General features: G+C 72.8%; 48 protein-coding genes (1 of these 48 cut by a window edge). 21 read left to right on the top strand and 27 right to left on the bottom strand.

The window, feature by feature from the left end; genetic code table 11:
- A protein-coding gene (locus G3I54_RS27990) for a PQQ-binding-like beta-propeller repeat protein (RefSeq protein WP_164618359.1) crosses the window boundary here: on the bottom strand, positions 1–222 show its beginning. It extends 1017 nt beyond the left edge of the window; only the first 222 of its 1239 coding nucleotides appear in the window; it begins with the start codon at positions 220–222; its stop codon lies beyond the left edge, outside the window.
- A gap of 194 nt (positions 223–416) precedes the next feature.
- A complete protein-coding gene (locus tag G3I54_RS27985; RefSeq protein WP_164618357.1) occupies positions 417–1112 on the bottom strand; it encodes a hypothetical protein in 696 nt (231 codons plus the stop codon).
- A gap of 151 nt (positions 1113–1263) precedes the next feature.
- On the opposite strand from G3I54_RS27985, the gene G3I54_RS27980 reads away from it, so the two are divergent.
- The 3 genes from G3I54_RS27980 to G3I54_RS27970 all read left to right on the top strand — a co-directional run bounded on the left by G3I54_RS27980 (position 1264) and on the right by G3I54_RS27970 (position 3835).
- A complete protein-coding gene (locus tag G3I54_RS27980; RefSeq protein WP_164618565.1) occupies positions 1264–2013 on the top strand; it encodes a 5-oxoprolinase subunit PxpA in 750 nt (249 codons plus the stop codon).
- An 86-nt stretch (positions 2014–2099) separates the two neighbouring features.
- Positions 2100–2870 carry an allophanate hydrolase subunit 1 gene (locus G3I54_RS27975; RefSeq protein ID WP_239144620.1) on the top strand — a complete coding sequence of 257 codons (771 nt, stop codon included), beginning with the start codon at positions 2100–2102 and terminating at the stop codon, positions 2868–2870.
- Between the two features lie 20 nt (positions 2871–2890).
- A complete protein-coding gene (locus G3I54_RS27970; protein WP_239144610.1) occupies positions 2891–3835 on the top strand; it encodes a biotin-dependent carboxyltransferase family protein in 945 nt (314 codons plus the stop codon).
- A 52-nt stretch (positions 3836–3887) separates the two neighbouring features.
- On the opposite strand, the gene G3I54_RS27965 is transcribed toward G3I54_RS27970, so the two are convergent.
- Positions 3888–6218, bottom strand: coding sequence for a heavy metal translocating P-type ATPase (locus G3I54_RS27965; RefSeq protein WP_343240442.1), 2331 nt, complete (start codon positions 6216–6218; stop codon positions 3888–3890).
- 273 nt (positions 6219–6491) lie between these two features.
- Between G3I54_RS27965 and G3I54_RS27960 the strand changes: the two genes are divergently transcribed.
- Positions 6492–7181 carry a copper homeostasis protein CutC gene (locus G3I54_RS27960; protein ID WP_164618353.1) on the top strand — a complete coding sequence of 230 codons (690 nt, stop codon included), beginning with the start codon at positions 6492–6494 and terminating at the stop codon, positions 7179–7181.
- Positions 7182–7240: 59 nt separating this feature from the next.
- Here G3I54_RS27960 and G3I54_RS27955 read toward each other — a convergent pair whose 3' ends face one another.
- On the bottom strand, positions 7241–9349 hold the full coding sequence (locus tag G3I54_RS27955) for an ATP-binding domain-containing protein (RefSeq protein ID WP_164618351.1): 2109 nt from the start codon (positions 9347–9349) through the stop codon (positions 7241–7243).
- A 373-nt stretch (positions 9350–9722) separates the two neighbouring features.
- Here G3I54_RS27955 and G3I54_RS27950 point away from each other — a divergent pair, with 373 nt between their 5' ends.
- Positions 9723–9914 carry a hypothetical protein gene (locus G3I54_RS27950; protein WP_086780261.1) on the top strand — a complete coding sequence of 64 codons (192 nt, stop codon included), beginning with the start codon at positions 9723–9725 and terminating at the stop codon, positions 9912–9914.
- Between the two features lie 71 nt (positions 9915–9985).
- On the opposite strand, the gene G3I54_RS27945 is transcribed toward G3I54_RS27950, so the two are convergent.
- The 7 genes from G3I54_RS27945 to G3I54_RS39775 form a co-directional block, all read right to left on the bottom strand.
- Positions 9986–11071, bottom strand: coding sequence for a peptidase C39 family protein (locus G3I54_RS27945; protein ID WP_164618349.1), 1086 nt, complete (start codon positions 11069–11071; stop codon positions 9986–9988).
- Positions 11068–13236: an iron ABC transporter permease gene (locus tag G3I54_RS27940; protein ID WP_343240441.1), complete on the bottom strand. Its 2169-nt coding sequence runs from the start codon at positions 13234–13236 to the stop codon at positions 11068–11070. The genes G3I54_RS27945 and G3I54_RS27940 overlap by 4 nt, the downstream gene beginning before the upstream one ends.
- Positions 13233–14300 carry an iron-siderophore ABC transporter substrate-binding protein gene (locus tag G3I54_RS27935; RefSeq protein WP_164618347.1) on the bottom strand — a complete coding sequence of 356 codons (1068 nt, stop codon included), beginning with the start codon at positions 14298–14300 and terminating at the stop codon, positions 13233–13235. The genes G3I54_RS27940 and G3I54_RS27935 overlap by 4 nt, the downstream gene beginning before the upstream one ends.
- Before the next feature lie 73 nt (positions 14301–14373).
- Positions 14374–15255 carry an ABC transporter ATP-binding protein gene (locus tag G3I54_RS27930; RefSeq protein WP_164618345.1) on the bottom strand — a complete coding sequence of 294 codons (882 nt, stop codon included), beginning with the start codon at positions 15253–15255 and terminating at the stop codon, positions 14374–14376.
- A gap of 168 nt (positions 15256–15423) precedes the next feature.
- Positions 15424–16338, bottom strand: a complete 915-nt coding sequence (locus G3I54_RS27925) for an AraC family transcriptional regulator (RefSeq protein WP_164618342.1) — start codon at positions 16336–16338, stop codon at positions 15424–15426.
- Between the two features lie 57 nt (positions 16339–16395).
- The gene (locus G3I54_RS27920) at positions 16396–18039 is read right to left on the bottom strand and encodes a DNA repair helicase XPB (protein WP_164618340.1); all 1644 of its coding nucleotides are present in this window, start codon (positions 18037–18039) and stop codon (positions 16396–16398) included.
- Between the two features lie 254 nt (positions 18040–18293).
- Positions 18294–18611, bottom strand: coding sequence for a hypothetical protein (locus G3I54_RS39775; protein ID WP_239144609.1), 318 nt, complete (start codon positions 18609–18611; stop codon positions 18294–18296).
- A gap of 96 nt (positions 18612–18707) precedes the next feature.
- Between G3I54_RS39775 and G3I54_RS39770 the strand changes: the two genes are divergently transcribed.
- Positions 18708–19256, top strand: a complete 549-nt coding sequence (locus tag G3I54_RS39770) for a hypothetical protein (protein ID WP_239144608.1) — start codon at positions 18708–18710, stop codon at positions 19254–19256.
- Positions 19257–19293: 37 nt separating this feature from the next.
- Here G3I54_RS39770 and G3I54_RS27910 read toward each other — a convergent pair whose 3' ends face one another.
- On the bottom strand, positions 19294–20046 hold the full coding sequence (locus G3I54_RS27910) for a DUF2071 domain-containing protein (RefSeq protein ID WP_164618336.1): 753 nt from the start codon (positions 20044–20046) through the stop codon (positions 19294–19296).
- Between the two features lie 299 nt (positions 20047–20345).
- Here G3I54_RS27910 and G3I54_RS27905 point away from each other — a divergent pair, with 299 nt between their 5' ends.
- From G3I54_RS27905 to G3I54_RS27895, 3 genes are read left to right on the top strand one after another with little or no spacing between them, the layout of a single operon-like run.
- Positions 20346–20795: a hypothetical protein gene (locus G3I54_RS27905; RefSeq protein ID WP_164618334.1), complete on the top strand. Its 450-nt coding sequence runs from the start codon at positions 20346–20348 to the stop codon at positions 20793–20795.
- Positions 20796–20798: 3 nt separating this feature from the next.
- A complete protein-coding gene (locus G3I54_RS27900; protein WP_239144607.1) occupies positions 20799–23183 on the top strand; it encodes a PPE family protein in 2385 nt (794 codons plus the stop codon).
- A gap of 34 nt (positions 23184–23217) precedes the next feature.
- Positions 23218–24303: a hypothetical protein gene (locus tag G3I54_RS27895; RefSeq protein WP_164618332.1), complete on the top strand. Its 1086-nt coding sequence runs from the start codon at positions 23218–23220 to the stop codon at positions 24301–24303.
- Between the two features lie 22 nt (positions 24304–24325).
- Here the strand turns inward: G3I54_RS27895 and G3I54_RS27890 are convergent, their stop codons facing one another.
- The gene (locus G3I54_RS27890) at positions 24326–26815 is read right to left on the bottom strand and encodes a helicase C-terminal domain-containing protein (RefSeq protein WP_164618330.1); all 2490 of its coding nucleotides are present in this window, start codon (positions 26813–26815) and stop codon (positions 24326–24328) included.
- A gap of 54 nt (positions 26816–26869) precedes the next feature.
- Between G3I54_RS27890 and G3I54_RS27885 the strand changes: the two genes are divergently transcribed.
- Positions 26870–28135, top strand: a complete 1266-nt coding sequence (locus tag G3I54_RS27885; RefSeq protein ID WP_164618327.1) for a hypothetical protein — start codon at positions 26870–26872, stop codon at positions 28133–28135.
- Positions 28136–28196: 61 nt separating this feature from the next.
- Here G3I54_RS27885 and G3I54_RS27880 read toward each other — a convergent pair whose 3' ends face one another.
- The 4 genes from G3I54_RS27880 to G3I54_RS27865 are packed head-to-tail and all read right to left on the bottom strand — an operon-like array spanning position 28197 to position 32265.
- Complete coding sequence (locus tag G3I54_RS27880; protein ID WP_164618325.1) at positions 28197–29171, bottom strand: iron-siderophore ABC transporter substrate-binding protein; 975 nt, start codon at positions 29169–29171, stop codon at positions 28197–28199.
- A 3-nt stretch (positions 29172–29174) separates the two neighbouring features.
- A complete protein-coding gene (locus G3I54_RS27875) occupies positions 29175–30110 on the bottom strand; it encodes an ABC transporter ATP-binding protein (RefSeq protein WP_239144606.1) in 936 nt (311 codons plus the stop codon).
- Entirely contained in the window at positions 30107–31219 is a 1113-nt protein-coding gene (locus G3I54_RS27870) for an iron ABC transporter permease (RefSeq protein WP_164618323.1), read from the bottom strand. The genes G3I54_RS27875 and G3I54_RS27870 overlap by 4 nt, the downstream gene beginning before the upstream one ends.
- The gene (locus G3I54_RS27865; RefSeq protein WP_164618321.1) at positions 31216–32265 is read right to left on the bottom strand and encodes an iron ABC transporter permease; all 1050 of its coding nucleotides are present in this window, start codon (positions 32263–32265) and stop codon (positions 31216–31218) included. The genes G3I54_RS27870 and G3I54_RS27865 overlap by 4 nt, the downstream gene beginning before the upstream one ends.
- Positions 32266–32447: 182 nt before the next feature.
- Between G3I54_RS27865 and G3I54_RS27860 the strand changes: the two genes are divergently transcribed.
- Complete coding sequence (locus G3I54_RS27860; protein WP_164618319.1) at positions 32448–33107, top strand: HAD hydrolase-like protein; 660 nt, start codon at positions 32448–32450, stop codon at positions 33105–33107.
- Positions 33108–33402: 295 nt separating this feature from the next.
- Here G3I54_RS27860 and G3I54_RS27855 read toward each other — a convergent pair whose 3' ends face one another.
- Positions 33403–36732, bottom strand: coding sequence for a BTAD domain-containing putative transcriptional regulator (locus tag G3I54_RS27855; RefSeq protein ID WP_164618317.1), 3330 nt, complete (start codon positions 36730–36732; stop codon positions 33403–33405).
- 101 nt (positions 36733–36833) lie between these two features.
- Here G3I54_RS27855 and G3I54_RS27850 point away from each other — a divergent pair, with 101 nt between their 5' ends.
- The gene (locus tag G3I54_RS27850; protein ID WP_164618315.1) at positions 36834–36977 is read left to right on the top strand and encodes a hypothetical protein; all 144 of its coding nucleotides are present in this window, start codon (positions 36834–36836) and stop codon (positions 36975–36977) included.
- Between the two features lie 102 nt (positions 36978–37079).
- Positions 37080–38654, top strand: a complete 1575-nt coding sequence (locus G3I54_RS27845) for an MFS transporter (RefSeq protein ID WP_164618313.1) — start codon at positions 37080–37082, stop codon at positions 38652–38654.
- On the opposite strand, the gene G3I54_RS27840 is transcribed toward G3I54_RS27845, so the two are convergent.
- Positions 38620–38859, bottom strand: coding sequence for a hypothetical protein (locus G3I54_RS27840; RefSeq protein ID WP_164618311.1), 240 nt, complete (start codon positions 38857–38859; stop codon positions 38620–38622). The genes G3I54_RS27845 and G3I54_RS27840 overlap by 35 nt on opposite strands.
- A 186-nt stretch (positions 38860–39045) precedes the next feature.
- Between G3I54_RS27840 and G3I54_RS40050 the strand changes: the two genes are divergently transcribed.
- Positions 39046–39429: a cold-shock protein gene (locus G3I54_RS40050; protein WP_006126557.1), complete on the top strand. Its 384-nt coding sequence runs from the start codon at positions 39046–39048 to the stop codon at positions 39427–39429.
- Positions 39430–39472: 43 nt separating this feature from the next.
- Here the strand turns inward: G3I54_RS40050 and G3I54_RS27830 are convergent, their stop codons facing one another.
- The 4 genes from G3I54_RS27830 to G3I54_RS27815 all read right to left on the bottom strand — a co-directional run bounded on the left by G3I54_RS27830 (position 39473) and on the right by G3I54_RS27815 (position 43090).
- A complete protein-coding gene (locus tag G3I54_RS27830; RefSeq protein WP_164618308.1) occupies positions 39473–40345 on the bottom strand; it encodes a 1,4-dihydroxy-6-naphthoate synthase in 873 nt (290 codons plus the stop codon).
- Positions 40335–41072, bottom strand: coding sequence for a futalosine hydrolase (locus tag G3I54_RS27825; protein WP_164618306.1), 738 nt, complete (start codon positions 41070–41072; stop codon positions 40335–40337). The genes G3I54_RS27830 and G3I54_RS27825 overlap by 11 nt, the downstream gene beginning before the upstream one ends.
- Before the next feature lie 74 nt (positions 41073–41146).
- On the bottom strand, positions 41147–41623 hold the full coding sequence (locus G3I54_RS27820; RefSeq protein ID WP_103507978.1) for a DUF2771 domain-containing protein: 477 nt from the start codon (positions 41621–41623) through the stop codon (positions 41147–41149).
- Positions 41624–41650: 27 nt separating this feature from the next.
- The gene (locus G3I54_RS27815; RefSeq protein WP_164618303.1) at positions 41651–43090 is read right to left on the bottom strand and encodes an MFS transporter; all 1440 of its coding nucleotides are present in this window, start codon (positions 43088–43090) and stop codon (positions 41651–41653) included.
- A 438-nt stretch (positions 43091–43528) separates the two neighbouring features.
- Here G3I54_RS27815 and G3I54_RS27810 point away from each other — a divergent pair, with 438 nt between their 5' ends.
- The 3 genes from G3I54_RS27810 to G3I54_RS27800 all read left to right on the top strand — a co-directional run bounded on the left by G3I54_RS27810 (position 43529) and on the right by G3I54_RS27800 (position 49166).
- Complete coding sequence (locus tag G3I54_RS27810; protein ID WP_343240440.1) at positions 43529–44461, top strand: DUF3027 domain-containing protein; 933 nt, start codon at positions 43529–43531, stop codon at positions 44459–44461.
- A 468-nt stretch (positions 44462–44929) separates the two neighbouring features.
- A complete protein-coding gene (locus tag G3I54_RS27805; RefSeq protein ID WP_164618553.1) occupies positions 44930–48139 on the top strand; it encodes a molecular chaperone Hsp90 in 3210 nt (1069 codons plus the stop codon).
- Positions 48140–48308: 169 nt separating this feature from the next.
- The gene (locus G3I54_RS27800; protein ID WP_164618301.1) at positions 48309–49166 is read left to right on the top strand and encodes a calcium-binding protein; all 858 of its coding nucleotides are present in this window, start codon (positions 48309–48311) and stop codon (positions 49164–49166) included.
- A 69-nt stretch (positions 49167–49235) separates the two neighbouring features.
- Here the strand turns inward: G3I54_RS27800 and G3I54_RS27795 are convergent, their stop codons facing one another.
- Positions 49236–51704: an HAD-IC family P-type ATPase gene (locus tag G3I54_RS27795; RefSeq protein WP_164618299.1), complete on the bottom strand. Its 2469-nt coding sequence runs from the start codon at positions 51702–51704 to the stop codon at positions 49236–49238.
- 169 nt (positions 51705–51873) lie between these two features.
- Complete coding sequence (locus G3I54_RS27790) at positions 51874–52176, bottom strand: DUF2530 domain-containing protein (RefSeq protein ID WP_137235310.1); 303 nt, start codon at positions 52174–52176, stop codon at positions 51874–51876.
- Between the two features lie 210 nt (positions 52177–52386).
- Between G3I54_RS27790 and G3I54_RS27785 the strand changes: the two genes are divergently transcribed.
- Positions 52387–53841, top strand: coding sequence for an NCS2 family permease (locus G3I54_RS27785; RefSeq protein ID WP_164618297.1), 1455 nt, complete (start codon positions 52387–52389; stop codon positions 53839–53841).
- On the opposite strand, the gene G3I54_RS27780 is transcribed toward G3I54_RS27785, so the two are convergent.
- A complete protein-coding gene (locus tag G3I54_RS27780; protein ID WP_164618295.1) occupies positions 53834–54073 on the bottom strand; it encodes a hypothetical protein in 240 nt (79 codons plus the stop codon). The genes G3I54_RS27785 and G3I54_RS27780 overlap by 8 nt on opposite strands.
- A gap of 134 nt (positions 54074–54207) precedes the next feature.
- On the opposite strand from G3I54_RS27780, the gene G3I54_RS27775 reads away from it, so the two are divergent.
- Positions 54208–54648, top strand: a complete 441-nt coding sequence (locus tag G3I54_RS27775) for a MarR family transcriptional regulator (protein ID WP_007452526.1) — start codon at positions 54208–54210, stop codon at positions 54646–54648.
- Positions 54649–54785: 137 nt separating this feature from the next.
- Positions 54786–56120 carry an MFS transporter gene (locus tag G3I54_RS27770; protein WP_164618293.1) on the top strand — a complete coding sequence of 445 codons (1335 nt, stop codon included), beginning with the start codon at positions 54786–54788 and terminating at the stop codon, positions 56118–56120.
- Positions 56121–56188: 68 nt separating this feature from the next.
- Here G3I54_RS27770 and G3I54_RS27765 read toward each other — a convergent pair whose 3' ends face one another.
- Positions 56189–56773, bottom strand: a complete 585-nt coding sequence (locus G3I54_RS27765) for a Uma2 family endonuclease (RefSeq protein WP_164618291.1) — start codon at positions 56771–56773, stop codon at positions 56189–56191.
- A gap of 102 nt (positions 56774–56875) precedes the next feature.
- On the opposite strand from G3I54_RS27765, the gene G3I54_RS27760 reads away from it, so the two are divergent.
- Positions 56876–57202, top strand: a 327-nt coding sequence (locus tag G3I54_RS27760) for a 2'-5' RNA ligase family protein (RefSeq protein WP_203687276.1), incomplete at its 3' end; no start/stop codon positions are given.

Here is a 57202-nt window from a genome sequence, read left to right as displayed (position 1 = left end):
CCACAGCGGCGCGGGGGCCTGCCCGTCCTTCGGCGCCTTGCCCTCCTCGGGAGAGGCGCTGCGCGGCGGCGGCGTGCTGCCTTCGCCGCCGGTCGCCGACTCGTCCTCGCAACCGGTCAGCCCGGCCCCGAGCACCGCCATCGTGAGGCCGCCCCCGGCCAACCGCAGTACTCGTCGCCGCGAAGATCTGCCGACCGTCGTGCTGCCGTATCCCTTGGACATTTCGCCGTACCCCCGTGGAGTCGTATGAGCGGAAATCTGAGCGGAAAGATGAACGAACTGCCTTTGCAGAGTGTGTGCATCTGCGATGCGAGACGTTAGCGCTCGCCGGGGTTCACCGGTCGGGCCAGGGCTCTACCGGGACGACACCGTGAACGAACCGGAACATTCGCGGGCTCCGGCCGCCCCGCACGCGGTCAGCCCGTGCTCGTGCCGGCCGAAGTCAGCAGCTCCAGCTCCGTCGTCAGGTTGTGCCGCGCCCGCGCCTCCCACTCCGCCGCACCGTACGGCGTACGGAACAGCCGGGGCAGGTCGAGGAGTTGCCGCAGCACCGCCGCCCGGCCCGCCCGGAACGCCTCGTCGGGCACGAAGCCGTACTCCTCCCGGACCTGGGCCGCGTAGATCCCGTACGCCTGCGGGCCGCCGGCCAGGATCGCGAGGTCGGCGTCGCACAGCACCTCGCCGTTGCGGTCGCCCTCCGCCGGGTCGTGCGTGACGGTGAGGCGGACCAGCCGGGCGACCTCCGCGGTCACCGCGTCCGGCACCCCCGCCTCGGGCAGCGCCCGCTCGGCGAGGGCGGCGCTGCGCTCCTCGTTCTCGCTGCGGTCGGGCCGGTACACCGCGTCGTGGAACCAGGCGGCGAGGCGTACCGCGTGCACATCGTCGGCGTGGCCGGCCAGGGCGTCGATGCCGTCCAGGACGGTGATCAGGTGGGCGGTCGTGTGGTAGCGGCGCTGCGGCTCGGCCCAGCGGGCGAGGAGGTTCTCGGCGTACGGGAGCGGGTCGGGTCCGTCCGCCCCGGCACGCGCGGCCAGCAGTGTGTCGTGCCAGCGGCGCCGGAGGCCGGCGTCGTCACGGGAAGCGGCTTCGTGCGGGCGGGGGCTGTCCGTCATGGGGGCGACTTTAGACGCCCTCCGGGGGCGGGCGAGCCGGGCCCGTGGCGTCACCGGTACCGCCCCCGTACCGCCCTCGTACCGGCCCGTACCGCCCTCCGGACCGCCCCTTGTCGCTCCGCTGAACTGTCATTACCGTGCGCCCGTGATGATGGATCTCAACGCGGACCTCGGCGAGGGCTTCGGCAACTGGACCCTGACCGACGACGACGCGCTCCTCGCCTGTGTCACGAGCGCCAACGTGGCCTGCGGCTTCCACGCGGGCGACGCCTCCGTCATGCGGCGGGTCTGCGATGCGGCGGCGGCCGGCGGGGTACGGATCGGGGCGCAGGTCTCCTACCGGGACCTGGCCGGGTTCGGCCGCCGGTCGATGGATGTGCCGGCCGCCGAGCTGACCGCCGAGATCGCCTACCAGATAGGCGCGTTGCGGGTCTTCGCGGAGTCCGCCGGGTCCGTCGTCTCGTACGTCAAACCGCACGGCGCGCTCTACAACCGGGCCGTCTGGGACGACGACCAGGCCGCCGCCGTCGTCGCGGGCGTCCGGCTCGCGGGCGGGAACCTGGCGATGCTCGGGCTGCCCGGGTCGCGGCTGCTCGCCCACGCGGCCGACGCCGGACTGCCCGCCGTGGAGGAGGCCTTCGCCGACCGCGCGTACACCCCGCAGGGCACCCTCGTACCGCGCGGTGAACCGGGTGCGGTGGTGCACGACGCGGACGACGTCGTACGCCGGAGCGTCGGCATGGCCGTCGAGCGGGCCGTGACCGGGTCCGACGGCAGCCGGATACCCGTCTCGGCGCGCTCGCTCTGCGTCCACGGCGACACCCCGGGCGCGGCGGCCCTCGCGCGCCGGGTGCGGGCCGCGCTGGAGGAAGCGGGCGTCGCGGTACGGGCGTTCGTGTGAACGGCCCGGGCGGTACGGGGACGAGTAGGGGTACGGGTTCGGGGGCGGGGACGAGCAGGGGTACGGGTTCGGGCGGCGTACGCGTCCTGCCCGCCGGGCCGCACGCGCTGCTCGTCGAGCTGGCCGACGGCGAGCACGCCGAGGCCTTCCACGCCGAACTGCTCCGCCGCCGCGAGCGCGGTGAACTCCCCGCCGTACGCGAGATCGTCCCGGCCGCCCGGACCGTCCTGCTCGACGGGATCGAGGAGAGTACGCCCGGAGCGCGGGACCGGTTCGCCCGGGAGCTGGTCTCCTGGCGGATACCGCCGCCGCGTCGGGCGGGCGGCGACACGGTGGAGATCCCCGTCGTCTACGACGGCCCCGATCTGGACGAGGTCGCCGCGCTCTGGGGCGTCCCGGCCGCCGAGGTGGGCGTCGTGCACTCCCGCACCGCGTTCCGGGTGGCGTTCTGCGGGTTCGCCCCCGGGTTCGGCTACCTCACCGGGCTGCCCGAGCCGTTGCACGTGCCCCGGCGCACGACCCCGCGCACCCGGGTCCCGGCCGGGGCGGTGGCCCTCGCCGGGCCCTACACCGGGGTGTACCCGCGCCCCTCGCCCGGCGGCTGGCAGATCATCGGGCGGACGCCGGACCCGGGCGCGCTGTGGAACCCGGGCCGGGAACGGGCGGCGCTGCTGGAGCCGGGTGCGCCGGTGAGGTTCGTGGCGGTGGAGGAGGGCGCCGGTGGTGTGGTGCCGAGTCCTCGGGCGGCGGGCGGGGGCGGTGTGGTGCCGAGTCCTCCGGCGGCGGGCGGGACCGGCGGGTTCCCGAGCTCTCCAGCAACCGGCGGGTTCCCGAGTCCTCCGGCGGCGGGCGCATGAGGCCGCCCCACGCCACCGGAATGCCCCACGCCACCGGCGCGCCCCACGCCACCGGCGCGCCCCACGCCACCGGCGCGCCCCACGCCACCGGCCGCTCGCCCGTCTCCTCCCGCCTGTACGTCGTCCGGGCCGGGGCGTTGACCACCGTGCAGGACGCGGGCCGGCCCGGCTGGGCGCATCTCGGGGTCGGGCGTGCCGGGTTTCTGGACGCGCCCGCCGCCCGGCTGGCCAACCGGCTGCTGGGCAATCCGCCGGACGCCGCCGTCCTGGAGACCACGCTCACCGGGTGCGCGGTCCGCCCGGACCGGCCGGTCGTGGCCGTCGTCGGCGGGGCGGGCTGCCGGGTGACGGTCGACGGGCGGCCGGTGGCGTGGGGCGCGCCGGTGCGGGTGCCCGCGGGTGCGGTGCTGGACGCGGGCCCCGCCGGGACCGGACTCCGGAGCTACCTGGCGTTCGCGGGCGGGCTGGTGCCGGAAGCGGTGCTGGGCAGCCGTTCGGCGGACCTTCTCTCGGGGCTCGGCCCCGCCCCGCTGAGCGAGGGCGACGAACTCCCGCTGGGCGAACAGGCGTCGGGCGCTCCGCCGCCGCCCGCCGGGCCCGTTCCCTGGCCGGGCGCCCCCACCGAGCTGGTGCTCCCGGTCCACCCCGGGCCCCGGCACGACTGGTTCACCGAGGCCGCGCTCCGTACGCTCCTCACCGCCGCCTACCGGGTCTCGCCGGACAGCAACCGCATCGGGCTGCGGACGGAGGGCCCGGCGCTGGAGCGGTCCCGTACGGGCGAACTGCCCAGCGAGGGCATGGTGCTGGGCGCGATCCAGGTGCCTCCGGACGGCCGGCCCGTGGTCTTCCTCAACGACCATCCGACGACCGGCGGTTACCCGGTCGTCGGCGTCGTCCCCGAACCGTCCCTCGCCGCGGCGGCGCAGGCGGTGCCGGGAACCGGGCTGCGTTTCGTACGTGCCTGAGCGCGGCGGGACCGAGTGGCCCCCGCCGCGCTCAGGTTCCGCACCCAGGGCCTCACGCGCCCTTGAAGGTGCGCAGCCGCAGGGAGTTGCCGACCACGAAGACGGAGGAGAACGCCATCGCGGCCCCGGCGATCATCGGGTTGAGGAGTCCGGCGGCGGCCAGCGGGAGGGCGGCGACGTTGTAGGCGAAGGCCCAGAAGAGGTTGGTACGGATGGTGGAGAGGGTGCGGCGGGAGAGGCGGATCGCGTCGGCGGCGGCGTTGAGGTCGCCACGGACGAGAGTCAGGTCGCTCGCCTCGATGGCGGCGTCGGTGCCCGTGCCCATCGCGAGGCCCAGGTCGGCCTGGGCGAGGGCGGCGGCGTCGTTGACCCCGTCCCCGACCATCGCGACCGAACGGCCCTCTGCCTGAAGGCGCTTGACCACATCGACCTTGTCCTGCGGCATGACCTCCGCGTACACCTCGTCGATGCCGACCTCGGCGGCCACGGCCTCCGCCACGGCCCGGTTGTCGCCGGTGAGGAGGATCGGGGTGAGGCCGAGGTCACGGAGCCGGCGGACGGCCTCGGCGCTGGTGTCCTTCACCGCGTCGGCGACCTCCAGCACCGCGCGCGCCTCGCCGTCCCAGGCGACGGTGATCGCGGTACGCCCGGCCGCCTCGGCGGCCTTCTTCGCCTCGGCGAGGTGGGCGGGGAGCCGGATCTCCCACTCGGCCAGCAGCTGTTCGCGCCCGACGAGGACGGCGTGGCCCTCGACGATGCCCTGGACGCCGAGTCCGGGGACGTTCTGGAAGTCCTCGGGGGTGGGCAGCGGGCCGGTGGCGTCGGTCGCGGCGGTGGCCACGGCCTGGGCGATGGGGTGTTCGGAGGAGTTCTCCAACGCGCCCGCCAGCCGCAGCACTTCGGCCTCGGTGGTGGTGTCCGCGGTGTGGGTGGTCTGGAGGGTCATGCGGCCGGTGGTGACGGTGCCGGTCTTGTCGAGGACGATGGTGTCGGCTCGGCGGGTGGTCTCCAGGACCTCAGGACCTTTGATGAGGATGCCGAGTTGGGCGCCGCGGCCGGTGCCGACCATGAGGGCGGTGGGTGTGGCGAGGCCGAGGGCGCAGGGGCAGGCGATGATGAGGACGGCGACGGCTGCGGTGAAGGCTGCGGTGAGTCCGGCGTTGTTGCCGAGCCAGAAGCCGAGGGTGGCGAGGGCGAGGGCGATGACGATGGGGACGAAGACGGCGGAGATGCGGTCGGCGAGGCGCTGGGCCGACGCCTTTCCGTTCTGGGCGTCTTCGACGAGGCGGGCCATGCGGGCGAGTTGGGTGTCGGAGCCGACGCGGGTGGCTTCGACGAGGAGGCGTCCGCCGGCGTTGAGGGTGGCGCCGGTGACGGTGTCGCCGGTGGTGACCTCGATGGGTACGGACTCGCCGGTGAGCATCGAGGCGTCCACGGCGGAGGAGCCCTCGACCACGGTCCCGTCCGTCGCGATCTTCTCCCCGGGACGGACCAGGAAGCGGTCTCCGACCTGCAACGCGGCGGTCGGGATCGTCGTCTCGACGCCGTCGCGCAGGACCGTGACCTCCTTCGCCCCCAGCTCCATCAGCGCCTTCAGCGCCGCCCCGGCCTTCCGCTTGGAACGTGCCTCGAAGTAGCGCCCGGCGAGGATGAACGCCGTCACCCCGGCCGCGGCCTCCAGGTAGATGTTCCCGGCGCCGTCGCTGCGGGCGATGGTCAGCTCGAAGGGGTGCGTCATCCCGACCATGCCCGCGGTCCCGAAGAACAGCGCCCACAACGACCACAGGAACGCGGCCGACGTGCCGACGGAGATCAGCGTGTCCATCGTCGCCGCGCCGTGCTTCGCGTTGGTCCAGGCGGCCCGGTGGAACGGCCAGGCAGCGTAGGTGACGACTGGTGCGGCCAGCGTCAGGGAGAGCCACTGCCAGTAGTCGAACTGGAGCGCCGGGACCATCGCCATCGCGATCACCGGGACGGACAGGAGTACGGCGGTGACCAGGCGCTGGCGCAGGGTGGTGAGCCCGTCGTCGTCCGCGCCCTCCGCCGCCGAACCCGCCAGGCCGGCCGCGCCCGCCGTCTCCGTACCGTTGCTCCCGGAGGAGGCGGGCGGCGCGGGTGGTGCGGGTGGCCGGGCGGTGTAGCCGGTGGCCTCGACGGTCGCGATCAGGTCGTCGACGGACACGTCGGCGCCCAGGTAGGTGACCTTCGCCTTCTCGGTGGCGTAGTTCACGGTGGCCTCGACGCCGTCCATCCGGTTGAGCTTCTTCTCGATACGGGCCGCGCACGAAGCGCAGGTCATCCCGCCGATCGCGAGCTCGACCGCGGTGGCGCCGGCGTCGGAGCCGGCGGCGGTACTGGCGGTGGTGGCGGAGTGCGCGGACACGGGGTCCTCCCTGGAGCCGTCCTAATACCCCTAGGGGGTATCTCTTTCTCTCCCCATATATACCCCCCGCCCCTATGAAGTGCAAGGTGTGACGGAAGGGGTTGCCGCAGGGATGTCGAAGGGCTGTCGAAGGGGCGGGTCACTCGTTCGCGGGGTCGGCTCGCGCGCCGCCGCGGTCGTGCGTTGAGATAGAGGGCTGGGCTGTCCGTCTACCGACCCGTAGGCTGGCCATTGGACTAGACCTATAGCTGTGTATCGGAGGAATGGGGACCCATGAGCAACCGTGCAGTCCTGGAGGTGATCGCTCTCGACGCGGAGGACGCGGTCGCTGCCCAGGCCGGTGGTGCAGACCGCCTCGAACTGGTCACCGACATGGCCGCCGACGGTCTGACACCGTCACGGGAGACCTTCACGGCGATCAGGTCCGCCGTGGACATCCCGCTGCGCGTGATGCTCAGGGTGGCGGACGGCTTCGCCGCCGGTGACATCGATGTACTGGTCGGCAAGGCCCGCGAGATGCGGGAGGCGGGGGCCGACGAGTTCGTGCTCGGCTTCCTCGACGAGGAGGGCCACCCCGACCTCGTCGCCGTCGAACGGCTCGTCGCCGAACTGGACGGCTGCCGGTGGACGTTCCACCGGGCGATCGACCGGGCCGCCGACCGCGACGCCCTGCGCAAGCAGCTCGCGGACCTGCCCGGGCTCGACACGTTCCTCACGGCGGGTTCGGCGGCCGGGGTGGACGCCGGCATCCCGACGCTCCTGGCCGAGGCGGCCCGTACCGGCGAGCCCGGATACGAGGCGCAGGTCCTGGTCGGCGGCGGGCTCCACCTGCACCACCTGCCGCAGCTGCTCGCGGCGGGGATCGACGCGTTCCACATCGGCGGCGCGGCCCGGCCCCGGGGCTGGTCGGCGCCGGTGGACGCGGCAGCGGTACGGGAGTGGCGCGAGGCGCTGGACGCCTGAGGCCTGATCGGGGGCGGGGGTGATTGGAAACAATTGTTTCCACTCCCCGCCCCCGGGCCCTACGCCTGAACCAGCACCTCCGGCAACGGGGCCGCGTGCAGCACGGTCAGCCCCGACACCGCACGGGTCAGCGCCACGTACAGCCGCCGCAGCCCGGTCCGCTCATCCGGTTCGCCGTCGACCACGGCCGCCGGTTCGTCGAGCACCACGTAGTCGTACTCCAGGCCCTTGGCGAGCGACGCGGGCACCAGCGTCAGCCGGGACGCGGCGGTCGTCTCCTCACCGGGGGAGAGATACGCGTGGCCCGCCGCCGTCAGGGCCGCGCCCAGCGCCGGGATCCGGGCGTCGGCGGCGATCAGCCCGATCGACCCCTCGTGGCCGAGCGACTCCTCGCAGGCGGCGACGACGGCGGAATCCAGCACATCGGCCGCGTTCAGCCCCTCCGCCGACGCCACCTCCCGTACGACCAGGGAGCCCGGCGACTCACGCACCGACTCCACCGCCGCAAGACCCGGCGAGATCGCGGGCAGCAGCCGGGAGGCGTACGCGATGACCTCGCGCGGCACACGGAAACCGGCCGTCAGCTCCTCCACCACCGCGTCCGCCTTGCCCAGGTGGAACAGCGCCTCGCCCCAGCTCTCCGTGGACCACGGCGTCGTCCCCTGCGCGAGGTCGCCGAGGACGGTGGCCGAACCGGTCGAGCAGCGCCGCCCCACCGCCCGGTACTGCATGGGGGAGAGGTCCTGCGCCTCGTCGAGCACGACATGGCCGAGCGAGTGCGTACGGGCGATCAGGTCGCCCGCCTCGTCGATCAGCACGGCGTCCGCCGCCGACCACTTCGCGGACTTCACACTGCGGGCGGGCTTCGCCCACAGCAGCCGCTTCTGCTCGTCCTCGCTCAGCAGGCCTTCCGCGTGCGCGGCCAGGAACTCCGCGTCGGAGAGCAGCCGCAGCACCAGCTTCGCCGGGTCCACGGCGGGCCAGACCGCCTTGACGGCCGCCTTCACGGCGGGGTTGCGGGCCACGGCGTTCTGCACCCGGTCGTCGGGCGCCTCCCCGGCCTCCTCCATCCGTACGAGGACGGCGTGCGCGATCCGCTGCGGCAGCGCCTCGTGCGCCGCCCCGTACCGCATGTCGCGGGCCAGCAGCTCGTCGACCATCTCCTGGATCTCGTACACCGGCACCCGCCAGCGCCGGGACCCGCGCACCACGACGACGGGCTCGGCGGGGGCGGTCACATGGGAGCGGATGGCCCGCCGCAGCACCTCGGCCATGCGGGCGTCGCCCTTGACGACGGCGGTGGCCGCCTCGTCCTCGCCCCGGACCTCGACGCCGGTGCGCACCAGGTCGTCGACGGTGGCCTGCTTCACCTCCAGCTCGCCGAGGGCGGGCAGGACCTGCTCGATGTAGTGCAGGAAGGAACGGTTCGGCCCGATGACGAGGGTGCCGGTGCGGGCGAGCCGCTCGCGGTGCGCGTAGAGGAGGAACGCGACGCGGTGCAGACCGACGGCGGTCTTCCCGGTGCCGGGCCCGCCCTGCACGCAGACGGTGCCGCCGAGGCCGCTGCGGACGATCTCGTCCTGCTCGGGCTGGATGGTGGCGACGATGTCGCGCATCGGGCCGACGCGCGGCCGCTCGATCTCCGCCTGGAGGAGCCGGCTGGTGTGCTCGGCCCCGGGGCCGTCCTCGGCGGGGTCGGTGAGGTGCTCGTCCTCGTACGCGGTCAGCTCGCCGGCCGTGTAGCCGAAGCGGCGGCGGAGCCCGACGTCCTGGGGGTTCTTCCGGGACGCCTGGTAGTACGGCTGGGAGACCGGCGCACGCCAGTCGATGACCATCGGGTCGCCGGCGGCGTCGTGGACATGGCGGCGGCCGATGTAGAACCGCTCGCCGTCCGCCCCCTCGGCCAGCTCGCCGCCGACGGCGTGCAGATAGTCGAGGCGGCCGAAGAACAGCGGGGTGTGCGAGAGATCGGCGAGCGCCTTGATGCGGTCGTCGATCTGGGACTGGAGCACTTCGGCGTTGACCCAGTTCGCGGTGACATCGCGGATGTCGAGGGCCTGGACGTCCTCGCGCATCCCGCGCAGTGCGGCGCGGGACGCGGCGAGATGGGCGCGTTCGTGCGCCAGGGGATCGAGGGTGGAATCGCTTTCTGCTACGTGCGCGGGCACGGTGATGCCTCCGGCTCTTCAACGCAGGACGGCGGACCGCGCGCCGGTACCGGCTGGGGCCGGAGCAGGGCGGTCCGCTCGGAAGGTTGGTTCGCGTGGTTGTCGGCCGGTTTCCGTCCGGCCGGCGGCGCTCCCCCGGCTGCCGGCAACGAAAGGCCGGTACCACGGTTCGGGAGGCGGGCAGACCGGCGATTGTAGCCACAGGGCGGGGCGCGGTCGAAACGGAATACGGGCTCCGCCGGAGGTGGCGGTGCCAGGGGTACCCGTAGGGGACGTCGGGCCCCGGCATGGCACCGCAGACCTACGCGCCCGCTCACGGGGTTCCGTCTGCGGGCCGACGCGCCCGAACGGGTGACGGGAGCACCATGGATACATGAGCACAGCCACCCTGAACCCACGCACGACCGGCCCCGCGCACGGCGCGACCGCGGCGACCGGTGACCACCGACCCCACCGCGTCGGCGACGCGCTGCGCGCCGTGAAGGTGTTCGTGACGACGGCGTTCGGCGTCGTCGTCCTGGGGGAGTACGCGGAAGAGGCGGGCGTCGTCGGCCGCGGCCGCTGACCGTCCCGCGAACCGCCGGGCCGCCGCCCGGGCTGCCCCCGCCCCGGGCTCCTTGTCACCGCCGCCGGACCTCAGCCGCGTCCGATGAGCACGGCGCCCCGCACCCGCTCCTGCCCGAGCAGCGACATCGCGTCGAGCGACGCGTCGGGAACGGGCAGCAGATGGGCGTCGACCCAGGTCTCTCCCGCCGCCGCGTTGAACCACGGATCCTCCAGCACCACCGCACCCGGGACCACCCCGTGGCACAGCACCCAGTGCGGTACGTCGAACCCCTGCATGGTGGTCAGCGAGACGAGCAGCAGCACGTGCTGCCGCCGCCGGCCGATCGCCTCCCGCAGCCCGGTCAGGGACAGCCGCCGACTGCTGACCGGCACCCCGGACCGCCGCGCGTCCGACCGTGACGCCCGCTGGAGCACCGCCCGCCACTCCCGCTCGCTCCCGGACAGATGGTCCAGCAGCACGGGCTCGTCCGTGTCGAGGAAGACCTCGACCGACGCCGTCGGCCACCGGCGGCGGACCGCGACCCCGAGCCCCACGGGCTCGCACGCGGGGAAGTTGGTCGCGTCCCGCCAGAGCGTCAGCTCCGCCTCGCGGTCGAGGGCATGCCAGGGCTCCACGCCTGCCCGGACCTGGGCGAGCAGGGCGGTGACGGCCCCGCAGGTGAAGTGGGTGCTCTGCCGGTAGTACGGCGGCGGCTCCGCGATGCCGTCCCCGGCCGTCCACCGCACATACCCGGACCCGGGCCCGGCCGGCTCGTCCGCCTCCTCCCGCCCGTGCGTGAGCGGCAGCCGCAGCGGAGCGAACCCGGCGGCCGCCGCGTCCTCGGCGCTCACCGTCCAGCCCTCCCAGGCGACCTGGGCGAGGCCCTGCTCGTCCGCGTACGAGACGACCGCGTCGACCGCCGCGGGTATGTCCCCCACGGCATCGACGATCTTCACGTAGGCGGTGCCGGGCCGCGCGGTCACCAGCGCGGCAGCCGACCAGCCGTCGCGGTCACCGCCGCCGTCGCCGCTGTCGGGAACGGCCACCAGGCGCGGAGCGTGCGGTGACCGGTCCACCGCGCCCCAGCGCTCCAGGATGTCGGGGCGGGCGATCCGCCGCAGCGCCTGTGGCCACGAGGTGGGGTCGTACGGGAGCACGGCGTACGCCGACGTCATGCGCGGGACCTCCGCAGCAGCCAGACGAAGTAGGGGGCGCCGACCAGGGCGACCATCAGCCCGGCGGGCACCTGGGCCGGGGCGACGACCGTGCGGCCCAGGGTGTCGGCCACACAGACCAGCACCCCGCCCAGCAGCATCGAGACCGGTATCGCGCGGCCGTGCCGGGCACCGACCAGGGACCGGGCGAGGTGCGGGGCGACCAGCCCGACGAAGCCGACGACGCCGATCGCGATCACGCCCAGCGCCGCGAGCACCGCGGCGATCGTGAGCGCGGCGAACCGGGTGCGGGCCGGGCTGACGCCGAGAATGCGCGGGGTGTCCTCGTCGACGGCGAGGAGATCGAGCTGACGGTGCATCGCGAGGAGCAGCGGCAGGGCGAGCAGCAGCCCCACCGCGACCGGTACGACGTCGGAGAACGCGCGCCCGTAGGTCGTGCCCGAGAGCCAGGTGAAGATCTGCGGGGTGTTCCACGGGTCGGCGCGCAGCAGCAGGAAGGTGGAGACGGCGCTGAGCCCGTAACCGCAGCCGATGCCGATCAGGACGAACCGGTCGGGCAGGAAGCCGCCGCGCCAGGCCAGCAGGGCGATCAGCGCGAAGGTGGCGAGCCCGGTCGCGACGGCGGCGGCGATGAGCACCGGCTGTCCGCCGGGCAGGTCCGACGTCACCACGACCACCGCGCCGAGCCCGGCGCCCGAGGTGATGCCGAGCACGCCGGGTTCCGCCAGCGGATTGCGTACCGCGCTCTGCACGGCGCAGCCGGCCAGCCCGAGGGCCGCGCCCGCGAGCACCGCCGCGGCCACCCGGGGCATCCGGTCGTCGAGCGCGCGCCCGACCAGGTCCGGTGCGGTGCCCTGGACCCAGAGCACCAGGTCGCCGGTGCGCAGCCAGAGGCTCCCGGCGAGGATCCCGACGAGCACGGCCCCGGCCAGGAGCACCACCGCGGCGCTCACGACGAGGAGGAACGACCGGCGCGACCGGCTCGCGGCCCGCGCCTGTGGAGGCTGCCGGACCGGCCCCGCGTCCCGGAGGCGGAGCGCGAGGGCCACGATCACGGCGGCCCCGAGCAGCGCGGTCGGCACACCCGTGGGTACGGAGGCGGCCCCCTCCGCGCCGAGCAGCGCGCGCAGCGACGCGTCCGCGAGCAGCACGAGGAGTGCGCCGAGCAGCCCGGCCCCCGGGACGAGCAGGGCGTGCCGGTGCAGTCCCCGGACGCGTACGGCGATCAGCCGGGCCAGCACCGGAGCGCCGAGCCCGACGAAGGCGATGGGGCCCGCGAGCGTCACGGCCGTGCTGGTCAGGAGGACGGCGCAGAGCACGGCGGTCACCCGGGTCGCCCGGATCGGCACGCCGAGGGAGGACGCGGTGTCCTCGCCGAGGCGCAGCACGTCCAGCTTCCGGGAGAGCGCGAGGGCCACGCACAGGACGACGGCGACGAGCGGAAGCGCCCGCGTGGAGGCGTCGATGTTGAGCTGGGCGAGGGAGCCGCTGCCCCAGGCGAAGAGGCCGGTGGTGTTGCGGTCGAACAGGATGAGCAGCATCGCGGTCGCCGCGTCCAGCGCCATCGCCGTCGCCGAACCGGCCAGGACGAGACGGGTGCCGGAGGTGCCCGCCGTACGGCCGGTGAGGGCCAGCACGAGGACCGCCGCGAGCAGCCCGCCCGCGAAGGCGACGGCGCCCGAGGCCCACAGCGGCACGGTGAGCCCGAAGGCGGCGACGCACGACAGCGTGAAGTAGGCCCCGGCGGTGACGGCGAGGGTGTCGGGGGAGGCGAGCGCGTTACGGGTGACGGACTGGAGCAGCGCCCCGGCCGCGCCGAGGGCGAAGCCCACCGCCACGCCCGCGAGCAGCCGGGGCAGCCGGGATCCGGCGACGATGTCCCCGACCGGCACACCGCCGACGTTCTCCCGGGCCCCGCCGACGTACCGGACGATGTCCCACATGCCCGCGCCGGAGGTGCCCTGCGTCAGGTGCCAGAGGCCCACCAGCACGATCGCGGCGGCGAGGAGCACGAGGACGGCGGCCCCGGCGAACGCGCCGCCGGGGCCGGGAGCGGGAGCGGTCCCGGGGGCAGGGGCGGCGGCCGGGGCCGGCGGCGCGTCGGCCGCCGGCCCCGGGAGGGACGCCTTTCCCCGCTCGTGCACACCTGTCGGCGGTGCGCTCACTTCTCGGTGATGGCGTCGACGTACGCGTCGATCGCCTGCTCGCACGAGCGCGGTCCGCCGGCGCCCCAGACCCGCGCGGGGAAGCTGTGCGCGCGGCCTTCCTTCACTGCCGGGAGCGACTTCCAGACCGGGTTCTTCTGCAGCGCCTTCACATAACCGCCCGCGCCTTCGTCGTTGGCGTAGAAGAGGTTGGCCTTGCCCACGCCGGTCAGCCCTTCGACGTCGGTCTGGGCGAGACCGTAGGCGGGGTCGACGCCTCCGTCGCCGTACGCCTTGTTGATGTCGTCGGTCCAGGCGGACTTCATGCCCAGCTCCTCGCCGATCGCGGTGAACAGGGCGCCTTCGCCGTACGGGCGGACGGTGAGGTTGCCGCCCTGGAGCCAGCCGTCGAAGAACAGGAAGTCCTGCGTGGGGAGCTCGGCGTCGGCCACCTTCTTCTTGGCCTCGGCGAGGTGGTCGTCGAACTGCCCGATCACCTGCGCGGCCCGCTCGGTGCGGCCGGTCGCCTCGCCGATCAGGTTGAAGACGTCCCGCACGTTGCCGATCGGGTCCTTGGGGTCGGCTCCGCGGGTGGCGATGACCGGTATGCCCCGCTTCTCCAGCGCGGCCAGGGTCTTGTCCTTGGCGTCGAACGCCTCCACGACGACGAGGTCGGGGTCGGCGGCGGCGAGGGTGTCGAGGTCGGGCTCCTCGCGGGTCCCGATGTCCGTCACGCCCTCGGGCAGCTTCTCCGCGCTGACCCAGGTCCGGTAGCCCTTGGCGTCGGAGACCGCGGCGGGCGTGACGCAGAGCGTGAGGGCGTCCTCGACCTGCTGCCACTCCAGGACCGCGACGCGCTTCGCGGGCTTGTCGAGCTTCACCTTCCGGCCGAGGCTGTCGGTGAGGGTCACCGGCTTCGTCGACGTCGCCGTGGTGTCGTCGGCGCAGTCCTTCGACGCCGGGGCGGCCGAGGACGCCTTGGCGCCGGTCGTGGAGGAGACGTCGGTGGTGCCGCAGGCCGTGGCGGCGAGGGCGAGGGCGAGCCCAGTGGCGGCTGAAGCCGTCAGACGGCGGACGCGGGTCATGAAAGGTCCTCTCGGTCACTGCTGTTCGAGCTGTAGCTCAAGCTGTTGTTCACGCTGCTGTTCAAGCGGGTGCTCACGTTGCTGTGGTCGTTGGCGGGGACGCGGCCGGGGCGGGGTGCCGTCCGACGGGGTCGATGCGGACCCGGCCGGTGCGCGGGTCGACGCCCGCCTCGACGCGGATGTCGTAGACCTCGTGGATGTTCCGCGCGGTGAGGACGTCGGCTGGCGGGCCAGCGGCGTGCACCCGGCCCGCGCGCATGAGGACCAGCGTGTCCGCGACGCGCGCGGCGTGGTCGAGGTCGTGCAGGACGACCCCCACCGCGATCCCGTGGTCCTCGACGAGGTCGCGCACCAGGTCGAGCGTCTCGATCTGGTAGCGCAGGTCGAGGTGGTTCGTGGGCTCGTCGAGCAGCACGACACCGGTGTTCTGGGCCAGGCAGGCGGCGAGCCAGACGCGCTGCATCTCGCCGCCGGAGAGCTCCCCGGCGGGCCGGTCTGCCATGTCCCGTACGCCGGTGGCGTCCATCGCGTACGCGACCGCCGCGCGGTCCTCGGCGGACAGCCCGGCGAACCCGCGCCGGTAGGGGTGACGGCCGAACGCCACGACCTCGGCCACGGTCAGGCCCTGCGGTGCGGCCCTGGACTGGGAGAAGAGGGTGACCTCGCGGGCGAACTCCCGGGCGCTGAGCAGGGACGCGGCGCGCTCGGGCCCGCCGGCCCGGCCGCCGAGCGCCACCTCGCCGTCGTCGACCGGGTGCAGCCGGGCGAGCGACCGGAGCAGCGTCGATTTCCCGCTGCCGTTCGGGCCCACCAGAGCGGTCGCGCGACCGGGCTCCAGGGAGAGCGAGACGCCGTGCACGACCGGTGTCTTTCCGTACCGCAGCACCAGTCGGCGCCCGCTCAGGGAGGTGGCGTCGGCGGATTCGGCCGCGGCGGGGGAAGGGCTGCTGAACATGGAAAGGTCCGGTCCGGTCGCATCGAGGGCGGGGGCGGGGCGCACGGCACCCCGGACGCCGCGCGTCACCGACAGGCCCTGGGACCTGTTGCCGACCACCTGCGGCGGGCAACAACTAAGGGTTGCCTAAGTCCCTGGAAGGCTATATTCCGCCCGGGATGTCGGCAATCAGGAGTTGGCGACAGCCGATACGGCGTTCCGGACACCGGGAATGCCGAGGGGCGCGGCATCGACGGCCGGGGACTCCGCACGCGTAAGGGAGAACGCCCCCGGCGTGGTCCCCATGACCCGCCGGAACGCGGCGATGAAGGTGCTGGTCTGCGCATAGCCCAGCAACAGGGCGACGGTCTGTACGTCGAAGCCCTCGGCGAGCAGCGTCAACGCCCGGTGGACGCGCAGCGCCTGCCGCCACTGGGCGAAGGACAGCCCGGTGGAGCGGCGGAACGCGCGGGCGATCGTACGGTCGCTGGTGCCGAGCGCCCGCGCCCACTCCTCCAGCGACCGGGCGTCGGAGGGGTCCTCCAGCAGGGCCTCGGCGATCATGTCGATCCGGGCGTCACCGGGCAGCTGGAGCGCGAGCTGGCGCTCCGAGGGCAGCAGGACGTCGAAGACGACGGACTCCGCACGCGCCCGGGCCGCCGCGTCGAGATCCGTACGCGCGAGATGGGTCAGCAACGACTCCAGCAGCGGGGTCATGTCGATGGCCGTCGGCCCGTCGAACGCGACCGGCGTGCGCTCGGGCGCGAAGAAGGCGTCGTGGAACGCGACGCCCGCCGTCAGCCGCCCCCCGTGCACCACCCCGGCGGGCATCCACAGCCCCTGCCCCTCGGAGACGGTGAAGACCCGGTCCGCGACCCGGGACATCAGGGTTCCGCCGCGCACCCAGACCAGCTCGTGCAGGGGGTGGGTGTGCGGCTCCCACTCGGTGGGGACACCGGAGACATGGGACTCGGAGATGATCACGAACGGAGCCGAGGCCCCCGCCGGAACGGCCGAGGCCCGGCGCGTCTCGGTGCCGGGCTCACGCGGCCAGGTCCCGAAGCCGGTGACGCCGGCGTCGACGTCAGGAGGGCGCGGGGACATGCGAACGACTGTATCCCGCGCCCTCAGGAGGCCCCTCCGCGCGCCTCTCCGTGCTCGCTAGCTCTCCGCGAGCAGCTCGTCCGCGTCGACGATGCGGTACGCGTACCCCTGCTCGGCCAGGAACCGCTGGCGGTGCGCCGCGAAGTCCTGGTCGATGGTGTCCCGGGCGACGACCGAGTAGAACCGGGCCTCGTGCCCGTCGGCCTTCGGCCGCAGGACGCGGCCCAGCCGCTGCGCCTCCTCCTGGCGTGACCCGAAGGTTCCGGAGACCTGGATGGCCACGGTGGCTTCCGGCAGGTCGATGGAGAAGTTGGCGACCTTGGAGACGACGAGGACGCTGATCTCGCCCTGGCGGAACGCCTCGAAGAGCTTCTCGCGCTGGGCGTTGCTGGTCTCGCCCTTGATGACGGGCGCGTCCAGGTGTTCCCCCAGCTCGTCGAGCTGGTCGATGTACTGCCCGATGACGAGGGTCTGCTCGCCCTGGTGCTTGCGTACCAGCGCCTCGGTGACCTTCCGCTTGGTCGCGGTGGTCGCGCAGAACCGGTACTTCTCCTCCGTCTCGGCGGTCGCGTACGCGAGCCGCTCGGAGTCGGTGAGGTTGACCCGCACCTCCACGCAGTCGGCGGGCGCGATGTAGCCCTGCGCCTCGATCTCCTTCCACGGGGCGTCGAACCGCTTCGGGCCGATGAGCGAGAACACATCCGACTCCCGCCCGTCCTCCCGCACCAGGGTCGCGGTGAGACCCAGCCGCCGCCGGGCCTGGAGGTCGGCGGTGAACTTGAAGACGGGCGCGGGCAGCAGGTGCACCTCGTCGTAGACGACGAGCCCCCAGTCGCGGGAGTCGAAGAGCTCCAGGTGCGGGTAGACGCCCTTACGCCGGGTGGTCAGCACCTGGTAGGTGGCGATGGTGACCGGCCGGATCTCCTTGCGGGTCCCGCTGTACTCGCCGATCTCGTCCTCGGTCAGCGAGGTCCGCTTCACCAGCTCGTGCTTCCACTGCCGGGCGGAGACGGTGTTGGTGACGAGGATCAGCGTGGTGGCCTTGGCCTCGGCCATGGCACCGGCCCCCACCAGCGTCTTCCCGGCCCCGCAGGGCAGCACCACAACGCCCGACCCACCGTGCCAGAAGCCCTCAACGGCCTGCTTCTGGTACGGCCGCAGTGCCCAGCCGTCCTCGGCGAGCTCGATCGGATGGGCCTCGCCGTCGACGTAACCGGCAAGGTCCTCGGCGGGCCACCCCAGCTTGAGCAGGGTCTGCTTGACCTGCCCGCGCTCGGAGGGGTGGACGGCCACGGTGTCCGGATCGATGCGGGCCCCGACCAGCGGCTGGACCTTCTTCGACCGGAGGATCTCCTCCAGCACGGGCCGGTCGGTGCTGGTGAGCACGAGCCCGTGCACGGGGTGCTTGGACAGGGTGAGCCGCCCGTACCGCGCCATCGTCTCGGCGATGTCGACCAGGAGCGCGTGCGGCACGGGGTAGCGGGAGTACTCGACCAGGGCGTCGACGACCTGCTCGGCGTCGTGCCCGGCGGCGCGGGCGTTCCACAGCCCGAGCGGGGTGACCCGGTACGTGTGGATGTGCTCGGGCGCACGCTCCAGCTCCGCGAACGGCGCGATGGCACGACGGCAGGCGTCCGCCTGGTCGTGGTCGACCTCGAGGAGCAGCGTCTTGTCGCTCTGGACGATGAGGGGTCCGGTCACGCGCTTCGGCCCTTTCTGCGGGGTGCGGCCACGGATGCGGCCAAACGTCCAGTGTGCCGCATCGCGGGGCGGGGCGGGGTGGTCGTGCGCGGAGGAGGGCAGCGGAGGCGAGCAGGGGAGGGTGGCAGGGGGACGGCAGGAGGCGAGCAGGGGGGTGGCAGGGGCGGCAGGGAGGCCGGATGTGGCCGGTGCCGGGAGACCGGTGGCTGATACAAAGAGGTGGCGTGCCGGCAGGGGGCCGGTACGGGGGAGGGTTACGCGTGTCCCAGCCGTACGACGAGCAGCAGCCGCCGACGCCATCGGGGGCTCAGCCACCGCAGCCCTTCGGTGCACCACCGCCTCCACCGCTGCCCCCGCAGCCGGGGTACGGCCCACAGCAGCCGGGACCACAGCAGCCGGGTCCGGGGAGCGGTCAGCAGCCGGCCGCCGGAACCGGACACCAGCAGCCGGTCGCCGGGAACCCGTACGCGCAGCCGGTCCAGGACGCACCCCCGCAGGGGTACGGATACGGCGGCGCGCAGCCCGCTCCGTACGGCAGCGGCCAGGCGTACGGGAGCGGCCAACCGCCCCACGGCCCGTACGGAACCCCCGGGGCCGGAGGCTTCCCGCCGCCGCTGCCGGGCCCGCCCCCACCACGCAAGAAGGCGGGGCTCATCGCGGTCGCCGCCGTGCTGGCCGTGGCGGTCATCGGCGGTGGGGTCTGGTTCGCCGTCGACCGGGACAGCGGCGGCGACGAAGCCAAGTCGCCGACGACCGTGGGGACTCCGAGCGCGTCCGGGGCCGACGGGAGCACCGGGGAGAGCCCGGAGGCGACGGACCCGACGGCGGACCCGGCCGAAGAGCCGTCCGTCTCGCCGCCCGCCCGCTCGGACAACCCGCTCGTGCCCCAGCCCACCGGCACCGGGCTCCAGGCGGTGTGGAAGATGCCGGACTCCACGATGCTCGGGCTCGGCGAGGCGTACACCGACGAGCCCGCGAGGATCAACGCGATCTACAGCGTTCGCGACGGGATGGAGTGCAAGGGCCGCTGGCAGGAGGACGAGAGCGGCGACTTCCTGGAGATGGCTCTGCTGTGCGAAGAGGACGGCGTCCGGGTCAAGAGCAAGGACCGGGTCGGCAACCTGCGGCAGAACGGCGACACGTTGACCGTCACATGGAAGAAGGGCGCCACGGGGACGGACACGTTCGAGCGGTTCTCGGACATGAACCCCGACTGACGCCGGTACGGGCCGGGGACCTGGGGCGGCGCGGGCCTCAGGCCCCGCGCCGCTGCGGCCCGAAGCGCACCGGTACGCCCGGCGAGTAGAGCACGCTCACCGGATCGCCGACCGGCGCGGGCAGTCCGCCGGAGGCCACCAGGTCCTCGTCGCACTCGACCAACTCCGCCTGGTGCAGGGGCCACCGGGGATGGGCGTTGGGCAGGTAGGCGGTCCGCCCGAAGAACGAGCTGTGCAGGGCCCAACGGGCGGTCAGGAAGTGCTCCAGGGGCGTGGGTTCGCCGATCGCGTCCCCGACCCGCAGCACGATCCGGCTCCGCGCACCGCGCGGCCCGGGCCAGCGCCGCGTACTCGTGTACGTGAGGGTGTCGCCGGAGCGCTCGATGTCCATGCGGGACCACACGTACGGCAACCGGACGGCGGCCCGCGCCACGAGGACCGGGATGAGCCGCGAGGCGTCGAGGGACCGGAAGACGACGCCGCGCCGGCCGCGTCCGTCCACCGAGTACAGCCGGACATTGGTCTCGGGGAAGGTCCCGAGATACGGAAGGCCCGGCAGCCCGAGCCCGCCCACCCGGTACATCCGGAACGCCACGAGACCCACGTACGTCGTCGTTCCGTCGAAGGTGTCGGGCACGGTGCCGCGCGGCAACAGCGGTGCCACGTCCGCCGGATCGACGGCCCAGTGCAGGAACGCCAGATCCAGCCAGGACTGCGTGAGCAGCGGAGGCATCGGCGCGGCGGGCGGACGCGGCGACACGGGCTCGGGGGCGCGACGGGCGATGGACATGTCCGCAGCATTGCAGACGTTGGTACGAGGGCCGGCCCGGAACGATGAAGTGCTCGCGGGTCCAAGCCTCAGCCACCGTTCCGGCCCGGGGCGCACCTGGCGGCCGAAGCGCACCGGGGACACCGGGCACGGACGCCGGGCAGGTGGGCGGCCCGGCACCGTTCTCGCTCGCCACCGTCTCGGGAGCCGTTGTGCTCTCAGCCACTGGCCGGCAGGGGCTGTGAACCGCACCTCGGCGCGCTGATAGAACTGGGGTCCAAGGTGACACCAGTTCGATGTCTGACACGGGGGAAGTAACGATGGGGTTCGACGAGGAATGGGCCGAACTGCGCGGCGAGGCGGCCGCGCGCCAAGACGTCCGCATGCGCCTGAATCAGCTGGCCCCGGGGAGCGGCGGGGGCGGTGGGTCCAACTTCGGTACGGACTCGGCGCAGAAGAAGGCAGCTTCCGGCAAGCTGGCCGGCGAGATCAAGACCCAGACCGAGAACGCGGGAAAGAAGAGCGACGAGGGGACGGCCGCCGCGATCACCGCCTTCGCGGGATGGGACACGGCGGCGGGGCTGAAGACGGCCGAGGAGACCTGGAACAAGCAGGTCAAGAACCTGCTGGGCCGCCTGGCCACGGAGTCCCACAACCTGGGCATCGTGCGGAGTATGTACCTGGAGCGTGAGCTCGAAGTCTACGAAGAATTCCAGCTACTGAAGAGGCAGCCCCCCTTCAATGGCGCGAACGGCTGGCAGGGGCAGTAGGACATGGGGCTCACGTACAAGAAGATCATGACGACCAGCTACGGCAAGCTCACCGCTGCTGCCAAGGCCTGGGACGACATGGCCGCCGAATTCAAGAAGGCGGAGTCGGCCTACGCGGCCGCGACCGGGGGACTCGCGAGCGGCAACAGCTGGCAGGGCGAAGGCCAGCGCAGCGCTTACACGAATTTCGCGGGCACGCAGTACGAATACGCGGCGGCCCAGACGCAGGCGAAGGCCATCGCGAGTCTGCTGCGGGACGCGCACGGACAGTTCACCGAGCTGAAGCAGCGACTCGAGTCGTTGGTGGCGGACGCCCGCAAGGACGACATGGCCGTCGACGATGAGGGGAACGTCCGCCCCGACCTGACCGATAAGGAACGTTTCAGGTACGTCCACGACCCCGACGGCCAAGCGGCGCTCGCGCAATACAACAAGGCGGCGGACAGCTGGGCCGCGCAGATCAAGAAGTACGTCACGGCGTTCGAGGACGCCGATGCCGGTGTGAAGCTGGCCCTCCAGGCCGCCGTGAAGGACAGCAACAAGGATGCCGGCACGGGCCAGGACGCCACACGCAATGGCTTCAACGCGGGTGCCAAGAGCGACATCGAGCAGTACGAGCTGGAGTACGTCAAGGACGTGTCCACCCGGCTCAACAACGGCCAGGGGGTCTCGAACGCCGACGTTGAGGGATTCGCGCGCATCATGCGTGACAACAACAACCCGGCCTTCGCCCACCGTACGGAGTTCGGCCGCGACTTCATCTCCAGCCTGGGAGCCGACGGCACGATCAAGCTCGCCAACACGCTCAACAACGTGGCGCATTCCGGTGACGCCAGTCGTAGGGGCCTGTACGGCGAGACGAACAAGATGCTGGCGAACACCCTGTCCACCGCGACGCAGATGGTCTTCGTCGAAGGGAAAAAGAACCCTGCTTACGGGACCAAGGAGTACCAGGATGCGTTCGCGAAGTGGTCGAAGACCGAGGACGCGAAGTTCTACAACGACTTCATGACCGACCTGAAGAAGACGGGCCTCGACAGGTTCGAGCTTGATGTCGCGGCCGACAAGGCTCCCATGACGCGGGGCCTGGGCCAGGAGATCCGCGGCTACCAGGGACTGGCCACCCTCATGCAGCAGGGCAGCGGCTACTCGCCGCAGTTCCTCGGCGACCTCACGGACCAGATGATCGAAGCCGAGTCGAAGGACAAAGATGTCTGGGACCTCTACGGCAGGTTCGAGGGCAAGAGCGACGGCTGGTTCGCCAACGACCCCGTCGACGGTGCACTGGAGATCATGAGCCGCGATCCCGGGACGGCGACCGGTTACCTCGACCCGGCGGCGGACGGCGACAGGAACCGCCTGGAGTACTTGCTGACGAAGCGCGACTGGGAAACCACCAACACCCCGGACTGGCGAGGCAACCTCGAGATCTCCGGCAAGGACACCTTCGACGGGGACGTCCGGGCCGGACTGGGCCTCGCCCTCGAAGCCGCCACCACAGGGCGCCCGCCGGGCTCGCCGGGCGAGGAGCTCGGCCGACACACCGAGGCCGAGGCCCGCATCATGCACGACACGATCAACCTGCTCGACTACGGCGACGCCGAGGGCAAGGAGGGCAAGGAGGACCGCACCGGCAAGGCCGACGAAGTGCTCAAGAAGGAGGAGTTCGCCAACATGCGGGATCCGCTGGCCAACGCGCTGCTCACCTACACGCAGGACACGGGGGACATCCTGGCGGGCAACGGCACCGGTGGCCGAGTCGGGAGGAGCGACGAGTACGCTCACGGAGACGATTCGAGGATCCAGAACAGCCAGACCAGCGTTCTGCGCCTCATGCGAGGGATCTGCGACGTCCCTGAGGGCGAAGAGCCCGAGAACTTCACCAAGCTGTACCAGGGGCAACTCGGCTACATGGCGGAGCAGCTCGCGTCCGACACGTATGCCGACGGCGACGCGATCACTCCTCGTGCGGCGAAGATCGGCGAGGTCTTCGGCAGCATGACCGCGCTCGGCGGAGACCTCCGTATCGGGCAGCTTGAGCAGGCGAACTCGGATGCCGCCGACATGAGGTTCTACGGCTACCACGTCGGAGGCGGTCTGATCACCGGGATCCCCGTCATCGGCGATATTGCGCAGCGCGCGGTCGACATCGGAGCCAACCAGTGGCTCACCGCGGTCACGAATGAGAACGGAATGGTGGCGCGGGAAGACCGGTCGACACGGAACGCCGCGTCCATGGACGCGCTCGACGCCTTTTTCGACAACTGGCACCAGGAGCAGCCGGGTGCAGCGTCCAACGCCGTGACGGAGGTCGCCAAGACCGAGGCCCAGCAGAGCTACAACTCCGGCCGCGGCATCACCATCGACGCGCTCAAGTCGAAGGTCTAGAACTGGAATCCGGCCCGGAAGCAGGATCAAGGCAATGAAGAACAAGAAGGCGATCGCCGCCGTCGCGAGCGGCACGGGCCTGTCGGTCCTCGCCGGGCTGTTCCTGTGGTGGGACACGAACGTGTTCGCCGCCACGGAACTGTGCGCGGGAAAGCTGACCGGCGAGCAGGCTGAGTCGCTTCTCGACACCCGGGGCCGTATCTCGGACGTGACGGAAGGCATCAGCGACGACGTGTCGTTCCGCTGCACGGTGAGCCGCACCAGCAGGATCACGGGGGCCGAGGAGCTGGAGATGGTGATGAACACCGCCGTCTACACACCGGATTTTCCGTTCAGCACGTACACCTGGGACAACTCCTCAAGCAGGTCCTTCCTGTCAGGGGAAGTCACCGGGGCGGTCTCCGGGAGCCGCGGCTGGGTCATGCTGCCCGAAAAGTGCGGGTACAAGGTCCGCGGAGTTCTGGAGCGCGGCGTGAAGCTGGCCCCGGCACCCGACAACGCTCAGGTCGTCCAGGTGGAACTGAAAAAGGGAACCGTGGACCCCCAGAAGCTCACACGCGTGCTCGTGGACGCCGCGCAGAAGGTCGCCGCCGCTGCCGGGTGCTCCAACGACACTCCGTTGCAGACCCCCAAGGTGCAGGCGCCCACGAGCCCGGAGGCGATCACAGCCGATTCGCTGTGCGGGATCCCCGGATTCCATCTGCCGGACAGCGCCGTGGCCAAGGGCGATGCCAAGCTCGAAGTGCAGCGCACCAGCGGAGCACCCGCAGACTCCTGGGCCTGCGACCTCTACCGGTCCGGCGGTCAGGACGAACCACGGTTGTCGTTCGGTTCCAGCTTCGACCCGAACATCGTCAACGAACGTCTCAGGTCAAGCGCCGGCTTCGAGGACCTGGCGGACGGCACGGGTGTGGTGGACGGAAACAGCCGGGCCATCCTGAAGTGCGGAGGCAAGGATCTTTACCTCGGCGTCCACTGGGACGATCGCTACCTGAGAGCGTTGTACCGCTCGGATCCGTCGGACTCGGCCTCCCGGGACGTCTTCCAATCCTTCTTCGACGCCGCCGGCAAGCAACACGGCTGCCCCTCCGTGAAGCTCCCGTCCGACTCGTCCGGCTGACCGGTCCCATGCCGCCCCGCGCCTACCCCTTCCCGTCCTCCGCCAGTTCCGCCACCCCCGTGATCCGGTGCAGCGGGTACGTGCGGACCTCGTCGGCGGTGTGGTCGTACGCCGTGACGAAGCCGCCCTCCACGCGGACCGGGGCGATCACGCGCTGGCTGGCCGCGCCGTCCGCGTTGACGTAGCCGATCCAGACCGCGGAGCCCGTCATCGCGGCCGCCTGGACGGTGGCCAGGGTCTCGGCGGGGGTGGTGCGGGGGAGGGAGCCGGAGGGGGCATCGGCGGAAGGGGCATCCGCCGGTTCCTTGCGGACCGCCGTGGCGGCCGTGTCGCCCGCGCGGATGGCCCGTACCGCCGCACCGAGCAGCGTGTCGTCCGGGACCGGCGGGCCCTCGGGGACCGGGGCGGGAGGGGTGCGGGGCGGGGTGCGGCGGGCGCCGGCGCGGGTGATCAGGACGTCGCCCTCGGCGGATTCGGCGGCCGGTGCGTAGCCCATGTCGCGCAGGGCTTCGAGGAGGGAGCCGGGGTCGGACTGGGAGGCCAGGACCGTGGGGGCGAGGCGGCGGAGCCGGAGGCCGGTGGAGCGGCGGTCGGCCAGGATCTCGTTGAGGACCGCCTCGTCGTCGCAGCGTACGTACGCGGACGCCGCCCCGATCCGCAGGTGGCCGTGGCGGCGGGCCACGTCGTCGATCAGGTAGCTCAGCGGCTGCGGCACCGGCGTACGGCTGTGCGCGGCCAGGAACGCGTGCAGGTCGGTCGCCGCCTGCCCGGCGTCCAGGGCGCGGCGCACCGAACCGGGCGTGAAGCGGTAGACCGTCGCCCCGCCCTTCGACTCCACGTCGGCCAGGACGGACAGGGTTTCCGCGAGCGGGCGTTCCAGCGGGCCCGGCGCCACCGCCGTCAGGTCGGCCTGAAGCAGGACGTGGTCCAGGGGGTCGGGGATCAGCGGGGAGAGCAGGGCCGCCGCCGCGTCCGGGCCCTCCTCCAGCAGCGCGCGGGCCTGTGCGGAGAGCGCGCCCCGGCCCGTGATGCCCAGCAGCTCCGCCTCGTTGAGCGTCCACAGGGCGAGGCGCGAGCGGAGGTCCGTCCCCTCCGTCGGGGCCGGTCCCGGACCGGTGGTCGACGAGGCCGCACCGCCGCGCAGCGGGCGTTCCCAGCGCAGCCGCCGCAGCAGCGTCTCGGCGTCCGGCGCGGTGCCCGGCGGGAGTTCGGCGAAGAGGGCCAGGACCCGGCGGCGTACGTCGGGGGCGGCCGAGCGGTCCAGCTCCGGGCCGAGCGCGGACAGGGCCCGGCCCTTGGCGTCCTGGCCGCCGACCAGGCCCGGGGTCCGGGTGGCGGCGAGCCAGGCGGTGGCGAGGTGCGTCCAGCGGTCCTCGGCGGGCAGGTCGAGCCACTCGTCGGAGGCGGGCGTCGGCGCGTACCGTTCGTCCGTCTCGCCGTCGGTGGCCAACAGGCCCGCACCGTAGGCCAGTTCGATCCAGAAGGCGGCGATCGGCTCCGTCACGTCCAGGGCGTTCGCGGCGCGCTTCAGCTCCCGTACGCTCAGCCCGCCCGCGCGCAGGATCGCGGGGCCGCCGCCGTTCCAGAGCTTCAGCAGCTCCTCGACGGTCGACAGCGCGGTGAACGCCTGGCCGGCCGCCGCTCTGTCCACAGCCTGTGGATCGCGTTCGGCGGCCGCCGCGACGGCCGGGGGGACCGGTTCGGGTACGCGGTGCGCGCGCCCGGCGCGCAGATGGAGGGCCGCCTCGCGCGGCAGGACCACCGTGCGGGTGGAGACCGGCAGCAACAGGCCCCGGTCGCGCAGCCACTTCACGGGGGGAGTGGGGTTGGGCGTGACCTCGCCGTACGGCGGGCCCCACACCAGCCGGTCCAGGACCGACAACGCCTCCACCGGGGCGGTGTCCAGCAGCTCCGCCATCCGCGTCCGGTCCGTGAAGAGGGCCGAGAGCGCCGCCACCGCCGAGACCGGGTCGTGCGTGGCGGGCAGTCCGGTCGCCGCCAGGATCTCCTGGAGCCGGCCCGGCGACATGCCCGCCGTGGCCTCGGCGACCGTGGGGCCCAGGCCCGTGGGCGAGGGGTGCTGCGGGGACGGGGCGAGCAGTTCGCGGGCGGTGCGCACCAGCCGCAGCCGGTCGTCCTCGCCCCAGACGAGGGCCTGTTCGCGCAGCCTCGCCAGCGCGGCCGGCAGCGCGGCGGTGATCGCCGCGCCCGCGTCGTCGCGCTGTTCGCCGTCGTCGAGCCCGTCGCCGGTGAGCAGCGAGAGGAGTGTGTCGTACGGGGCCGGGTCCGGGGCCACCGCCAGCGCCTCGGCGGTCTGCAGCGCGAACCGGTCCAGGTGTTCCAGCGCGCGGACGACGGACGCCCGGGTGCCGGCCCGCGTGGCGAGCTGGGTGATGTCGTTCGGCACCGGGTTGAGGAGGTCGGGGCGGGCACGCAGCAGCCCGGCCAGCGATTCGTCGCCCCGGGCGCGCAGGGCTTCGGCGAGCGTGCGCGGTGGTGTGGTCGTCCCCATCCGTCCCACGGTAGCCGCTGGAACGCTACCGTCGGGGCAGGGCCGGTAGAGGGGATGCACCGCGTGGGGATCGAGAGCGACCAGCTCGTCTACGACTACCTGAGCCGGGTCGGCGACCTGGCTCAGCAACAACAGCTGTCGTCGGGCGCCCGGATGCGCCTGGTATCGACGCTCCGGGGCGAGATCGACCGGCAGCGCGGCACGGAGGGCGCGGACTCCCCAGCTGCCGTGCGGCGCATCATCGGCAGGCTGGGCAGCCCGGACGAACTGGTCGCCGCGGCCGCCGGGTCGGCCGACGGCACGGTCCCGCTGCCGTCCGCCCGGCCCGGTTCGGGGACCGGCGAGCAGCAGCGGCGCTCCCTGCCCCGGCCCCGGAGCGGACTCCTCCGCAAAGAGCCGAGAGAACCCAAGAAGCCCGCGCCCCGGGCGGGCGAAAGCCGGCAGTCCAAGGTCCTCGGGAAGCCGAAAGCCGGTTTCGGGCGGGGCGCGTCGCACCGCGATCCCGAGGACGCGCCGAAGAGCCGTACGGATGCCGCCGCCGACACGGCCGCCGTACCCCGCCCCGGACCGGCCCCGGACGACGTACCGGCCCCCGACGACGACGTACCGGCCCAGGCCTGGCCCGACCCCTCCGCCCCGCACATGCTCGGCCAGGACCAGCAGGGGGACACGGACGGCGCGACCGACTGGTGGCGCCTGGAGCCGGGCCCCTTCGACGAGGGCACCGCCATCCCCGGGTTCTTCGGCGGCATCGAGGCCCCGGAGCTGCTGGGCCGATGGCCGAAGCCCCTGGAAAAGGACGAGAAGGCCGGGAAGGAAGAAGACGGGGAGGAAGCCGAGGGCGGGGAAGCGGCGGAGGACGGGACCGCCGGAGCCACCGGGACCGCCCGGCGCCGCCGCGCCCTGCGCCTCGTGAAGCTCCGCCGCCGCAAGGCCGTTCCCGTCGCCGCCGAGCCCGAAGCCGCCTCCGGCCCCCGCGGCGGCTTCGCGCACCCGCTGCTGGTCCTGGCCGCCGTCCTGCTCGTCGCGGGCGTGGTCACCGGCTCCTGGCTGCCGCTGGCGGGCGGCTGGCTGATCGCGTACAGCTCGCGCACCCTCTCCCGTGCGGAGGCGAAGTGGGCGGCGCTGGGCCTGCCGGGCGTGGTGGCGGCCGGGGCGCTTGTATGGGTCTGGGGGCGGCTGGAGGGGCGCTGGGGCGAGCCGATCCGCGAGGGCGCGATGCGGGACGTCCTGCTGGGGACCTGGCCGGTGGTCGTCCGCGTCGCCGCCGTCGCCTCCGCGCTCTACCTGCTGTGGCGGGCGCGGAGGCGTAGGGGGTGAGAGGCGGGCTCCGCCGGCCGGAGCGCCCGTGCCGCTCCGGGGCCCCGTGCCGCCCCGGCGGCTACTTCGTCAGGTCCTTGTGGAGTTCGCCGAGGATCTTGTCGGCCGCCGTGTAGCCGATGCCCTGGATCCACAGCTGGTCGTCGACCGCGAAGACCTTGCCGTTCTTCACCGCGTCCATGTTCTTCCACAGGCCGCTGCCGGTGGTCTCCGTCTCCTTGGACTTCTTCGGGTCGCCGTACGTCGAGTGGAAGACCACGTCCGCGTCCGCGAGGTCGATCTTCTCGGGGCTGACGTCGTAGGAGAAGCCGTCCTTGGCCTTGTCCGTGATCGCGGGGCGGCCCAGGCCCACGTCGGCCAGGATCGTGGCGATGTAGTTCTTCTTGCCGTAGATCCGGATGTCCGCGCCCTCGACGAAGCGGACCATGTTGACCTCGGTCGCGGCGACCTTGTCCTTGCCGCCGAGCGCCTTGGTCACGTCCGCCACGTGGTTCGCGTAGTCGTCGGCGACCATCTTCGCCTCGGTCTGCTTGCCCAGGGCCTCCGCGTGGAGCTGGAAGTTCTCCTTCCAGGGGTAGCCGGTGTTCTCCGTCATCACGGTCGGCGCGATCTTCGACAGCTCGGCGTACTTGTCGCCGTGCCGGATCTTGCTGGTGAGGATGAGGTCGGGCTTCAGCGCAGCGATGGCCTCCAGGTTCGGGGTCATCATCTGGCCGACGTCCTTGATGCCCGAGAGCTGGTCCTTCGGCAGGTAGTTCAGGAAGCCGGACGTCACGTCCGCGTGGGTCGCGCCGACCGGCTTCACGCCGAGGGTGAGGGCCGAGTCCAGTTCGGCGGTGTCCAGGACGACCACCCGCTCGGGGGCCTCCTTGACCTTCACGTCGCCCATCGCCGTCTTGACCGTACGGGTGGAGCCGGAGGAAGCGGAGTCGGAGCCGGAGTCGTCGGAACCGCCGCAGGCGGCCAGGGTCAGAGCGGCGACCGTGGTCAGGGACACGGCGGCCAGGGCGCGGGGGCGGAAGCTGCGCTGGGTCATGGGTCAGAGGACCTTTCCGGGAGTCGGGTCGGAGGCTGGGACGGACGGGGCGGGCGACGCGGTGGGCGCCGGGGTCCAGGGGGCGCTCGGGACGACCAGCGGCGAGCCCGTCACCGGGTCCGGGACGATCACCGCCTCCAGGCCGAAGACCTCGCGGACGAGCTCGGCCGTGACGACGTCCCCGGGTGCGCCCTCCGCGACGATCCTGCCCTCCTTCATGGCGACCAGGCGGTCCGCGTACCGGGCGGCCTGGTTGAGGTCGTGCAGCACCGTGACGACCGTACGGCCCCGGGTGCCGTCCGCGGCAGGGGACGCCAACTGCCGTACCAGGTCCAGGACTTCCACCTGGTGCGCGATGTCCAGATACGTCGTCGGCTCGTCGAGCAGCAGCAGGTCCGTGTCCTGGGCCAGGGCCATCGCGATCCACACCCGCTGGCGCTGACCGCCCGACAGCTCGTCCACCGACCGGTCGGCCAGCGCCGTCACATCCGTACGGGACATGGCCTCGGTCACCGCGCGCTCGTCCTCGTCCGACCACTGCTGCCACCAGCTCTGGTGCGGCTGGCGGCCCCGGGCGACCAGGTCGGAGACGGTGATGGCCTCCGGTGCGACCGGGGTCTGCGGGAGCAGTCCGATGGACCGGGCGATCTGCTTCGTCGGTATCCGCGCCAGCTCCGTGCCGTCCAGCAGGACCGCCCCGCCGCGCGGCTTCAGCAGCCGGCCGAGCGCCCGCAGGGTGGTGGACTTGCCGCAGGCGTTCGGGCCGACGATGACGGTGACCTGCCCGTCGGGCACGGTGAGGTCCAGCTCGTGGACCACGGTGCGGTCCTCGTACGCGAGCGTCAGGGCGCGGGCCGCGAGGCGGCCGGTCCGCCGCGCTGCGTCGGATGTCGTCGGGCTCGGGCCCGTGCTCGTGTTCGTGCTTCGGCTCGGGCTCATGCGGTGCCTCCACTGCGGCCGCGGTGACCGCGGATGATCAGCCAGATCAGGTAAGGGGCGCCGACCGCCGCCGTGAGGACGCCCACCGGCAGTTCGGTGGGCGAGAACAGTCTGCGGGCGAGCAGGTCGCCGAGGACGACGATCACCGCGCCCAGCAGCGCCGAGGACAGCAGCGGGATCTGCGCGGTCCGGGTCATCCGGCGGGCGACCTGCGGGGCGAGCAGCGCCACGAAGTCCACCGGGCCCGCCGTGCCCGTCGCCACCGACGCCAGGACCACGCCGAGCGCGACGAGCCCGAGCCGTACGCGCCCCAGGCGTACGCCCAGCGCGGTGGCGGTGTCGTCGTCCATGGTGACGGTGCGCTGCGCGCGGGCCGCCCAGGCGATGGCGGGCAGCAGCACGAGCAGCGTCCAGCCGATCGGTGCGGCCTCCGACCAGCCGCGCCCGTTCAGCGAACCGGTCATCCAGATCTGCGCCTGCTGGGCGACCAGGTAGTCGCCCTTGGTCAGGAACAGTGTGGTCACCGACCGCAGGGCGATGGCGAAGCCGATGCCGATGAGGACGAAGCGGGTGGCGTGCAGGCCGCCGCGCCAGGCGAAGACGTAGACGAGCGCCGCCGCCGCCACTCCGCCGATGACGGAGAGGTAGGGCAGGACGGTGTACGAGGTGACGCCGAAGGTCATCGCACCGACCGTGAGCGCGCTCGCGCCCTGGCTGATGCCGATGATGTCGGGGCTGGCCAGCGGGTTGCGGGCGACCGTCTGGATCAGCGCCCCGGCGACCCCGAACGCGGCGCCGACCAGCAGCCCGACGACCATGCGCGGCAGCCGCAGCGTGCCCACGACCAGCTCGGCCGAGGACGGCTGCCCGAGGATCACCTTCACGACCTCGCCGGGCGCGACGAAGCTCTCGCCGACGCAGAGGTAGGCGACGCAGACGGCGGCCAGGAGTACGACGAGGGCGGTCACGACGACGGCCGCCCGCCGGTGCAGCAGGAACCGGCCACGCGGCCCGGCCTTCACGACGGCGTATCCGGCGGGCCGGACCCGTACGGGCTTCACGGTCTTCTCGGGCTTCACGGTCTTCTCGGGCGTACGGGCGACGCTCATGCCGGCACCGCCTTCCGGCGTACGAGGGCGACCAGGAACGGCACCCCGATCAGGGCCGTCATCACGCCCGCCGGAACCTCGCTCGGCGGGAACACGATCCGGCCGACGACGTCCGAGACCAGCAGCATCACGGGCCCGATCAGCGCCGCCATGGGCAGCACCCAGCGGTGGTCGTTGCCGACGAGCGCGCGGGCGATGTGCGGGACGGCGAGGCCGATGAACGCGATCGGCCCGGCGGCGGCGACCCCGACCCCGGTGAGCACGGTCGCCCCGATGCCGCCGACGATCCGGACCGCCGCGACGTTCTGCCCGAGCCCCTTCGCCACGTCCTCGCCGAGCGCGAGCGCGTCCAGGCCGCGGGCGACGGAGAGTACGAGGACCGTGCCGAGGAGCAGGAACGGCCACACCTGCTGGACGACGTCCGCCTCCCGGCCCGCGATCGAGCCGACCTGCCAGAAGCGGAACTCGTCCAGCGCGGACGCCTTCGTCGTGAGGATCCCCATCGTCACCGACACCAGCAGCGCGTTGATCGCCGCACCGCCGAGCGCGAGCTTCACCGGGGTCGCGCCGCCGCGCCCGCTGGAGGCGATGGCGTACACGGCGACCGAGGCGAGCGCCGCGCCCGCGAAGGCGAACCACACATACCCGGTGAGCGTGTGGATCCCGGCGAACGCGATGGCCATCACCACCGCCACCGACGCGCCCTGGCTGATGCCGAGGATGCCGGGGTCGGCGATCGGATTACGGGTGATGCCCTGGAGCACCGTGCCCGCGAGCGCGAGTGCCGCGCCGACCATCAGCCCGATGAGCGTGCGCGGCACCCGCATCGTGCGGATCACCTCGGCGGCGTCGGAGTGCCCGCCGTGCAGCAGGGCGTCGAGCACCTCGCCGGGCGGGATGGAGCGCGCGCCGACGGCGAGGCTCAGCAGGATCGCCAGCAGCAGGGCGACGACGGCCGCGGCCGTCGCGGTCGCGCGTCGGGAGAGGCGGGGTGCGCGGGGCACACCGGGTGGCGCGGCGGCCCGCACTGGTGCTGACGCTGACATCTGAACCAATCGGGACGGCCCGGTACGTGAGGGGTACGGGGCCGGGGCTGGTAAGGCTTGGCTAAGTACGGGCCTCAGTCTAGGCGGCGGGATTTCCGGTCCGACGGGGGCTTCGGGACCGCCTGGCCCGGGCTTCTGGACCGCCCCGGCCCGGGCCCCGGCCGGTCGGCACAATGGCAGGCATGACGTCCACCGCCGCACACTCCGCCCACCACCCGCACCGGCACCCCCTGACGGTCGGCTTCGACCTCGACATGACGCTGATCGACTCCAGGCCCGGCATCGCCGCGACCTACCGGGCCCTGTCCGCCGAGACGGGCGTGCCCATCGACGTGGACCTGGTGGTGAGCCGGATCGGCCCGCCGCTGGAGACGGAGCTGGCGCACTGGTTCCCGGCCGACGCGGTGGACGCGGCCGCGGACCGCTACCGGGAGATCTACCCCGACCACGCGATAGCCCCGTCCACGGCGCTCGCCGGGGCACGGGAGTCGGTGGCGGCGGTGCGGGCGCTCGGCGGCCGGGCGATCGTCGTCACGGCGAAGTACGAGCCGAACGCGAAGCTGCACCTGGCCCACCTCGGCATCGAGCCGGACGCGGTCATCGGCTGGCTGTGGGCGGAGGCCAAGGGCGAGGCGCTGCGCGAGAACGGCGCGCAGGCGTACGTCGGCGACCACACCGGCGACGTGCGCGGGGCGCGGGCGGCCGGCGCGCTGTCGGTCGCGGTGACGACGGGCCCGTGCGACGCGACGGAGCTGCGGACGGCGGGCGCGGACGTGGTGCTGGCGGACCTGACGGGCTTCCCGGCCTGGCTCGCCGCCTTCGACGCGGAACGGACGGCCTGACGACCTCGCGCACGGGTGACGGCGGCCCCGTGGCTCGGCGGCTCGGCGGACGAGAGCGTGAACGTGGCGGACGGGCGCGCACCGCGGAACGGTCGCGGGATCGATGAGGACGATCCGGTGCCGCACCGTGCCGCACCGTGCCGCACCGCACCGTGCCGCACCGTGCCGCGCCGCACGGTGCCGCACCGCTCCGCACTGCACTGCACCGCTCCGCACCGCTCCGCACTGCACCGCTCCGCATCGCCGTCGGCGCGGTCCCGGACGGTCCCGGTGCCCCACGGGCCACCGGCAGGCGCTACCGCTGCCCGGGGCGCACGTCCGGGCCCAGGAGTTGCTCCGCCGGCTCGCCGCCTCCGGCGAACCGGGCCTCGTAGGCCGCCCGGCCGAGGACGTCCACGATCCGGGCCGAGATGCGGTCGACGTCGTGCCGCTCCCCTTCGGGTAGCGGCAGCCCGACCGCGTTCCTGACGGCCGCCGCGGCCCCCAGGCGCCGGGCCGCAGCCTCGGGCCGGCCGTTCAGCAGCTCCGCTCCGGCCAGCCCTTCCAGTGCCAGCGCGACCGCCCGCGGGTCGCCGCCGGCGCGCGCCGCCGTCAGGCCCTCTTGTTGCAGGCGCAGGGCCTCGCGCGCATCGCCCCGGAGTTCGGCGACGAACCCCAGCTCGACCAGGATCAGCGGGGGCGCTTCCGGTGCGTACCCCACCCGCCGGTGCAGTTCGAGGACCCGGTGCAGGTGGGCCTCGGCCGCGTCGAGTTCGCCGGCCCTGCGGGCCCCCAGCGCGAGCCCGATCTCGGCGTACTGTTCCCCGAACGTGTCCGACTGCTCGGCCGCGAGCCGCCGTGCCCGCTCGTGCAGCTCCCGGGCCCCCGGCAGGTCTCCGGTCAGCAGCGCGAGCCGCCCGAGCCCCGAGAGCTGGAAGGCGACCTCCTGCCACAGGCCGAGGTCCTCCGCCATGCGCAGCCCGTCCCGGTACAGCCGCCCGGCGTGCGCGTAGTCGCCGACGGCCTCCGCCCGGGTCTGGAGCGGGACCATCGCCTGGAGCTGTCCCCACTGGTCGCCCAGGTCCCGGAAGAGGGCGAGGCTCTGCTCGCCGTCGCGCCGCACGGCGCCGAAGTCTCCGCGCAGCTTCGCGTGGTACGTGCGGCTGCCCAGGGCCGCGGCCGTGCCCCAGCGGTCGCCGAGCGACCGGAAGCCGTCCAGGGCGCGGTCGACCAGCTCCTCGCTCGGCGCCAATTCCCCGACGCCGTAGAGGTGGGAGGCCAGGAACCACTGGGACCTGGCCCGCCCGGCGGGGTCGTCCACCGCCGCGTAGGGCCGGAGCGCGGCCTCGTACGCCGCCCGGGGATCGGTGCTGCCGTGGTTCGCCAGCCGGAAGCCCCCCAGCCAGGCGGTGGCCCGGGCCACCGACAGGGCGCGGGCGGCGGCCTCCTCGGCGACCGGGAGTCCGGCGTCTTCGGCAGCGACGGACAGGGCGAGGGACAGGGACCGCTCGGCCTCCTGGTTGCGGCCGCGCAGGCGCCAGTACCAGCCCAGCGCGTTCACCAGCCGCAGCGCCCGGTCCGCGTCCGCATCCTGTACGGCGCTGTCGAGCGCCGCCCGCATATCGGCGGTCTCGGCGTCCAGGCGGCGCAGCCACTGGCGCTGGCCGTGGCCCCGCAGATGCGGGTCGGCCCGTTCGGCGAGCTCCGTGCAGTACGCCCGGTGCAGCCGCCGCACCTCGTCGAACTCGCCGCTCTCCCGCAGGCGTTCGGTGCAGTAGGCCGCCACCGATTCGAGCAGCCGATAACGGGGGCCGTCCGTCCCCTCGGCCATGACGACCAGTGAGCAGTCCACCAGCCGGGCCAGCAGGTCCAGCACCGGAGCGCGGTCGGATCCTCCGGCCCCGCAGACCGCCTCGGCCGCGTCCAGGGTGGCTCCGTCGCTGTGCACGGCCAGGCGCCGCAGCACCGTGCGTTCCTGTTCGTCGAGGAGTCCCCAGCTCCAGTCGATCACCGACCGCAGGGTCCGCTGCCGTTCCGGAGCGCCGCGCGAGCCCGTGGTGAGCAGCGGGAACCGGTCGTCCAGGCGGGCCTCCAGCTCGGCCACCCCCAGGGACCGGACCCGGGTCGCGGCCATCTCCAGGGCCAGCGGGATACCGTCCAGGCGGCGGCAGATCGAGACGACCGCCGCCACATTGCTCCGGTCGAGGACGAACCGGGGAGCCGCCGCCGCGGCGCGCGCCTCGAACAGCCGCACCGCGCCGAACCGGCGTACGGCCGCCGGGTCGAGGTCGGCCGCGGGGCCGGGATGCCGCAGCGGCGGTACCTCCTGGAGGTGTTCGCCGGTGATCCCCAAGGGCTTCTGACTGGTGGCCAGGATCCTCAGCCGGGGTGCGGCCTTGAGCAGCCGCTCGGCCAGCTCGGCGACCTCCTCGATCACATGCTCACAGTTGTCGAGGACCAGCAGCGCGGGTTCGTCGCCCAGCGCGTGCGCCAGCCGGTCCACCGGTGAGAGCGGCGCGCCCCCGCCCGGGTTCGGGCCGGCGTCGTCGCGCACCCCGAGCACCGCACCGACCACCTCGTGCACCCCGGCGGGCGAGGCGACCGACCCCGTCGGTCCAGTCGGTCCAGCCGGTCCAGCCGGTTTCCGGGGCGGGGCGAGCACGGCGAACTCGGCGAGACGCACCCCGCCCGGGAACCGGTCGACGACCTGGGAGGCCAACGCCAGGGCGAGCCGCGTCTTGCCGACACCGCCCGCCCCCGTGAGCGTCACCAGCCGGTTGGCGGCCAGCAGCGTGCGGAGCTCGTCCATCGCCCCGGACCGGCCGATGAGCTCGGTGAGGGCCGCGGGGATGTTCGTCGGTGGACGCACGGCGCTGGTCGTGGGCGGGGGAGCCGCGGTCAGGCGGGGGTCCTGGTCGAGGATCGACCGGTGCAGCGCCGCCAGTCCGGGGCTGGGGTCCACCCCGAGGTTCTCCGCCAGCTGCTCGCGCAGCTCCGCGTAGCTGCTCAACGCAGCCCCCTGCCGGCCCGCGAGGTACAGGGCCCGTATGTGCGCGGTGCGCAGCCGCTCGCGCAGCGGGTGCCGGGCGACCAGGTCGCCCAGCTCGTCGGCGACCAGCGCGTGTTCCCCCGACTCCAGCCGCACTTCCGCCTGTTCCTCCAGGGCGGTCAGTCGCTGTTCGTCCAGCCGGTCCCGTGCGGCGCGGGCGAACTCCTCGTCGGCGAAGTCGGCGAACGCCGGCCCGCGCCACACGGCCAGGGCGTCCGCGAGCAGCGCCGCCCGCTCGCGCGGGTCGCCGGCGGACCGGGCTCCGGCCACCAGCCGGTGGAACCGGCCGGAATCCACCGCGTCCCCGTCCGCGCGCAGGAGATACCCCGGGGCGAGTGAGACCACGAGCTCGCGCCCACCGGGCTCGGCGTCCTCCAGCGCGCGGCGCAGCTGCCAGACCTTGGTCTGGAGCACCGCCGTCGGGTTGCCGGGCGGTTTGGCGCCCCACAGCTCGTCGATCAGCCGGTCGGCCGAGACCGTCCGCCCCGGCTCGACCAGGAGGCGGGCCAGCAACGCGCGGACCTTCAGCTCGGGTACGCGGACCGTCCGCCCGTCCGCCGTCCACACCGCCAAAGGACCGAGCACCCCGAAACGCATGTGATCACGCTATCCCGGCGAGGGGGCGACCGACAGGCCCTCCCGGCCCGGCCACCGGCCGAGACCGGACCGGGAGAAGTCCGGGAGCGGCCGGGCGCACAGTGGCGGCTGGAAGAAGCCGGCACGGCGAAGGGAACCGGGACCCCGGGAGCCACCTCGCCGCGGCCATGTCGATGCTCGACCGGCTGACCTGGTGGGGACGCCTGCTCCGGGACGCCCGCGCCGAGGGCGACCACCCCGGCTGAGCCGCCCGCGGCACCCGCACGTCCCGCGGCACCCGCACGTCCCGCGGCACCCGCACGTCCCGCAGAACCCGCACGTCACACGAACCACGGAAGGAACACCGCATGTCATCGAAGGCCGCCGCGCCCTCCGCACCCAAGGCGGGCGCCCGGGAATGGACCGGGCTGGCCGTGCTGGCCCTGCCCACGCTGCTGATCTCGCTGGACCAGAGCGTCCTTTTCCTGGCCCTGCCGCACCTCGCCGAGGCCCTGGAACCCACCGGTACCCAGACGCTGTGGATGATGGACATCTACGGCTTCATGATCGCCGGCTTCCTGATCACCATGGGCACGCTCGGCGACCGGGTGGGCCGCCGCAAGCTCCTGATGATCGGCGCCGCCTGCGTCGGGCTCACCTCCCTGCTCGCCGCCTACTCCACGAGCGCCGAGACGCTGATCGCCACCCGCGCGCTGCTGGGCATCTCCGCGGCGACGCTGATGCCGTCCACCCTCGCCCTGATCAGCAACATGTTCCACGACCCGCAGGAGCGCGGCCGCGCCATCGCGGTGTGGGCCAGCTGCTTCATGGCGGGCACCGCGCTGGGCCCCGTGGTCGGCGGCGCGCTCCTGGAGCACTTCTGGTGGGGCTCGGTCTTCCTGCTGGGCGTGCCGATCATGGTGATCCTGCTGATCCTGGCTCCGATCCTGCTGCCCGAGTACCGGGACGCCGGCGCGGGGAAGGTGGACCTGCTGAGCGTGGCGCTCTCGCTCGGCGCGATCCTGCCGGTCATCTACGGACTCAAGGAGCTCGCCAAGTACGGCTGGGACCCGCTGGCGGCCGGGGCGATCCTGGTCGGTCTCGTGGTGGGCGCACTGTTCGTCTCGCGGCAGCGGACGCTGGAGAGTCCGCTGCTCGACCTGCGCCTGTTCAGCAGCGTCTCGTTCAGCTTCGCGCTGGTGGTCCTGCTGGTCTCGATGGTCGCCATGGGCGGGTTCTACCTGTTCGTCACCGGCTACTTCCAGATGGTCGAGGGCCTCTCCCCGATGGAGGCGGGGCTGTGGATGGTGCCTTCCGCCCTTGCCTCCATCGTCTCCGCGCAGATCGCCCCGACCCTGGTGAAGCGGCTGCCGCTCGGGATCGTCATCGGCCTGGGCCTCGGCATCGGCGCGGTCGGCTACGCGCTGATCGCCTTCGTCGACCCGGTCGGCGGACTGCCGCTGCTGGTGGCCGGTTTCATCGTCGTGTTCTTCGGCAGCGGCCCCGCCGGGGCGCTCGGCACCAACCTGGTGGTCAGCTCCGCCCCGCCGGAGAGGGGCGGATCCGCCGCCGCGCTCTCCTCGATCAGCGGTGACCTGGGCGTGGCCCTGGGCATCGCCGCCCTGGGCAGCGTCGGCAGCGCCGTCTACCGCAGCCAGGTCCAGGTGCCCGATGGGCTGCCCGAGGGAGCCGCCCGGGCCACCGGGGACAGCCTGGAGAGCACCGTCGTCGCGGCCGGCCGGCTCTCCCCGGAGCTGGGCGACCAGGCGCTGGCCGCGGCCCGTGACGCGTACACCAGTGGGCTGAACATCGTCGCCGTCGTCTGCGCGCTGGTCGCCGCCACCACCGCGGTCATCGCGATGACCGCCCTGCGCGGCACGGCCGTACCGGCGGAAACGGGCCAGACCGTCAGGCGCGGTTCGCGGCGCGTTTCGGCGAGTTGACCCAGGCCGAGCGGATGACGCCCGCCCCGGCGATCAGGAACCCGACGCCCATCAGCATGCAGACGGCGTAGGCGACCGGAGGGAACGGGTCCGTGCCCAGGAACAGCGGGGCCACCGTGACCAGTGTGGCCAGTGCGCCGACGAAGAAGACGATCGCGCCGACCTGAACCAGCCGGTCACCTGCGCCTGAAGGAGTAGTACTCACGCGACCAGGGTAGTTCCCAGCCCGGAGGAACTCTCCGGCGACGTCTTGTCACCGGCCGTAGGGCCATTAGCCTGGGACCGGGCGGGTCACGGTGACCCGCTGTACTGCTATCCGGAGCCGATTCCCCTGTTGCCTGTGGGGGACCGGCTCTTCCGCACACCGACGAGTACGAGGACGAGGACAGACGTGCCCACCGGCAAGGTCAAGTGGTTCAACAGCGAGAAGGGCTTCGGCTTTCTCTCCCGCGACGACGGCGGCGACGTCTTCGTCCACTCGTCGGTACTCCCTGCCGGAGTCGACGCACTCAAGCCCGGCCAGCGCGTGGAATTCGGCGTGGTCGCGGGCCAGCGCGGCGACCAGGCCCTTTCCGTGGTGGTCCTCGACCCCACCCCGTCCGTCGCGGCCGCACAGCGCCGCAAGCCGGACGAGCTGGCGTCGATCGTGCAGGACCTGACGACGGTCCTGGAGAACATCACGCCGCAGCTGGAGCGGGGCCGCTACCCCGACAAGGCCGCCGGTGCGAAGATCGCGGGCCTGCTGAGGGCGGTCGCCGACCAGCTCGACGTCTGACCGGCAGGTCCGCGGAGGGCTTGCGCGGGACGCGCGGCGGATCTCAGGGAAAGGCCAGCGCGTCCGGGCCGAGGGGCGGTACGAGCCCCTCGGCCGCCGCGCGGGTCAGCAGGCCGCGGATCGCCGCGTAGCCGTCCTCGCCGAGGTCGGCGGTGAACTCGTTCACGTACAGCCCGATGTGCTGGTCCGCGACGGCCGGGTCCATCTCCTGGGCGTGCTCCAGGACGTACGGCCGGGAGACCTCCGGGTGGTCCCAGGCCAGCCGGACCGAGCTGCGGATCGTGTCGGCCAGCCGGCGCAGGGTCTCCTCGCCGAGCGAGCGCCTGGCGATGATCGCGCCGAGGGGGATCGGGAGGCCCGTGGTGTCCTCCCAGTGCCGGCCCATGTCGGCGAGGTTGTGCAGACCGAAGTTCCGGTACGTGAAACGGGCCTCGTGGATGACCAGACCGGCGTCCACCTTGCCGTCCCGCACGGCGGGCATGATCTCGTCGAACGGCATCACGACGACCTCGCCGACGCCGCCCGGCACCATCTCCGCCGCCCAGAGCCGGAACAGCAGGTACGCCGTCGAGCGCTCGCTCGGCACGGCGACGGTCCGGCCGGTCAGGTCGAGGCCCAGCTCCTTGGTGAGCACCAGCGGACCGCAGCCCCGGCCCAGCGCCCCGCCGCACGGCAGCAGCGCGTAGTCGTCGAGGACCCACGGCAGCACGGCGTAGGAGACCTTCAGGACGTCCAGCTCGCCGCGCTCGGCCATGCCGTTGGTGATGTCGATGTCGGCGAAGGTCACGGCCGGCGCGGGCGCGCCGGGGACCCTGCCGTGCACCCAGGCGTCGAAGACGAAGGTGTCGTTGGGGCAGGGCGAGAAGGCGATCTCGATCGCTTCGTCGGCCGGGTCCGGGTTCGCTTCAGTGGTCATGCCGGTTCCAACCTTCCAGTACGGGTGCCGTCTTCCCGAACGCGTCCGTGAGCGCCGCCAGCGCGTCGCCGATGCGCCAGGCGTCGCGGTCGCGGGGGCCGACGGCGTTCGAGACGGCCCGCAGTTCCATGACGGGCACATCGGCCCGGGCCGCGGCCTCCGCGACCCCGAAGCCCTCCATCGCCTCGGCCAGCGCCCCCGGGTGCGCGGCGAGCAGGCCGGCGGCGCGTTCGGCGGTGCCGGTCACGGTGGAGACGGTGAGGACGGGTCCGGCGGTGGCGCCCGCGGCGGCCGCCACCTCGCGGACGAGGGCGGGCGGCGGAGCGAAGCGGTCGCGGCCGAAGCCGAGCGCGGTGACCGGCAGGAAGCCGTCGGGCGTGTCGGCGCCCAGATCGGCGGCGACGATGTCGCTCGCCACGACCAGCGAGCCGAGCGGGGTCAGCGGGGTGAACGCGCCGCCGATCCCGGCCGAGACGACGAGACCGTACGGTGCGGGGGCCGACGGTCCGGGGGCCGCCGCGCCCGGCGACCGCGCACCGGACGCCGCCAGCGCGAAGGCGGTGGCCGCGGCGGCGGCGGCCGGGCCCGCACCGCCCGCCAGGACGTCGAACGCCCCGATGCGGTGCAGTTCGGCCCCCGGCAGCGCCACGGTCTCCGGCGTACCCCCGAACGCACGCGTGACCGCGTCCCGTTCCACCGGGACAGCGGTCACGACGAGCACACGCACGGATTCAGCCTCGGGTCGAGGACGGGGAAGGGCGACGGGGGAAGAACAGGGGGAGTGCTCTTCGGGCGGCCGGGTCAGTCCTTCTTGAACTCGAACTGCCAGATGCCCGTGAGCTTCTTGCCCTTGGTCTCCACGATGGAGATGTTCGTCTTGTCGGCCGGCTGGCCCGTCTGGCTGGCGAAGAAGGCGTTGCCGGGGATCGTCCGGTAGGTCTTCTTGAACGGCTCCTGCTCGGCCTGCTGGCCGTTGATGAAGAGCGTCCAGCCGTTCTCGGCGATCTCCGGGTCGACGCCGAAGCGGACCTGGTCGTCCATGGAGACCTTGATGGTCTTGTCGGCCTTCTTGTTCAGGCAGCCCTGGATCAGGGACTCCTTGATCGCATCGCCGTCGTTGTAGCAGGCGGCCTCGGTGTTCACCGAGTCACTGCCGACCGTCACGGTGGCGAGCGGCGTCGGCTTGTCGCAGGCGGACAGGACAAGGAGTCCCGCGGACACGGCACCAAGAGCGACGCCGATTCGACGGCCCTTACCGGAGAAGAACGCAACGGTCATGGGCCGAAGGCTATCGGTCGCCTCCGCTCACGCGACGCGGGGGTGCGGCGTGCCGCGCCGTGCGGCCCCCAGGAGACCCCGTACGGACGTGGCCGCGCCGAGCGCGAGAATGCCCGCGGCGACCGACATGCCGACCACCGCGTTGAGCGGCAGGGCGATGCCGATGCCGCCGCCGACCACCCACGCCATCTGGAGCAATGTCTCGGACCGGGCGAACGCGGAGGTGCGGACCTCCTCGGGCACGTCCCGCTGGATCATCGCGTCGAGCGACAGCTTGGAGAGGGCCTGGGTGAACCCGGCGACCGCGCCGAGCGCGGCGACCAGAACGGTGGAGAAGAACACCGCGGCCAGGACCGCCACGCCGAGTGCGAGCCCCAGCACCGTCGCGATGATCACCTCGGGGCCGCGCGCCCGGAGCCAGGAGCCCACCGCCGTACCGCAGGCGTTGCCGACCCCCGCCGCCACGCCGACGATGCCGAGCGAGACCGCCGCGCTCTGTCCGGCCAGCGGGTGCTCGCGGAGCAGGAACGCCAGGAAGAAGATGAGGAAGCCGGAGAGGGCCCGGTGCGCGGCGTTGGCCTGGAGCCCGTGCAGGACGGACCCGCCGACGGACCGCAGGCCCGGCGGCCGCTCCTTGGCCGGTTTCTCCCCGTTGCCGCCCCTGCGGAGGCCCGCCCGGGTGCTGCCCTTGCCGGGGGCCGGGCGCGGTACGGACTCCTCGCCGTGGTGCGGGTCGATCAGCCGCGCCCGGCGCTCGCCCTTCGCGGAGTCGACCTTGGGCGGCAGGGTGAACGCGAGGAAGGTGCCCGCGACGAAGATCGCGCAGGCGCCGTAGAGCGGCCAGGGGGAGCCGATGGACTGGAGGCCGGCCCCGATCGGGGCCGCCACACCGGTGGCCAGCAGCCCGGCCAGGGTGACCCGGGAATTGGCTTTCACCAGGGAAAACTTCGGTGGCAGCAGGCGTGGCACGACCGCGCTGCGCACCACGCCGTACGCCTTCGACGAGACCAGGACGCCCAGAGCGGCCGGATACAGCTCCAGGCCTCCCGTGGCGACCGCGCCCGACATGGTGATCGCCAGCAGCGCACGGGCCAGCATCGCGCCCGCCATCGCGGCGCGGCGGCCGTGCGGCAGCCGGTCCAGGAGCGGGCCGATCACCGGGGCGAGCAGGGTGAAGGGGGCCATGGTGATGGCGAGGTAGAGGGCCACCCGGCCGCGTGCCTCGTCCGTCGGCACCGAGAAGAAGACCGTGGAGGCGAGCGCGACCGTGATCATGACGTCGCCCGCGCCGTTCACCGCGTGCAGCTCGATCAGTTTGCCGAGGCCGGATTCGCCCGCTCCGTGGGCGTGCGTGGCCTTGCGGATACCGCGCGCCGTGCCGGTGAACGGGGCGCGCAGGGCACGGCCCGTCGCCCGTCCCGCCCTGCGGAGCGGGCCGGGACCGTCGTGCGACCTGGCGGCAGTCACCCCGTCATAGTGCCCCAACCCTGGCCGGTATGAACGGTGATCGGGTGCGGACGCGCGTGTGACGCCCTGTTGGACGCGCTGTCGGCGTCGGAGGCCGCCGTTCCTCCTGTGCTCCTCCCGCCGCTCCCGCCGCCGCTCCTGGTCGGCTTCGGACCGGCATCGGCGGGAACGGATACGGCACGTTTGGGACGGGCAGGTGGGCGCAGGGCGGCGGAGAGGGTAGCGTGCGTAACGCGCCACCGGCGGTTGTTCTTGGCCGCGCGCCTCTCGGCGATCCCGCAGAATGGGTGGCAGAAGGCGCGCCCGAGGCAGGCACAACGGGTGTGGACGTCGACGCGGCCCCCAGGTCCGCTCCGCCCGCACTTGTCTGGCCGAAACGGCAATCGTGCAGCAGCTGGCGCGCTCGTGAGACTGGCGTATGGAGAGAAGCGAAGACCTGTGAGTGCTGCGACGACGACGCGAAGCCGTACGGCCCGGACCCCCGTTCCCGACCGCCTGTGTGCCGAGGCGGTGGACCTCGCGCGCGCGGCCGCCGAGGAGGCCGCCGCGCCCGGTGTGGTCGGTGAGCACATCGGCGTGGTCTCCGAGGGGGACCGGGTCGTCACGCACTACTTCGAGGCGAAGGAGCCCGGCTACCGGGGCTGGCGCTGGGCGGTGACGGTGGCGCGGGCCTCCCGCGCGAAGAACGTCACCCTGGACGAAACGGTGCTGCTGCCAGGGGCCGACGCGCTCCTGGCGCCGGAGTGGGTGCCGTGGAGCGAGCGGCTGCGCCCCGGCGACATGGGCCCCGGCGATCTGCTGCCCACCGAGGCGGAGGACCTGCGGCTGGAGCCGGGCTGGACCGGCGAGGACGAGCCGCCGCCGAACTCCGCGGTCTCCGAGGAGCTGGCGGAACTGGTCGACTCGGAGGACGCGGAGCTGACCGACCGGCCGGTGGCCGCGACCAGCCGCGGGTCCATCGCCGCGGTCGCGGAGGAGCTGGGTACGCGCCGGGCGCGGGTGCTGTCGCGGTACGGGCTGTACGCGGCGGCGGACCGCTGGGACGAGGAGTTCGGCCCGAAGACGCCGATGGCCCAGGCGGCCCCGGCGACGTGTGTCAGCTGTGCGTTCCTGATCCCGATGGCGGGCTCGCTGAAGCAGGCCTTCGGGGTGTGCGCGAACGAGTTCGGTCCGGCGGACGGGCATGTGGTGTCGCTGGCGTACGGGTGCGGTGGGCATTCGGAGGCCGCGGTGATGCCGACGCCGCCGAAGCCTGCGCCGCATGCGATGGACACGATGCGGGTGGACGCGTATTCGCTGCGGTCCGAGCGGGGGGAGGGCTCCGTGCCCGCCGAGGCGGACGGGGCGTCGGAGGACCTGGGCCACTCCTGAGCGCCCGCGCGCATCCGCTGTCCTCAATCGCCGGACGGGCTTGATTTCCCCACACCGAGCTTGTCCGGGGCCCTATCCAGCCCGTCCGGCGTTTGAGGACGGAACCCTTGCTCGGGTGAGCGGTCGGCAGAACGGGGCCCCGGGAGCCCAGGCCCTGGAAGCCGCACCCCGGACCACAGCCACGGTTCCGTCCTCAATCGCCGGACAGGCTGAGTAGGGCAACCCGAGCCCGTCCGGCGATTGAGGACGGAACCCTTGGCCTGGGCAGCGGTCATCTGAACAGGCACCTGGGGCGCAGGGCCCTGCGGTGGCACCGGACACCACGTCGACGGTTCCGTCCTCAAACGCCGGACGGGCTTGGGCGGCTGGGACGCCGGGGCGGCGGGCGCGGTACCTTCGGGCGCACACTGGGCGGCACGGGCATCCGCGCGCCCGACCGACACACCGGACGGAGTCGAGAGCGTGAGCATGAAGGCGACCGAGGGGGCCGATCCGTTCGGGACGGCACGGCTGCGGCGCGGCGTGCTCGACGCGTGGGGCGCCGGGCCCGCCCGCTTCCGGGAGGACGCCAACGCCGAGGAGGACCTCGCGCTCGGCGGCTACCGCGACCGCCTCGTCGTCGAGCTGGCCCAGAACGCCGCCGACGCCGCCGCCCGCGCCCAGACCCCCGGCCGGCTCCGCCTCACCCTGCACCCCGCCGCCCCCGGCGACCCGGACGGCCGCTGCGTGCTGGCCGCCGCGAACACCGGCGCGCCGCTCGACGCCACCGGCGTGGAGTCCCTGTCCACCCTGCGGGCCTCCGCCAAGCGTGAGGGCCACGAGTCCGCGGTGGGCCGCTTCGGCGTCGGGTTCGCCGCCGTCCTCGCGGTCAGCGACGAACCCGCGGTGCTCGGCCGGCACGGCGGTGTCCGCTGGTCCCTGGCCGAGGCCCGCGAGCTGGCCCGCCAGGCGGCCGTCGGCTCCCCCGGCCTCGGGGACGAGCTGCGCCGCCGCGACGGACACGTACCGCTGCTGCGCCTGCCGCTGCCCGCCGAGGGCTCCGCGCCCGAGGGGTACGACACCGTCGTCGTGCTGCCGCTGCGCGACGGCACCGCCGAGGACCTGGTGGCCCGGCTGCTGGCCGCCGTGGACGACGCGCTGCTGCTCACCCTGCCCGGCCTGGACGAGGTCGTCATCGAGACCCCGGACGGCACGCGGACCCTGAGCCGGTCGCAGCACGGCCCGTACACGCACGTCGACGACTCCGCGCGCGGCCTGAACCGCTGGCGTACCGTCCTGCGCCACGGGCCGATCGAGCCCGCCCTGCTCGCCGACCGCCCGGTCGAGGAGCGGCTTCGCCCGCACTGGTCGGTGACCTGGGCGGTGCCGGTCGACGAGTCCGGCGCCCCGCTCCACCCGCGTACGGCACCGGTCGTGCACGCGCCGACGCCCACCGACGAACCGCTCGGCATCCCCGCCCTGCTCATCGCCTCCCTCCCGCTGGACACCGCCCGCAGGCACCCCGCGCCGGGGCCGCTGACCGACTTCCTGGTGGAGCGGGCGGCCGACGCGTACGCGGAGCTGCTGGGCGGCTGGCGGCCGGTGTCGACCGGGACCATCGACCTGGTGCCGGGCCAGCTGGGCAAGGGCGCGCTGGACGGGGCCCTGCGCGGCGCGATCCTGGCCCGGCTGCCGCGCGTCGCGTTCCTGGAGCCCGCCGCGCCCCGGGACCCCGAGGCGGAGAACGGCTGGACGGACGACTGGGACCGGGAACAGGACCGGGACCGTACGGAGAGCACCTCCGCCCTGCGGCCCGTCGAGGCCGAGGTCGTCGAGGGCGTCGGGGCCGGGACCGTACGGGTGCTCGCCGAGGTGCTGCCCTGTCTGCTGCCCGCCGGTCTTGAGCGCCGCACCGAACTGCGTACCCTCGGCGTCGCCCGGGTCCCGCTGACCGAGGCCATCGACCGGCTCGCCGGTCTGGAGCGCGACCCCGCCTGGTGGTACCGGCTCTACGACAGCCTCGCGGGCACCGACCCCGACCGGCTCACCGGCCTGCCGGTCCCGCTCGCCGGTGACCCGGAGGACGAGCAGGCGGGCCGCCCTCCGCGCACCACCATCGGCCCCCGCCAGATCCTGCTGCCCCTCCCGGACGCCCTCACCGGCCCCGTCCTCGCCCGGCTCGCCCGGCTCGGTCTGAAGGTCGCCCACCCGGACGCCGCGCACCCGCTGCTGGAGAAGCTCGGCGCCCTGCCCGCCACGCCCCGCGCCGTGCTGACCACCCCGCAGGTACGGGCGGCCGTCGCCGGTTCGCTGGACGCGGGGGAGATCTGGGACGAGGACGCGCTCGACGGCGACGAGCTGGCCGAGACCGTGCTCACCCTCGTCCGGGACGCCGAGCTGGCCCCCGGCGACGAGCCGTGGCTCGGTGCGCTCGCCCTCCCCGACGAGGAGGGCGAGCCCGCCCCCGCCGGTGAACTCGTCCTCCCCGCAAGCCCGTTCGCTCAGGTCATGCGGGAAGGGGAACTCGCGCTCGTCGACCAGGAGTTGGCCGACCGCTGGGGAGAAGGCCCGCTCACCGCCTGCGGGGTGCTCGCCACCTTCGCGCTCGTCCGGGCCACCGATGTCGTCCTGGACCCGGACGAACTGGAGCCCCGCGACAGCGACTTCGCCGAGCCCGACGACGCCGGGCTGCTGGACGCCGTCGACGTCTGGTGTGAAGACCTCCTCGACCAGCTGCCCGAGACCCCCGTACCGCCCGTCGCCACCGAGATCGTCGCCGTACGGGATCTCGACCTGGTCGACGACGACGCCTGGCCGCAGGCGCTCGCCCTGCTGGCCCGGCCGCCGCTGCGCGACGCGCTGACGCAGCCGGTGCGGGTGCTGCTGCCGGACGGGACGACGCAGTCCGTGCGCCCGTACACCGCGTGGTGGCTGCGCGACCACCCGGTGCTGGACGGCCGCCGTCCCGCCGGACTGCGCGCCGCGGGCGGCGACCCCCGGCTGGCCGGGCTCTACGACGCGGTGGACGCCACCGGCTTCGACGACACCGAGGTGCTGCGGGCCCTCGGGGTGCGCACCTCGGTGGCCGCGCTCCTGGATGAGCCGGGCGGCGCGGCCGAACTGCTGGGCCGGCTCGCCGACGAGGACCGCCCCGTCACCCCCGTACAGCTGCACGCCCTCTACACGGCCCTCGCTGAACTCGACCCGGACCAGGTGACGTTGCCGGACGAGCTGCGCGCGGTGGTGGACGGGGAGGCGACGGTGGTCGACGCGGCGGACGCGGTGATCGCGGACGCCCCGGACGTGCTGCCGCTGGCGGCGGGGCTGCCCCTGCTTCCGGTAGCCCCTTCGCGCGCCGCCGATCTGGCCGATCTGCTCCAGGTGCGGAGGCTCGGCGAGACGATCGAGGCGGGCGTCACGAGCGAGGGCGAGGAGCACCGCGTACCGGATGCGGTCCGCGTCCTGCTCGGCGCCGGCACCCCGGACACGTACATCGAGCACCCCGAACTCCGCGCGGGCGGCGTCGAACTGGACTGGCGCCGCACCCCGGACGGGGTCGTCCACGCCGCGACGCTGGAGGGCGTTGCGGCCGGTCTCGCCTGGGCGGCGGGCCAGTGGCCCCGCCGCTTCGAGGTCGCGGCCCTGCTGGAGGACCCGTCCCGGACGCAGGAGCTGGCCCGGGACCGCTGGTTCGACTGATCCGCCGTAAGACGTGAACTGCGGCTTCACAGAAAAGTCACAGAGTCGCACAACCGTTCACCTGGTTCGCCTGTCTGTTCCAGTGAGCCAAGAGGCTCATGGACCAGATGGGTTCCGCCGGGCTGACGACGCAAGCGCGCCCCGGAACCCCTTCTCCACTTGGGGACACATGCGTATTCGCGCCACCGTGGCAGCCGTTTCCGGCGCCCTGGCCCTTTCCGCTTTCGCAGTACCGGCCGCGCAGGCCGATGACGGCCGTTCGTGGAGCCTGGACCGCGGCTTCACCGCCACCCAGCCCTCGGCCGGGGAGAAGTCGAAGCGCGCGTTCGCCGCCACGCAGGCCGGCAACGCCAAGATCACCTCGGCGGTCGTCAACGGCGGCAAGCCGATCGTCGTCGGCACCAAGTCGAAGGTCACGGTGCCCTACACCGTGACGGCCACCGACGACTCCGGCATCGACGTCGCCGCCGCGTTCATCTGGATCGGTTCGTCCGTGGACGACGAGGACAGCTTCGGCTTCGGCCCGAACGAGAAGTCGATGTCGTGCAAGGCGGTCAACGCGACCACCTCGACCTGCAAGGGCACCATCACCCTCGAACCGGGTTTCATGATCAACTCGGACGCGACCTGGTGGCGCGTCGGTGCGGGGGCCCTGGCCAACGACGGTGACGAGGCGGAGCGCGACGCGGTCTCCAAGGTCCGCGTCCAGCGCTTCTCCAAGCTGACCGTGAACGCCTCCCCGGAGCCCGTGAAGAAGGGCAAGACCATCACGGTCACCGGCAAGCTGACCCGCGCCAACTGGGACACCGGCACGTACAAGGGCTACAGCAAGCAGTCCGTGAAGCTCCAGTTCAAGAAGAAGGGCGCCAAGAGCTACACGACGGTCAAGACCGTCAAGACCAGCTCCACCGGCACCCTGAAGACCACCGTCAAGGCCTCGGCCGACGGCTACTGGCGTTACAGCTTCGCCGGCACGCCGAGCACCCCGGCCGTCTCGGCCGCCGGTGACTTCCTCGACGTGAAGTAGACACAGCGGTACGGCACACGGAAGCCCCCGGGAGGACCACCGTCCTCCCGGTGGCTTCCGCCGTACCCCTCACATCCCGAAGCGCCGGCCCACCCAGCGCCAGGTGAACTCCAGCAGCGCGGCCGCCGCCACCGCGATGCCGACCGCCGTCCACGGCATCGTCGTGCCCACCAGCTTCAGCGCGAAGAAGTCCTGGAGCCACGGCACCACCAGCACGATCAGGAAGCCGAGCCCCATCGCCGCCACCAGGCCGATACGCCACCAGGTGTACGGGCGGGCGATGATCGCCAGGACCCACATCGAGACCAGGAACAGCGTCAGCGTCGCCGCGCTCGTCTCGGCCTCCAGCGCGCCCTCGCCGCTGTAGTGGTGCCGCGCCACCAGGTACGTCGCGAAGGTGGCCGAAGCCGCGATGACGCCCGACGGGATCGCGTACCGCATCACGCGGCGTACGAAATGGGGCTGGGCGCGCTCCTTGTTGGGCGCGAGCGCCAGGAAGAACGCGGGGACGCCGATGGTCAGCGTGGACAGCAGGGTCAGATGCCTCGGCAGGAACGGATACTCCACCTGGGTGCAGACCACCAGGATCGCCAGCAGCACCGAATAGACGGTCTTGGTGAGGAAGAGGGTCGCGACCCGGGTGATGTTGCCGATCACCCGGCGGCCCTCGGCGACCACCGAGGGCAGCGTCGCGAAGCTGTTGTTCAGCAGCACGATCTGCGCCACCGCACGCGTCGCCTCCGAGCCCGAACCCATCGAGACGCCGATGTCGGCGTCCTTGAGGGCCAGCACGTCGTTGACGCCGTCGCCGGTCATCGCGACCGTGTGGCCGCGCGACTGGAGGGCGGCCACCATGTCCCGCTTCTGCTGCGGGGTGACCCGGCCGAAGACCGCGTTCTGCTCCATGGCCGTGGCCATCGCGTCCGGGTCGGCGGGCAGCCGGCGGGCGTCCAGGGTGTTCTCGGCGCCCGCGAGGCCCAGCTTTCCGGCGACCGCGCCGACCGAGACGGCGTTGTCGCCGGAGATGACCTTGGTGGCCACGTTCTGGTCGGCGAAGTAGGCGAGCGTGTCGCCCGCGTCGGGCCGCAGCCGCTGCTCCAGGACGACCAGGGCGGTGGGGGCGGCTCCGGCGGCCGCGCCGGGCTCGTTCAGCTCGCCCTGCGCCCGGGCCAGCAGCAGCACCCGCAGGCCCTGCTCGTTGAGGTGCTCGATCTCGGTGAGGGTCGCGTCGCCCTCGGACAGCAGGACGTCGGGGGCGCCGAGCAGCCAGGCGGAGGCCGTTCCGTCGGCCTCGGTGAACGCCGCGCCGCTGTACTTGCGGGCGGAGGAGAACGGCATCGCGTCGGTGACCGTCCAGGCGGCTCCGTCCCCCTGCGGGTACGCGTCGATGATGGCCTGGAGGCTGGCGTTGGGCCGCGGGTCCGATGCGCCCAGCGTCCGCAGCACCTGCTGGACGTACGCCTCGTCGCTCCCGTTCAGCGGCCGGACCTCGGTGACGTCCATGCCGCCCTCGGTGAGCGTGCCCGTCTTGTCCAGGCAGACCACGTCGACCCGGGCGAGGCCCTCGATGGCGGGCAGCTCCTGCACCAGGCACTGCTTGCGGCCCAGGCGGACGACGCCGATGGCGAAGGCGACGGAGGTCAGCAGGACCAGGCCCTCGGGGATCATCGGGACGATGCCGCCGACGGTCCGTGCGACCGAGTCCTTGAAGTTGTTGTCCTTCACGACCAGCTGGCTGATGATCAGCCCGATCGCCGTCGGCACCATCATCCAGGTGACGTACTTCAGGATCGTGCTGATGCCGCTGCGCAGCTCCGAGTGGACCAGCGTGAAGCGCGAGGCCTCCTCGGCGAGCTGTGCGGCGTACGCCTCGCGGCCCACCTTGGTCGCGGTGAACGCGCCGCCGCCCGCGACGACGAAGCTGCCCGACATCACCGGGTCGCCCGCCCGCTTGATCACCGGGTCGGCCTCGCCGGTGAGCAGCGACTCGTCGATCTCCAGGCTGTCGGCCTCGGCGACCGTGCCGTCCACGACGACCTTGTCGCCGGGGCCCAGCTCGACCAGGTCGCCGAGGACGATCTCGGAGGTGGAGATCTCGGCGGCGACCCCGTCGCGCCGCACGGTCGGCTTGGCCTCGCCGATCACCGCGAGGCTGTCCAGGGTCTTCTTGGCCCGCCACTCCTGGATGATGCCGATGCCGGTGTTGGCGACGATCACGAAGCCGAAGAGGCTGTCCTGGATCGGCGCGACGAACAGCATGATCACCCAGAGCACGCCGATGATCAGGTTGAACCGGGTGAAGACGTTGGCCCGGACGATCTCGGTGACCGAGCGCGAGGAGCGTACGGGTACGTCGTTGACCTCACCGCGCGCGACCCGTTCGGCGACCTCGGCGGTGCTCAGACCGTCCGGTCGATGGGCCGGTGGCGGTAGGTCGACGGGGTGCACGGGATCGAGTTCCGCCCCCGCGTCGATCATGGCCGGCCGGGAGGGTCCGGGGGTCTGCTCCCCGGAGGAATCGAGTGCCCGCTGCGTCATGGGTCCGACGTTACGGGCGTGCGCGTCGAATCACCCACCGAGGGGGGCGAAGATCCGACCAGGGGAGGAGCAAGTCGGTCCCGTGGTTGTACGGAAGCGGAGTCGGGCGGTCCGGTCCGGGGCGGTCGCGGTCGGTCGGGGTCGGTCCGGACCGGTCGGGCCGGTCGGCTCAGCGGCCGAGCGCTTCGTCCGCCGCCTCGGCCCCGGCGGCGTCCTTGGCCTCGGCCCGGGCAGCGTGCCGCTTGAGGGCGGCGTCGCGTCCGCGGACGTACCAGATGCCGATCAGGCCCAGTCCGGCGCCGGCCAGCGGGGTCCACACCCACCAGGTGTGGCCGCGGTCGGCGAACCAGCCGTAGAAGGGGAGCTGGGCGAGGAAGAGGACGAACCAGAGGATCGTGCCGCCGACGACGGTGGCGACGACGGGGCCCTCCAGGGGTTCGGGCGCCTCGTGCTTCGGTGTCCACTTCTCCATGGGTTCAGTGTATGGGGCGAGGTGGGGGCCACCCGATCGGCGGGTTGCGGGCCGGTCGGCCCAAGGGTCTACGCGCGGAGATAGCGATCTTCGCTTGATGTATTCATACTGAATCTGCTTTCGGCTGGCTCGAATTCTTCGTCTGAACATCCAAATTCGATCACCTTTCGTCCTTTGCTCCGCCTCCCCTACGTACGACTGAGGTCACCCATGCCCCCCTCGGCCACCGCTCCGGTCGACTCCCCGCCCCCCTCGGCTCCGCAGCCCCAGGGCAGCCTGGACCGGTTCTTCAGGATCTCCGAGCGGGGGTCGACCGTCGCCCGCGAGTTCCGCGGCGGCTTCGCCACGTTCTTCGCGATGGCGTACATCATCGTGCTCAACCCGATCATCCTGGGCAGCGCGAAGGACATGTACGGCCACCAGCTCGACAACGGGCAGCTGGTCACCGCCACCGTGCTGTCCGCCGCGTTCTCCACGCTGCTGATGGGCGTCATCGGCAATGTGCCGATCGCGCTCGCCGCCGGCCTCGGCGTCAACACCGTCGTCGCGCTCCAGCTCGCCCCCCGGATGAGCTGGCCGGACGCGATGGGCATGGTCGTCCTCGCGGGCATCGTGGTGATGCTGCTGGTCGCCACGGGGCTGCGGGAACGCGTGATGAACGCCGTGCCGCGCTCGCTCCGCAAGGGCATCGCGATCGGAATCGGCCTCTTCATCCTGCTGATCGGCCTCGTCGACTCGGGCTTCGTCTCGCGCATCCCGGACGCCGCCCACACCACCGTGCCGCTCCAGCTCGGCGGCGACGGCCACCTCACCGGCTGGCCGATTCTCGTCTTCGTCCTGGGCGCGCTGCTCACGCTCGCGCTGATCGTGCGCAAGGTGCCCGGCGCGATCCTGATCTCGATCGTCGCCATGACGGTCGTCGCCGTGGTCATCGACGCGGCGGCCGGCCTGCCCGAGGGTGCCTGGGGGCTGACGACGCCGTCGTGGCCGGGCAACCCGGTCTCCGCGCCGGACTTCGGGCTGCTCGGTGAGGTCAGCCTGTTCGGCGGCTTCGGGAAGGTCGGCTATCTGACCGGCGTCCTGTTCGTCTTCACCGTGCTGCTGTCCTGCTTCTTCGACGCGATGGGCACCATTCTGGGCGTCGGCGACGAGGCGAAGCTGATGGACCAGGACGGCAACTTCCCCGGCATCAACAAGGTGCTGTTCGTGGACGGCATCGCGGTCGCCGCGGGCGGTGCGAGCTCCTCCTCCGCCACCACGTGCTTCGTGGAGTCCACCGCGGGCGTCGGCGAGGGCGCCCGCACCGGACTGGCGAGCGTGGTGACCGGTCTGCTCTTCTCGGTGGCGCTGTTCCTCACACCGCTGGCGACCATGGTCCCGTCGCAGGCGGCCACTCCCGCCCTGCTGGCGGTCGGCTTCCTGATCATCGCGGGATCGGTGCGGGACATCGACTGGAGCGACTACACGCTCGCGGTCCCGGCGTTCCTCGCGATGGTGATGATGCCGTTCACGTACTCGATCACCAACGGCATCGGCATCGGCTTCGTCGCCTTCTCCGTGCTGCGCCTGGCGGCCGGCCGGGGCCGTGAGGTCCCGATCGCGATGTACGTCGTGTCGGCGGTCTTCGTCTTCTACTACGCGATGCCGGCGCTCGGCCTCACGTGATCGGTGGCGTCACGCCCCTCCTGGCGTCCACGGGGGGCGTCACGCTCTCCCTGGAGTCGCCGTAGAACTTCTCCGTCTCCTCGACGGCCACCTTGAAGCGTTCGTCGAAGTCGTCGCGAATGAGCGTCCGGACCACATAGTCCTGGACGCTCATTCCGCGTTTCGCGGCGTGCTGCCGGAGCCGGTCGAGCAGCTCACCGTCTATCCGCAGGCTGAGCACTGTCGATCCCATGTCCAGCAGGGTCGCCGCCCCGGAGCGCTCTTCGCGTCACTTTCCGCTTCCAACTCACTCGTTCGGGTGATCGGAATTCACGGGAGGTGTAAGCGAGTGGTATTTAGGTTGGGTAATGAGTTACGCTAACAAACATGCCTGACCTGATCCACGACGGCGACAGTGCCGCCGCCGTGAGCTCCCTCCGCTCCGCCGTGATGCTGCTGGGCCGTCGCCTGAAGCACCAGCGTGTCGACGAGTCGCTGAGCCCCACCGAGATGTCGGTGCTCGGCACCCTTGCCCGCTGCGGATCGGCCACCCCCGGTGAGCTGGCCCGCAAGGAGCATGTGCAGCCCCCGTCGATGACCCGCATCGTCGCGCTGCTGGAAGCGAAGGGGCTGGTCAGGCTGGAACCGCACCCCGATGACCGTCGGCAGAAGAGGGTCAGCCAGACCGAGCAGGCCGAGGCCATGCTCGCGGAGAGCCGCACCAAGCGGAACGCCTGGCTGTCCCACCTCGCCGAGGGCCTGGACGAGGACGAGTGGGAGACGCTTCGGGCCGCCGCGCCCGTGTTGGAGAAGCTCGCCCACCTGTGACCCCACGGGCGCGTCGACGGTGACCCACCGCCGTACCGGAAGTACGCCATCCGGTACGGCTCGGATCACCGCCGGAGCGCCCGTCGTCGCGTCCTCGTCGGACCGAACGCCGCAGACGCCCGAGGAGGCGAACCCTTTTGAGTACGGGATCCGGAGCAGACTCCGCCCCCGCACCGACTTCCACCCACGAGAGCAAGACCGGCGGGACCTTCTCGTCGCTGAAGATCCGTAACTACCGCCTGTTCGCCACGGGCGCCGTGATCTCCAACACCGGTACCTGGATGTCCCGCATCACGCAGGACTGGCTCGTGCTGAGCCTGACGGGTTCCGCGACGGCCGTAGGCATCACCACGGCCCTCCAGTTCCTTCCGATGCTGCTCTTCGGCCTGTACGGCGGCGTCATCGCCGACCGCCTCCCGAAGCGGCAGATCCTGCTCGTCAGCCAGGCCATGCTCGGCCTGTGCGGCATCGCGCTGGCCGTCCTGACCCTCTCCGGGGTCGTCGAGGTCTGGCACGTCTATCTGGTCGCCTTCCTCCTCGGCATGGTGACCGTCGTCGACAACCCGGCCCGCCAGTCGTTCGTCTCCGAGATGGTCGGCCCCGCGCAGCTGCGCAACGCGGTCAGCCTGAACTCGGCGAACTTCCAGTCCGCCCGGCTCATCGGCCCCGCCGTCGCGGGCGTCCTGATCACCACGGTCGGCAGCGGCTGGGCGTTCCTGCTCAACGGCCTCTCCTTCCTGGCCCCGCTCATCGGCCTGCTGATGATGCGGACGAACGAACTGCACGCCTCGGTGACCGTGCCCCGCGCCAAGGGCCAGCTGCGGGAAGGCCTGACGTACGTACGCGGCCGGCCCGAGCTGATCTGGCCGATCGTCCTGGTCGGCTTCGTCGGCACGTTCGGCTTCAACTTCCCGATCTGGCTGACCGCCTTCGCCGACGAGATCTTCGACGGCGGCGCGGGCATGTATTCCTTCTTCAACATCCTGATGGCGGCCGGTTCGCTGGCCGGCGCGCTCCTCTCGGCCCGCCGCCGCTCCTCGCGGCTGCGGATGCTGGTGGCGGCGGGCACGGCGTTCGGGCTGCTGGAGATCGCCGCCTCGCTGTCCCCGTCGGTCTGGCTGTTCTCGATCCTGCTGGTCCCGATCGGCATGCTCGGCCTGACGACGAACATCACCGCGAACACGAGCGTCCAGATGGCCGCCGACCCGGAGATGCGGGGCCGGGTGATGAGCCTGTACATGATGGTCTTCGCCGGGGGTACGCCGGTGGGCGCCCCGATCGTCGGCTGGATCAGCGACACGTACGGCGCCCGCGTCGGCTTCGCGGCCGGCGGCGCGATCTCGGTGATCGCCGCCCTGGCCGTCGGCTTCGCCCTCGCCCGCGTCGGCGGCCTCCGCCTGAAGGTCGACCTCCGCCCGGGCCGCCCGCACGTCCGCTTCGTCCCGCGCGAGCAACTGGCCACGGCGGCGTGAGCCATGCGAAAGGCGCCCTTCCCCGGAGCGGGGGAGGGCGCCTTTCGCGTGCTTGCCGGGGTGCGGGTTCAGTCGCGGGGGAAGGCGTCGGTCTTCAGGACCATGTTCAAGGAGGTGTCGGTCAGGTCGACGTCGAGACCGAAGTCGACGACCAGCTTCTTGTGGTAGCCGCCGTCCTTCGGCTCCGAGTGAAGGAAACAGCGGCCCGTGTACGGGTCGACGATGAGAAAGACGGGTACACCGGCCGCTGCGTAGGCGTCCTTCTTGGGCCCGTAGTCGGCTGCGGCTGTGCCCTTGGAAATGACCTCGCCCACGAATTCGATGTGCTCGGGCAGCCAGCGGCCACGGCTGTCTTTGCGGGCCTGGTCGAAGAGCTTCACTACGTCCGGGGCGAATCCGTTGCCCTCGCCGAAGTCGATGCGCACGTCCGAGAGCGCACCCACGTCCATCCCGAACCTGTCTTCCAGAGCACGCACGATCCGGCGGATGATCTTCCAGTGCGTGTCCCGCTGCGGCGACATGTGGACGGTCCCCTCGACGATCTCAACCTTGAATCCCTCGGGGGTGGGCTCAAGCCACTCGAACATCTCGTCCAGAGTGCGCTCGTCGCTGGTGTCGGCCATGTCGATCCTGTCGGTGTCTACGACGGTCATCGTGCCGCTCCTCCCCGCTGCCGCACGGGCGTGCGGGCAGCCGCGTAGGACAACGATAGGCCCGGCGCCCCGGACACGCCCGGACCTGCCAGACTCGCGCGCATGAGCAGCCGCGATCCCGGTCGTCCGCCCGCCCAGCGCCTCTTCGCCGCCGTCCTGCCGCCCGCCTCCGCCGTGGCCGGACTCCGTGCGGCGCTGGCGCCGCTCCACACACTGCCGGGCTCGGAGAGCCTGCGCTGGACGGGACCCGAGGGCTGGCACTTCACGCTGGCGTTCTACGGGGAGGTGCCGGAGGACGTACGGCCGGAACTGGAGGCGCGCCTGGAGCGGGCCGCGCGCCGCACCGAGCCCTTCCCGCTCCGGGTGCGCGGCGCCGGGCGCTTCGGCGGGCGGGCGCTGTGGGCCGGGGCGGCGGGCGGCCTCGACACG

This window comes from Streptomyces sp. SID14515 (assembly GCF_010548505.1).
GTDB classification, from domain to species: Bacteria; Actinomycetota; Actinomycetes; order Streptomycetales; family Streptomycetaceae; genus Streptomyces; species Streptomyces caviscabies.
This window is presented reverse-complemented; position numbering and strand designations above follow the sequence as displayed.

Coding starts and splice junctions, on each gene's coding strand:
- G3I54_RS27985 (WP_164618357.1), bottom strand. CDS start 1,112: ATGACGGACAGCCCCCGCCCGCACGAAGCCGCTTCCCGTGACGACGCC.
- G3I54_RS27980 (WP_164618565.1), top strand. CDS start 1,264: ATGGATCTCAACGCGGACCTCGGCGAGGGCTTCGGCAACTGGACCCTG.
- G3I54_RS27970 (WP_239144610.1), top strand. CDS start 2,891: ATGCCCCACGCCACCGGCGCGCCCCACGCCACCGGCGCGCCCCACGCC.
- G3I54_RS27960 (WP_164618353.1), top strand. CDS start 6,492: ATGAGCAACCGTGCAGTCCTGGAGGTGATCGCTCTCGACGCGGAGGAC.
- G3I54_RS27950 (WP_086780261.1), top strand. CDS start 9,723: ATGAGCACAGCCACCCTGAACCCACGCACGACCGGCCCCGCGCACGGC.
- G3I54_RS27945 (WP_164618349.1), bottom strand. CDS start 11,071: ATGACGTCGGCGTACGCCGTGCTCCCGTACGACCCCACCTCGTGGCCA.
- G3I54_RS27935 (WP_164618347.1), bottom strand. CDS start 14,300: ATGACCCGCGTCCGCCGTCTGACGGCTTCAGCCGCCACTGGGCTCGCC.
- G3I54_RS27930 (WP_164618345.1), bottom strand. CDS start 15,255: ATGTTCAGCAGCCCTTCCCCCGCCGCGGCCGAATCCGCCGACGCCACC.
- G3I54_RS27925 (WP_164618342.1), bottom strand. CDS start 16,338: ATGTCCCCGCGCCCTCCTGACGTCGACGCCGGCGTCACCGGCTTCGGG.
- G3I54_RS27910 (WP_164618336.1), bottom strand. CDS start 20,046: ATGTCCATCGCCCGTCGCGCCCCCGAGCCCGTGTCGCCGCGTCCGCCC.
- G3I54_RS27905 (WP_164618334.1), top strand. CDS start 20,346: ATGGGGTTCGACGAGGAATGGGCCGAACTGCGCGGCGAGGCGGCCGCG.
- G3I54_RS27900 (WP_239144607.1), top strand. CDS start 20,799: ATGGGGCTCACGTACAAGAAGATCATGACGACCAGCTACGGCAAGCTC.
- G3I54_RS27895 (WP_164618332.1), top strand. CDS start 23,218: ATGAAGAACAAGAAGGCGATCGCCGCCGTCGCGAGCGGCACGGGCCTG.
- G3I54_RS27890 (WP_164618330.1), bottom strand. CDS start 26,815: ATGGGGACGACCACACCACCGCGCACGCTCGCCGAAGCCCTGCGCGCC.
- G3I54_RS27885 (WP_164618327.1), top strand. CDS start 26,870: ATGCACCGCGTGGGGATCGAGAGCGACCAGCTCGTCTACGACTACCTG.
- G3I54_RS27880 (WP_164618325.1), bottom strand. CDS start 29,171: ATGACCCAGCGCAGCTTCCGCCCCCGCGCCCTGGCCGCCGTGTCCCTG.
- G3I54_RS27875 (WP_239144606.1), bottom strand. CDS start 30,110: ATGAGCCCGAGCCGAAGCACGAACACGAGCACGGGCCCGAGCCCGACG.
- G3I54_RS27870 (WP_164618323.1), bottom strand. CDS start 31,219: ATGAGCGTCGCCCGTACGCCCGAGAAGACCGTGAAGCCCGAGAAGACC.
- G3I54_RS27865 (WP_164618321.1), bottom strand. CDS start 32,265: ATGTCAGCGTCAGCACCAGTGCGGGCCGCCGCGCCACCCGGTGTGCCC.
- G3I54_RS27860 (WP_164618319.1), top strand. CDS start 32,448: ATGACGTCCACCGCCGCACACTCCGCCCACCACCCGCACCGGCACCCC.
- G3I54_RS27855 (WP_164618317.1), bottom strand. CDS start 36,732: ATGCGTTTCGGGGTGCTCGGTCCTTTGGCGGTGTGGACGGCGGACGGG.
- G3I54_RS27845 (WP_164618313.1), top strand. CDS start 37,080: ATGTCATCGAAGGCCGCCGCGCCCTCCGCACCCAAGGCGGGCGCCCGG.
- G3I54_RS27830 (WP_164618308.1), bottom strand. CDS start 40,345: ATGACCACTGAAGCGAACCCGGACCCGGCCGACGAAGCGATCGAGATC.
- G3I54_RS27820 (WP_103507978.1), bottom strand. CDS start 41,623: ATGACCGTTGCGTTCTTCTCCGGTAAGGGCCGTCGAATCGGCGTCGCT.
- G3I54_RS27805 (WP_164618553.1), top strand. CDS start 44,930: ATGAAGGCGACCGAGGGGGCCGATCCGTTCGGGACGGCACGGCTGCGG.
- G3I54_RS27800 (WP_164618301.1), top strand. CDS start 48,309: ATGCGTATTCGCGCCACCGTGGCAGCCGTTTCCGGCGCCCTGGCCCTT.
- G3I54_RS27795 (WP_164618299.1), bottom strand. CDS start 51,704: ATGACGCAGCGGGCACTCGATTCCTCCGGGGAGCAGACCCCCGGACCC.
- G3I54_RS27790 (WP_137235310.1), bottom strand. CDS start 52,176: ATGGAGAAGTGGACACCGAAGCACGAGGCGCCCGAACCCCTGGAGGGC.
- G3I54_RS27785 (WP_164618297.1), top strand. CDS start 52,387: ATGCCCCCCTCGGCCACCGCTCCGGTCGACTCCCCGCCCCCCTCGGCT.
- G3I54_RS27780 (WP_164618295.1), bottom strand. CDS start 54,073: ATGGGATCGACAGTGCTCAGCCTGCGGATAGACGGTGAGCTGCTCGAC.
- G3I54_RS27775 (WP_007452526.1), top strand. CDS start 54,208: ATGCCTGACCTGATCCACGACGGCGACAGTGCCGCCGCCGTGAGCTCC.
- G3I54_RS27765 (WP_164618291.1), bottom strand. CDS start 56,773: ATGACCGTCGTAGACACCGACAGGATCGACATGGCCGACACCAGCGAC.